Source organism: Sphingomonas flavida (assembly GCF_036663655.1).
GTDB lineage: Bacteria > Pseudomonadota > Alphaproteobacteria > Sphingomonadales > Sphingomonadaceae > Sphingomonas.
On sequence record NZ_JAXOJH010000001.1, the window covers coordinates 346,030 to 402,178 of the forward strand.

Annotated in this window: 55 protein-coding genes (2 of these 55 running past the window's edge); 29 read left to right on the plus strand and 26 right to left on the minus strand. The window is 65.8% G+C overall.

Translation table 11 applies throughout. The features are described 5' to 3' along the window. On the minus strand, positions 1-1,165 hold the start of the coding sequence (locus tag U1703_RS01525) for a diguanylate cyclase (RefSeq protein WP_332784408.1). The gene continues 1,832 nt to the left of window position 1, outside the view; 1,165 of the gene's 2,997 nt are visible here — the first part of the coding sequence; its start codon is at positions 1,163-1,165; the stop codon falls past the left edge of the window. A gap of 237 nt (positions 1,166-1,402) precedes the next feature. On the opposite strand from U1703_RS01525, the gene dinB reads away from it, so the two are divergent. After that, positions 1,403-2,488 carry a DNA polymerase IV gene (dinB, locus tag U1703_RS01530; RefSeq protein ID WP_332784295.1) on the plus strand — a complete coding sequence of 362 codons (1,086 nt, stop codon included), beginning with the start codon at positions 1,403-1,405 and terminating at the stop codon, positions 2,486-2,488. Between the two features lie 16 nt (positions 2,489-2,504). On the opposite strand, the gene U1703_RS01535 is transcribed toward dinB, so the two are convergent. The 3 genes from U1703_RS01535 to glmU all read right to left on the minus strand — a co-directional run bounded on the left by U1703_RS01535 (position 2,505) and on the right by glmU (position 7,633). Next, positions 2,505-4,358, minus strand: coding sequence for an EAL domain-containing protein (locus U1703_RS01535; RefSeq protein WP_332784296.1), 1,854 nt, complete (start codon positions 4,356-4,358; stop codon positions 2,505-2,507). A 79-nt stretch (positions 4,359-4,437) separates the two neighbouring features. Continuing rightward, on the minus strand, positions 4,438-6,261 hold the full coding sequence (gene glmS / locus U1703_RS01540) for a glutamine--fructose-6-phosphate transaminase (isomerizing) (RefSeq protein WP_332784297.1): 1,824 nt from the start codon (positions 6,259-6,261) through the stop codon (positions 4,438-4,440). Between the two features lie 4 nt (positions 6,262-6,265). After that, positions 6,266-7,633 carry a bifunctional UDP-N-acetylglucosamine diphosphorylase/glucosamine-1-phosphate N-acetyltransferase GlmU gene (gene glmU, locus U1703_RS01545; RefSeq protein WP_332784409.1) on the minus strand — a complete coding sequence of 456 codons (1,368 nt, stop codon included), beginning with the start codon at positions 7,631-7,633 and terminating at the stop codon, positions 6,266-6,268. Between the two features lie 59 nt (positions 7,634-7,692). On the opposite strand from glmU, the gene U1703_RS01550 reads away from it, so the two are divergent. Continuing rightward, positions 7,693-8,385, plus strand: a complete 693-nt coding sequence (locus U1703_RS01550; RefSeq protein ID WP_332784298.1) for an HAD-IA family hydrolase — start codon at positions 7,693-7,695, stop codon at positions 8,383-8,385. Here the strand turns inward: U1703_RS01550 and U1703_RS01555 are convergent. From U1703_RS01555 to U1703_RS01570, 4 genes are read right to left on the minus strand one after another with little or no spacing between them, the layout of a single operon-like run. Further along, positions 8,351-9,361: a nucleotidyltransferase domain-containing protein gene (locus U1703_RS01555; RefSeq protein ID WP_332784299.1), complete on the minus strand. Its 1,011-nt coding sequence runs from the start codon at positions 9,359-9,361 to the stop codon at positions 8,351-8,353. The genes U1703_RS01550 and U1703_RS01555 overlap by 35 nt on opposite strands. Then, positions 9,358-10,203: an HprK-related kinase A gene (locus U1703_RS01560; RefSeq protein WP_332784300.1), complete on the minus strand. Its 846-nt coding sequence runs from the start codon at positions 10,201-10,203 to the stop codon at positions 9,358-9,360. Before U1703_RS01560 ends, U1703_RS01555 begins: the two co-directional genes overlap by 4 nt. After that, positions 10,200-10,478 (minus strand): HPr-rel-A system PqqD family peptide chaperone, encoded by a 279-nt coding sequence (locus U1703_RS01565; protein ID WP_332784301.1) that lies wholly within the window; start codon positions 10,476-10,478, stop codon positions 10,200-10,202. The genes U1703_RS01560 and U1703_RS01565 overlap by 4 nt, the downstream gene beginning before the upstream one ends. A 4-nt stretch (positions 10,479-10,482) precedes the next feature. After that, positions 10,483-10,944, minus strand: coding sequence for a hypothetical protein (locus U1703_RS01570; RefSeq protein WP_332784302.1), 462 nt, complete (start codon positions 10,942-10,944; stop codon positions 10,483-10,485). 148 nt (positions 10,945-11,092) lie between these two features. Between U1703_RS01570 and U1703_RS01575 the strand changes: the two genes are divergently transcribed. From U1703_RS01575 to U1703_RS01610, 8 genes are all read left to right on the plus strand, one after another. Beyond that, on the plus strand, positions 11,093-12,334 hold the full coding sequence (locus tag U1703_RS01575) for a sensor histidine kinase (protein ID WP_332784303.1): 1,242 nt from the start codon (positions 11,093-11,095) through the stop codon (positions 12,332-12,334). Between the two features lie 77 nt (positions 12,335-12,411). After that, the gene (locus tag U1703_RS01580; protein WP_332784410.1) at positions 12,412-13,458 is read left to right on the plus strand and encodes a substrate-binding domain-containing protein; all 1,047 of its coding nucleotides are present in this window, start codon (positions 12,412-12,414) and stop codon (positions 13,456-13,458) included. Continuing rightward, positions 13,455-14,831, plus strand: coding sequence for a phosphate ABC transporter permease subunit PstC (gene pstC / locus U1703_RS01585; protein WP_332784304.1), 1,377 nt, complete (start codon positions 13,455-13,457; stop codon positions 14,829-14,831). Before U1703_RS01580 ends, pstC begins: the two co-directional genes overlap by 4 nt. After that, positions 14,824-16,086 carry a phosphate ABC transporter permease PstA gene (gene pstA / locus U1703_RS01590; protein WP_332784305.1) on the plus strand — a complete coding sequence of 421 codons (1,263 nt, stop codon included), beginning with the start codon at positions 14,824-14,826 and terminating at the stop codon, positions 16,084-16,086. The genes pstC and pstA overlap by 8 nt, the downstream gene beginning before the upstream one ends. After that, positions 16,080-16,844 carry a phosphate ABC transporter ATP-binding protein PstB gene (pstB, locus tag U1703_RS01595; RefSeq protein WP_320451260.1) on the plus strand — a complete coding sequence of 255 codons (765 nt, stop codon included), beginning with the start codon at positions 16,080-16,082 and terminating at the stop codon, positions 16,842-16,844. The genes pstA and pstB overlap by 7 nt, the downstream gene beginning before the upstream one ends. An 11-nt stretch (positions 16,845-16,855) precedes the next feature. Further along, positions 16,856-17,539, plus strand: a complete 684-nt coding sequence (gene phoU, locus U1703_RS01600; protein WP_320450936.1) for a phosphate signaling complex protein PhoU — start codon at positions 16,856-16,858, stop codon at positions 17,537-17,539. A gap of 13 nt (positions 17,540-17,552) precedes the next feature. Beyond that, positions 17,553-18,245 carry a phosphate regulon transcriptional regulator PhoB gene (gene phoB / locus U1703_RS01605; RefSeq protein WP_058715109.1) on the plus strand — a complete coding sequence of 231 codons (693 nt, stop codon included), beginning with the start codon at positions 17,553-17,555 and terminating at the stop codon, positions 18,243-18,245. Positions 18,246-18,363: 118 nt separating this feature from the next. After that, positions 18,364-18,747, plus strand: coding sequence for a hypothetical protein (locus tag U1703_RS01610; protein WP_332784306.1), 384 nt, complete (start codon positions 18,364-18,366; stop codon positions 18,745-18,747). Positions 18,748-18,816: 69 nt separating this feature from the next. On the opposite strand, the gene U1703_RS01615 is transcribed toward U1703_RS01610, so the two are convergent. Continuing rightward, positions 18,817-19,149 carry a DUF2794 domain-containing protein gene (locus U1703_RS01615; RefSeq protein WP_320450934.1) on the minus strand — a complete coding sequence of 111 codons (333 nt, stop codon included), beginning with the start codon at positions 19,147-19,149 and terminating at the stop codon, positions 18,817-18,819. Beyond that, positions 19,149-19,832 (minus strand): serine O-acetyltransferase EpsC, encoded by a 684-nt coding sequence (gene epsC / locus U1703_RS01620; RefSeq protein WP_332784307.1) that lies wholly within the window; start codon positions 19,830-19,832, stop codon positions 19,149-19,151. The genes U1703_RS01615 and epsC overlap by 1 nt, the downstream gene beginning before the upstream one ends. 155 nt (positions 19,833-19,987) lie before the next feature. On the opposite strand from epsC, the gene U1703_RS01625 reads away from it, so the two are divergent. Continuing rightward, positions 19,988-20,752, plus strand: coding sequence for a sulfite exporter TauE/SafE family protein (locus tag U1703_RS01625; RefSeq protein WP_320450932.1), 765 nt, complete (start codon positions 19,988-19,990; stop codon positions 20,750-20,752). Positions 20,753-20,873: 121 nt separating this feature from the next. On the opposite strand, the gene ahpD is transcribed toward U1703_RS01625, so the two are convergent. Further along, entirely contained in the window at positions 20,874-21,395 is a 522-nt protein-coding gene (gene ahpD, locus U1703_RS01630; protein WP_332784308.1) for an alkylhydroperoxidase, AhpD family, read from the minus strand. A 123-nt stretch (positions 21,396-21,518) separates the two neighbouring features. Continuing rightward, positions 21,519-22,064 (minus strand): peroxiredoxin, encoded by a 546-nt coding sequence (locus U1703_RS01635; RefSeq protein WP_332784309.1) that lies wholly within the window; start codon positions 22,062-22,064, stop codon positions 21,519-21,521. A gap of 155 nt (positions 22,065-22,219) precedes the next feature. Between U1703_RS01635 and U1703_RS01640 the strand changes: the two genes are divergently transcribed. The 3 genes from U1703_RS01640 (at position 22,220) to U1703_RS01650 (ending at position 24,538) form a co-directional block, all read left to right on the plus strand. Next, positions 22,220-23,122 carry a hydrogen peroxide-inducible genes activator gene (locus U1703_RS01640; RefSeq protein WP_320450929.1) on the plus strand — a complete coding sequence of 301 codons (903 nt, stop codon included), beginning with the start codon at positions 22,220-22,222 and terminating at the stop codon, positions 23,120-23,122. 76 nt (positions 23,123-23,198) lie between these two features. Further along, positions 23,199-23,822: a fasciclin domain-containing protein gene (locus tag U1703_RS01645; RefSeq protein ID WP_332784310.1), complete on the plus strand. Its 624-nt coding sequence runs from the start codon at positions 23,199-23,201 to the stop codon at positions 23,820-23,822. A gap of 152 nt (positions 23,823-23,974) precedes the next feature. Next, positions 23,975-24,538 carry a fasciclin domain-containing protein gene (locus tag U1703_RS01650; protein WP_332784311.1) on the plus strand — a complete coding sequence of 188 codons (564 nt, stop codon included), beginning with the start codon at positions 23,975-23,977 and terminating at the stop codon, positions 24,536-24,538. A gap of 222 nt (positions 24,539-24,760) precedes the next feature. On the opposite strand, the gene U1703_RS01655 is transcribed toward U1703_RS01650, so the two are convergent. From U1703_RS01655 to pgsA, 3 genes are read right to left on the minus strand one after another with little or no spacing between them, the layout of a single operon-like run. After that, complete coding sequence (locus tag U1703_RS01655) at positions 24,761-25,198, minus strand: molybdenum cofactor biosynthesis protein MoaE (protein ID WP_332784312.1); 438 nt, start codon at positions 25,196-25,198, stop codon at positions 24,761-24,763. Further along, positions 25,195-25,452: a molybdopterin converting factor subunit 1 gene (gene moaD, locus U1703_RS01660; RefSeq protein ID WP_332784313.1), complete on the minus strand. Its 258-nt coding sequence runs from the start codon at positions 25,450-25,452 to the stop codon at positions 25,195-25,197. Before moaD ends, U1703_RS01655 begins: the two co-directional genes overlap by 4 nt. Next, positions 25,452-26,006, minus strand: a complete 555-nt coding sequence (gene pgsA, locus U1703_RS01665) for a CDP-diacylglycerol--glycerol-3-phosphate 3-phosphatidyltransferase (protein WP_320450924.1) — start codon at positions 26,004-26,006, stop codon at positions 25,452-25,454. Before pgsA ends, moaD begins: the two co-directional genes overlap by 1 nt. A gap of 114 nt (positions 26,007-26,120) precedes the next feature. On the opposite strand from pgsA, the gene U1703_RS01670 reads away from it, so the two are divergent. Beyond that, positions 26,121-27,431: an MFS transporter gene (locus tag U1703_RS01670; RefSeq protein ID WP_320450923.1), complete on the plus strand. Its 1,311-nt coding sequence runs from the start codon at positions 26,121-26,123 to the stop codon at positions 27,429-27,431. On the opposite strand, the gene U1703_RS01675 is transcribed toward U1703_RS01670, so the two are convergent. From U1703_RS01675 to U1703_RS01695, 5 genes are all read right to left on the minus strand, one after another. After that, complete coding sequence (locus U1703_RS01675) at positions 27,432-27,599, minus strand: hypothetical protein (protein ID WP_320450922.1); 168 nt, start codon at positions 27,597-27,599, stop codon at positions 27,432-27,434. A gap of 96 nt (positions 27,600-27,695) precedes the next feature. Then, the gene (locus tag U1703_RS01680; RefSeq protein ID WP_332784314.1) at positions 27,696-29,399 is read right to left on the minus strand and encodes a cation acetate symporter; all 1,704 of its coding nucleotides are present in this window, start codon (positions 29,397-29,399) and stop codon (positions 27,696-27,698) included. Further along, the gene (locus U1703_RS01685; RefSeq protein ID WP_332784315.1) at positions 29,396-29,701 is read right to left on the minus strand and encodes a DUF485 domain-containing protein; all 306 of its coding nucleotides are present in this window, start codon (positions 29,699-29,701) and stop codon (positions 29,396-29,398) included. Before U1703_RS01685 ends, U1703_RS01680 begins: the two co-directional genes overlap by 4 nt. Before the next feature lie 105 nt (positions 29,702-29,806). Further along, complete coding sequence (locus U1703_RS01690; RefSeq protein WP_332784316.1) at positions 29,807-31,123, minus strand: sigma-54-dependent transcriptional regulator; 1,317 nt, start codon at positions 31,121-31,123, stop codon at positions 29,807-29,809. Continuing rightward, on the minus strand, positions 31,120-32,910 hold the full coding sequence (locus tag U1703_RS01695) for a sensor histidine kinase (protein ID WP_332784317.1): 1,791 nt from the start codon (positions 32,908-32,910) through the stop codon (positions 31,120-31,122). The genes U1703_RS01690 and U1703_RS01695 overlap by 4 nt, the downstream gene beginning before the upstream one ends. 195 nt (positions 32,911-33,105) lie before the next feature. On the opposite strand from U1703_RS01695, the gene U1703_RS01700 reads away from it, so the two are divergent. The 3 genes from U1703_RS01700 (at position 33,106) to U1703_RS01710 (ending at position 37,368) form a co-directional block, all read left to right on the plus strand. Continuing rightward, the gene (locus U1703_RS01700) at positions 33,106-34,440 is read left to right on the plus strand and encodes a dicarboxylate/amino acid:cation symporter (protein WP_332784318.1); all 1,335 of its coding nucleotides are present in this window, start codon (positions 33,106-33,108) and stop codon (positions 34,438-34,440) included. 113 nt (positions 34,441-34,553) lie between these two features. Next, entirely contained in the window at positions 34,554-36,038 is a 1,485-nt protein-coding gene (locus U1703_RS01705) for an alginate export family protein (protein WP_332784319.1), read from the plus strand. Positions 36,039-36,075: 37 nt separating this feature from the next. Beyond that, complete coding sequence (locus tag U1703_RS01710) at positions 36,076-37,368, plus strand: MFS transporter (RefSeq protein ID WP_320450915.1); 1,293 nt, start codon at positions 36,076-36,078, stop codon at positions 37,366-37,368. A gap of 4 nt (positions 37,369-37,372) precedes the next feature. Here the strand turns inward: U1703_RS01710 and mtnP are convergent, their stop codons facing one another. Beyond that, a complete protein-coding gene (mtnP, locus tag U1703_RS01715; protein WP_332784320.1) occupies positions 37,373-38,251 on the minus strand; it encodes an S-methyl-5'-thioadenosine phosphorylase in 879 nt (292 codons plus the stop codon). A gap of 410 nt (positions 38,252-38,661) precedes the next feature. Between mtnP and U1703_RS01720 the strand changes: the two genes are divergently transcribed. From U1703_RS01720 to U1703_RS01735, 4 genes are all read left to right on the plus strand, one after another. Further along, complete coding sequence (locus U1703_RS01720) at positions 38,662-39,294, plus strand: TetR/AcrR family transcriptional regulator (protein ID WP_332784321.1); 633 nt, start codon at positions 38,662-38,664, stop codon at positions 39,292-39,294. Positions 39,295-39,358: 64 nt separating this feature from the next. Continuing rightward, complete coding sequence (locus U1703_RS01725; RefSeq protein ID WP_332784322.1) at positions 39,359-40,474, plus strand: glycoside hydrolase family 130 protein; 1,116 nt, start codon at positions 39,359-39,361, stop codon at positions 40,472-40,474. Next, entirely contained in the window at positions 40,471-42,060 is a 1,590-nt protein-coding gene (locus U1703_RS01730) for an alpha-amylase family glycosyl hydrolase (protein ID WP_332784323.1), read from the plus strand. The genes U1703_RS01725 and U1703_RS01730 overlap by 4 nt, the downstream gene beginning before the upstream one ends. Next, on the plus strand, positions 42,057-43,064 hold the full coding sequence (locus U1703_RS01735) for a glycosyltransferase family 4 protein (RefSeq protein ID WP_332784324.1): 1,008 nt from the start codon (positions 42,057-42,059) through the stop codon (positions 43,062-43,064). The genes U1703_RS01730 and U1703_RS01735 overlap by 4 nt, the downstream gene beginning before the upstream one ends. Here the strand turns inward: U1703_RS01735 and U1703_RS01740 are convergent. Beyond that, complete coding sequence (locus U1703_RS01740) at positions 43,043-43,513, minus strand: MarR family winged helix-turn-helix transcriptional regulator (RefSeq protein ID WP_332784325.1); 471 nt, start codon at positions 43,511-43,513, stop codon at positions 43,043-43,045. The two genes, U1703_RS01735 and U1703_RS01740, sit on opposite strands and share 22 nt — an antisense overlap. Before the next feature lie 63 nt (positions 43,514-43,576). On the opposite strand from U1703_RS01740, the gene hppD reads away from it, so the two are divergent. The 4 genes from hppD (at position 43,577) to U1703_RS01760 (ending at position 47,019) form a co-directional block, all read left to right on the plus strand. After that, entirely contained in the window at positions 43,577-44,638 is a 1,062-nt protein-coding gene (gene hppD, locus U1703_RS01745; protein ID WP_332784326.1) for a 4-hydroxyphenylpyruvate dioxygenase, read from the plus strand. A 118-nt stretch (positions 44,639-44,756) separates the two neighbouring features. After that, the gene (gene hmgA, locus U1703_RS01750) at positions 44,757-46,034 is read left to right on the plus strand and encodes a homogentisate 1,2-dioxygenase (RefSeq protein ID WP_332784327.1); all 1,278 of its coding nucleotides are present in this window, start codon (positions 44,757-44,759) and stop codon (positions 46,032-46,034) included. Beyond that, a complete protein-coding gene (gene maiA, locus U1703_RS01755) occupies positions 46,031-46,663 on the plus strand; it encodes a maleylacetoacetate isomerase (RefSeq protein WP_332784328.1) in 633 nt (210 codons plus the stop codon). The genes hmgA and maiA overlap by 4 nt, the downstream gene beginning before the upstream one ends. Further along, positions 46,660-47,019, plus strand: a complete 360-nt coding sequence (locus tag U1703_RS01760) for a Rieske (2Fe-2S) protein (protein ID WP_332784329.1) — start codon at positions 46,660-46,662, stop codon at positions 47,017-47,019. Before maiA ends, U1703_RS01760 begins: the two co-directional genes overlap by 4 nt. Here the strand turns inward: U1703_RS01760 and U1703_RS01765 are convergent. Beyond that, on the minus strand, positions 47,009-47,860 hold the full coding sequence (locus U1703_RS01765; protein WP_332784330.1) for a PEP-CTERM sorting domain-containing protein: 852 nt from the start codon (positions 47,858-47,860) through the stop codon (positions 47,009-47,011). The genes U1703_RS01760 and U1703_RS01765 overlap by 11 nt on opposite strands. 134 nt (positions 47,861-47,994) lie before the next feature. Here U1703_RS01765 and U1703_RS01770 point away from each other — a divergent pair, with 134 nt between their 5' ends. The 3 genes from U1703_RS01770 to U1703_RS01780 all read left to right on the plus strand — a co-directional run bounded on the left by U1703_RS01770 (position 47,995) and on the right by U1703_RS01780 (position 49,885). Next, entirely contained in the window at positions 47,995-48,270 is a 276-nt protein-coding gene (locus U1703_RS01770) for a metal/formaldehyde-sensitive transcriptional repressor (protein WP_320450903.1), read from the plus strand. Between the two features lie 34 nt (positions 48,271-48,304). Then, positions 48,305-49,225 carry a CDF family Co(II)/Ni(II) efflux transporter DmeF gene (gene dmeF / locus U1703_RS01775; protein WP_320450902.1) on the plus strand — a complete coding sequence of 307 codons (921 nt, stop codon included), beginning with the start codon at positions 48,305-48,307 and terminating at the stop codon, positions 49,223-49,225. Between the two features lie 72 nt (positions 49,226-49,297). Next, on the plus strand, positions 49,298-49,885 hold the full coding sequence (locus tag U1703_RS01780) for a L,D-transpeptidase family protein (protein ID WP_332784331.1): 588 nt from the start codon (positions 49,298-49,300) through the stop codon (positions 49,883-49,885). Between the two features lie 14 nt (positions 49,886-49,899). On the opposite strand, the gene U1703_RS01785 is transcribed toward U1703_RS01780, so the two are convergent. The 3 genes from U1703_RS01785 to U1703_RS01795 form a co-directional block, all read right to left on the minus strand. After that, the gene (locus U1703_RS01785) at positions 49,900-53,214 is read right to left on the minus strand and encodes a hybrid sensor histidine kinase/response regulator (protein WP_332784332.1); all 3,315 of its coding nucleotides are present in this window, start codon (positions 53,212-53,214) and stop codon (positions 49,900-49,902) included. Positions 53,215-53,303: 89 nt separating this feature from the next. Next, entirely contained in the window at positions 53,304-54,968 is a 1,665-nt protein-coding gene (locus tag U1703_RS01790; protein WP_332784333.1) for an MFS transporter, read from the minus strand. Positions 54,969-54,987: 19 nt separating this feature from the next. Continuing rightward, on the minus strand, positions 54,988-56,149 hold the 3' portion of the coding sequence (locus U1703_RS01795; protein WP_332784334.1) for a DcaP family trimeric outer membrane transporter. It continues 263 nt past the right edge of the window; only the last 1,162 of its 1,425 coding nucleotides appear in the window; its start codon lies off the right edge, out of view; the stop codon is at positions 54,988-54,990.

Consider the following 56,149-nt stretch of genomic DNA (forward strand, 5'->3'; position numbering starts at 1 on the left):
GGTCCAGGGCATCGATCGACCCATTGCTGAAACCCAGCCAGATCAGGCCCCGCCGATCGACCATGATCCCGCGGACATTGTCCTCGGACAGCGACTTGCGCGGGTCGGGCATCGCCGATCCGATCCGCAGCACGCCGCCGCCCGGCCCGCGTGTCCGTGCCGCGCCCATCTCGGTCGCCGCCCAGATTCCGCCCGACCCGTCCAGCGCCAGCGCCCGGACCGTATCACCCGCGAGCGATAGCGGATTGGCGGCCAGATGCCGGATCGGCAGTATGGCGAACCTTCGCGCCGGGTCGATCAGCAGGATCCCACTGCCGTCGGTCGCGGCCCATATCCGTCCATGTCCGTCCTCCAGCAAGGCACGGATGGTCCGGTGCCCGACCAGTGGAGATTGCCCGGCCAGTCCCGGCAACTGGGTGAAGCGCGGATTTCCTCCCCGATCCGAGGTCGTGTAGATGCCGTCGGAACCCGTCCCGACCCAAAGCCGACCCTGCCGGTCACGCTGGATCGCCCAGACGTCGCGGTCTGGCGCCTTGGTATTCATGACGACACGGACGAAGGTGCGGCTATGCGGCGCACGCGACCAGAGCCCCTCCTCCGCCCCCGCCCAGACGCGGCCGTCCGTGTCACGGTAAACGGCGAAAACGGTCTGGACCTCGCCTTTGCGATTGCGGATCGCATGGGCGGCCATCGGATCGATCCGATCCGAACCCGCGGCGACGTGATGCACCCCGCCGTCCGATGCGACAAAGGCCCCGCCCGCACCGTCGGGTGAGAAACCAAAGATACGCGTTCCCGCGCGCTGGCCCTTCGCGCTCAGGCGCAGGAAGCGCCCGGTCCTCGAATCGTAGCGCGCCAGGCCTCCGACATTGGTCCCGATCAGCAACCCTCCATCCGGCAGCGCCATCAGCGATCGTACGTAATTGTCGGGCAGCGAATAGGGGTCGGACAGGCGCTGCTTGTAGCTGCGCACGCGTTGCCCGTCATAGCGGGTCAGGCCGCCGCGCGTGCCGATCCACATGGTGCCGTCGCGCGCGCGGGCCACCGCCGTGGTGGTCACGTGCGGCAGGCTCACCGCGTCCCCCAACCGGGAGAAGGTGGCCCATTGCCATGCCGCCCAAGGATCGCTCCGCTCGGCCCCGGCCGTCATCGGCAGGATCGACATCAGGAGCAAGAGGGCCGCGGCACCCAAGGATCGAAGATGTGTCAAACAATCGTCCTGCCCATTTCCATAAGACAGATCCTATAAGGGCAAGTTAATGCGAACGGCCATCTCGACCCCATATGATCAAGGGGTTGACGATGAAGCCCTGTTCCTGTTTCGTTTTACCGGCGTGCAGCAAGCGACTATGTGACCGTCATGGGCTCCCCGGTGCCAAATTCTTCCAGTCCGACCAATGCTATGGCGACTCAGGATGGACGCAAGATAATTCATGTAGACATGGACGCCTTCTACGCCTCAGTCGAACAGCGGGATGACCCCAGACTTCGCGGACGACCGGTTGCGGTGGGGGGATCGCGGCGGCGGGGTGTCGTTGCGGCGGCCAGCTATGAGGCGCGAACCTTTGGGGTGCGCTCGGCCATGCCATCTGTCACCGCCGCCCGCCGCTGTCCCGAAATCGTCTTTGTCCCGCCGCGCTTCGATGTGTATCGTGAAGTATCGGGGCAGATCCGCACGGTCTTTGCCCGCTACACCGATCTGATCGAGCCGCTGTCGCTTGACGAAGCCTATCTCGATGTGACGGAGGACCGCGCCGGGCTGGGCTCGGCGACCGCTATCGCAGCGGCGATCCGCGCCGCGATCAAGGCCGAGACGGGGCTCACCGCTTCCGCCGGGGTCAGCTACAACAAGTTCATCGCCAAGCTGGCCTCCGACCAGAACAAGCCCGATGGCCTGTGCGTCATTCCCCCGGCACATGGCGCGGCCTTCGTCGCCGCATTGCCGGTCAAGCGGTTTCACGGTGTTGGACCAGTGACCGCCCGCAAGATGGAGGCCTTGGGAATCCTGACGGGCCAGGACCTGCGGGACCGACCGTTCGACTTTCTGCAACGTCATTTCGGCAGCTATGCCGATTATCTGTATGGCGCAGCGCGGGGGATCGACCATCGGCCGGTTCGTGCCCAGCGCATCGCGAAGTCGGTCGGGGCCGAACGGACGTTCGAGGAAGATCTGTCGGACCGCGAGGGGCTGCACGCCGCGTTGGAGCGCGTCGTCGATGCCGCCTGGACACGTATCGCGCGCAATGGTGTGTCGGGGCGCACCGTGACGCTGAAGCTGCGATACAGCGATTTTCGAACCATCACCCGGGCACGCTCGACGAGCCAGCCCGTTGGCGACCGCGCGCAGTTCCTGGCGATCGGTCTGGACCTACTCGACCAGCAGTTGCCGGTCACGGGCGGCGTCCGGCTGCTCGGCCTGACCATGTCGGGCTTGGTCGAGCAGGAGGATGATCGAGACGTACCGCGGCAGCCCGAACTGCCACTGTGACGATCATCGCTTTCGCTCAGTACCGCGCACCGACCGCCAGTGCGGGCTCTGTATGATCGCCGCCCGGCAGCGGCAGGACGCGCCGCGTCGCCAGTTCGCGGGCTTCGACCGCAGGAACCGGGAAGGAGAATAGAAAACCCTGCAGATGGCTGGCGCCTGCGACGCGCAGCGCCTGGGCCTGGGCCTCCGTCTCGACCCCCTCGGCCACCACGCCCAGTCCCAGCGCGCGGCCGAGATGGATGATCGAATGGACGATCGCGGCAGACTCACGCTCGCGGCCCATGCCGTCGATGAAGCTGCGGTCGATCTTCAGGCTGTCTAGGGCGAACTTGCGGATGTTATAGAGGCTGGAATAGCCCGTGCCGAAGTCGTCGAGTGCAATACGGAAGCCAAGCTTCCGCAGCGCGCACAGCGTCTGCGAGGCGCGTTCGGCATCGTCGAAAATGGCCGTCTCGGTTATCTCGATCTGGACACGGCCGGGTTCGACCCCGGCACGACGAACGCTGTCCATGACATGCGCGACGAAATGAGAGCGCCTGAACTGCACCGGGCTGAAGTTCACTGATACATATTGGCCCGGCCAATGCTGCAACTCGGCCAGAGCATGGTCCAGCACCCAGTCGCCCAGTTCGTGGATCAGGTGGCTTTCCTCGGCGATCGGGATAAAGATCGCCGGACTGACGGGGCCATGATCCGTCGTCGTCCAACGCACCAGTGCCTCGAACCCGGCAATTTCCAGATCGCCGCGCCCGACGATCGGCTGGAAGGCCAGGCTAAGCTCGTCGTTCGCGATCGCACCGGCCAATCCGGCCTCGATCCCCCGCCGGACCCGGATGCTCTCGTCCATCCCTTCGTCAAATACCCGGACGACCCCGCGCCCCGAACGCTTGGCATCGTTCAAGGCCATGTCGGCCTGGCGCACCAGGTCGGTCGGGTCGCGTTCGACACCCTCCCCGCTCATCACCAATCCGCATGATGCTCCACAGCGGACGGCATGGCCCAGAATGTTGAAGCTGGTCGCACAGGCCGACACGATCCGCTCGCAGGCCGTAATCGCCTGCTCCTCATTTTCCGCATCAAAGAAGAGGCCAAATTCGTCGCCGCCCAGCCGGGCCACCAGGGCGTCACGCGGAGCATGGCGGTGGATCATCGCACAGACTTCGCGGATCAGTTCGTCACCCGCCAGATGGCCCAGCGTGTCGTTGACCAGCTTGAACCGGTCGAGATCGATCATGCCGGTGACGAACGGACCCGGCCGCCGTCCCCGCTCCTGCAATCCGCGCAGAAACGCCACGCGGTTGGGCGCATCGGTCAGCGCGTCGTGCATCGCGATATGCATGGCGCGGTTTTCATTGGCCGCCAGCTCGGCGGTCTTTTCCTCAAGCGTGACCACCTGTGCCGCCAGCATTGCGCGCGCCGCCGCCAATTCGCGGTCATTGTCCCAGCGGTGGCACAGCGCGAGCGCCATCTGCGTGACCTCGGCCAGCTGGAAAGGCTTGGCGATGTAGAAGATCTTGTCGGCGGGGCCGGCCACCCGGCTGATATCGGCGGGCGAGAAGTCGGTATAGCCGGTGACGATCACCAGATGGATGTCGGGGTCCAGCGCGCGGATACGCCGCGCGGTTTCGCGTCCGTCGATCCCCGGCGGCATGCGAATGTCGATAAAGGCGACCTTGAAGGGATTTCCCTCCGACATGGCCTTTTCGACCGCCACGACGGCCTCCGCGCCCTGATAACAGTGATGCGGACGAAACGCACGGGTGTCACCGCCATGCTCGACCGGATCGCGATGATCCGTCGTGCAATCCCAAAAACAGTAGGAATAGGTTTCGTGAACGGCCGGTTCGTCGTCAACAATCAGAATACGCATCCGGCCACCATCATTCCAACATCATGCAATCGTTGGAAGGATAGTGGCCGAAGATACTTAAAGTGACGTAAATGGACAGTTATTCAACCGTAACGCTCTTGGCGAGGTTGCGCGGCTGGTCGACATCCGTGCCCTTGGCGACCGCCACATGATAGGCGAGCAACTGGACCGGCACCGCATAGACGATCGGCGCGATCAGCGGATGCACCTTGGGCATGGTGATGGTGGCGATGCAGCCGTCACCAGCCGCCTCGATCCCGTCATAGTCGGAGATCAAGATCACCTTGCCGCCGCGTGCCTGCACCTCCTGCATGTTCGAGACGGTCTTCTCGAACAGGGGGCCCGACGGGGCGATGACGATGACGGGGACATGCTCGTCGATCAGCGCGATCGGACCGTGCTTCATCTCGCCCGCCGCATAACCTTCGGCGTGGATGTAGCTGATTTCCTTCAACTTCAGCGCGCCTTCCAGCGCCAGCGGATAGTCGGTGCCACGGCCGAGATACAGCACGTCGCGCGCACCGGCGACCGTGCCCGCCATGCCCTCGATCGCCTCGTCATAGGCCAGTGCGCCGTTGATCGCGGCGGGCGCTTCGGCAAGGTGGCGGACGAGCTGCTTCTCCTCCTCGACCGACAGCCGCCCCTTGGCCTTGGCGAGGTTGGCGGCGAGTGCGGCCAGAACGCTGAGCTGGCAGGTAAAGGCCTTGGTGGACGCGACGCCGATCTCCGGCCCGGCATGGGTCGGCAGCAGCAGGTCGGCCTCACGCGCCATCGAGCTGGTCGGTACGTTGACCACGGCGGCGATCGTCTGCCCCTCGGCCTTGGCATGGCGCAACGCGGCCAGCGTATCGGCGGTCTCGCCCGACTGGCTGATGACGATCATCAGGCCGCCCGCCTCCATGACCGGCGCGCGGTAGCGGAATTCGGACGCCACATCCAAATCGACGGGAACCCGTGCAAACTGCTCGAACCAGTATTTGGCGACCATGCCCGCATAGAAGCTGGTGCCGCAGGCGACGATGGTGACCCGCTTGATACCCGACAGGTCGAAGTCGGGAATGGGCAACACGACCTTGCCCTCCAACCGCTGGAGATACGAGCGGAGCGTCTGGGCGACGACGATCGGCTGCTCGTAGATTTCCTTCTGCATGAAGTGGCGGTGATTGCCCTTGTCGATCAGCGCGCCGGTGACGCCCGACAGGGTGACGGGCCGGTCGACCGGCGTGTTGTCGCGGTCATAGACCTGCGCGCCCTCACGGGTGCAGACGACCCAGTCGCCCTCGTCCAGATAGGCGATACGCTGGGTCAGCGGCGCGAGGGCGAGCGCGTCCGAGCCCAGATAGGTCTCGTCGCCGCCGTACCCCACGACCAGCGGCGAACCGAGCCGCGCGCCGATCAGCATGTCGGGTCGATCACGGAACAGGATCGCCAGCGCGAAAGCACCGTGCAGGCGCGGCAGCACCTCGCGAACGGCGGCGACGGGGTCGAGGCCCTGTTCCACCTTTTCGCTGACCAGGTGTGCCACGACCTCGGTGTCCGTCTCGCTGGTGAAGACACGGCCGCGGCCGATCAGCTCATCGCGCAGCGCCTTGAAGTTCTCGATGATGCCGTTGTGGACGACCGCGACGTGATCGGTCGCATGCGGATGGGCATTGTTGGTCGTCGGGCCGCCATGCGTCGCCCAGCGCGTATGCGCGATGCCGATCGAGCCGGGCAGCGGATGCGCCGCCAGTTCCTTGGCCAGATTGATCAATTTGCCCGACGCACGCCGACGCTCGATCGCGCCATGGTCGATCGTCGCGATGCCGGCAGAGTCATAGCCGCGATACTCCAGGCGACGCAGTCCGTCGAGCAGACGCTCGGCAACGTCGTCACCGCCCAGGATTCCTACGATACCGCACATAGTCTTACTCCCCAGCCTTCTTTGCGGCCTTCTTGGCCGTCATCATGTCTCGAAAACGCTTCGCCCAGCCCGGCTTGGTCTGGCGTTCCGCGCGGACCAGCGCGAGCGCGTCCGCCTCGACGTCGCTCGTCACCACGGCTCCTGCCCCCACGATCGCACCTGCACCGATGGTGACCGGCGCGATCAGCGCGGAGTTGGAGCCGATAAAGGCACCCTCGCCGATCACCGTCTTGTACTTCAGGAACCCGTCATAGTTGCAGGTGATGGTGCCCGCGCCGATGTTGGCCCCCGCGCCCACTTCGGCATCGCCCAGATAGGTCAGGTGATTGGCTTTCGCGCCGGGGCCGAGAACGGCCTTCTTCATCTCTACGAAGTTGCCGACCCGCGCGCCTTCGCGCACGTCGGCACCAGGGCGCAAACGGGCATAGGGGCCGATATCGGCTCCGGTCGCGATGGTCGCTCCTTCCAGATGGCTGAAGGCGTGGATGGTCACGCCATCGGCGACATGGACGCCGGGGCCGAAGACGACGTGCGGCTCGATGACCACGTCACGCCCGATACGCGTATCATGCGCGAACCATACCGTATCCGGCGCGATCAACGTCGCCCCCTCTGCCATGGCCAGCGCACGGCGGCGGACCTGCCAGTCGCCCTCGACCACCGCCAGTTCAGCGCGGCTGTTGACGCCCGCGACCTCGCTCGCGTCCGTCTCGATCACCGCCGAATGACGGCCATCGGCCGCTGCCAGCATGACGATATCGGGCAGATAATATTCCCCGGCCGCATTGTCGTTGCCGACCCGGTCGAGCAGGCCAAAGAGATCCGCCGAGCGGACCGCCATCAGGCCGGAGTTGCACAGCGTGACCGCGCGCTCCTCGGCGCTGGCATCCTTGAACTCGACCATTCGGTCGATCCGGCCGCTGGCGTCGGCGACAACCCGACCATAGGCGGCGGGATCGGCGGGGCGGAAGCCCAGCACCACGGCCGCGGGCGCATCGTCCTGGCCGAGTCGGTCGATCATCGCCTGCATCGTCCGTGCCTCGACCAGCGGCACGTCGCCATAGAGGATCAGGACATCGCCATCGAAACCCGCCAGGACCTCGCGCGCCTGGGCGACGGCGTGACCCGTGCCCAACTGTTCCGCCTGCAACGCGGTGCTGACGCCGAGCGACGTGACGGCGGCCTCGACCTGCTCGCGTCCGGCCCCGGTGACCACGACCATGCGCTCGGGCGACAATTGCTTCACGCTGTCGATCAGGTGAAGCAGCATCGCGCGTCCGGCGATCGGGTGAAGAACCTTGTGCAGGTTCGACTTCATGCGGGTGCCCTTGCCCGCGGCAAGGATGATGGCGGCGATCGGTCTCGTCATGATGGTTGCGCCTGCCATGAAATTCGGGCCATTGCCAGCGCGAGGCTGCACCGGAACGAGACATGGACGTCAATTCATCGCAGGGTTTTCCCTTCGCCATCATAGGATTCGACCTGGACGGTACGCTGCTCGACACCAGTGGCGACCTTGCCGCCGCGGTCAATCATGCGCTCGCCTCGATCGGCCGCCCCGCCTTGAGCGTCGAGGCCGTCAAGCCGATGATCGGCGGAGGCGCACGGGCGATGCTGAAACATGGGCTGGACGCGACCGGCGGCTATGACGAGACGACGCTCGACACGTTGCACCACCGGCTTCTCGCCTATTACGAGGCCCATCTGGCGGTGCACACCGTGCCCTTTCCCGGCGCACTTGCCGCGCTGGACGAACTGGCGGCGCGCGGTGTCCGCCTCGGCGTCATGACGAACAAGCTCGAGCGTTTTGCACGGTCGATCCTGGACTCGCTGGGGCTGACGGCCCGGTTCGATACGATCATCGGGGGGGATACGCTGGGCATCGCCAAGCCATCGCCAATCCCTATCCAAGCGCTGGTCGCGCAGTGCGGTGGCGGGACGGCAGCCTTTGTCGGTGACTCGATCTTCGACGTCGAGGCGGCCCGTGCCGCCGGACTGCCCGTCGTCGCCTGCTCCTTCGGATTTCTAAGCCAGCCGGTCGAGACGCTCGGCGCCGATGCGGTCATCGACGGCTATGACGCGCTCATTCCTACGCTGGCGCGGCTTTCCCCTTCCGCCACTTGATCCACAAGTGCCGGGCGAGAAGCGGTAGCGGCATACGGATGGCATGCGAGCGGATGTAGAAAGCCGTGCGCGTCAGTCGCCGTCGCTCGCGCGCCCAACCGTCGCGTGCCGTCATCCGCCGCCGATAAAGCTGGTCGGTGGCGGTCAGCTTCTGCCAAGCATCCGGCACGGCGGTGCCGTAGAGCGCATGGCTCAACCGCAAAGCCCGGCCGACCGCGCTCGACAGGCCGTGATGCCGGGCGCGCTCCTCTAGTCCGGCCATCCCCCGCTCCTCGATCAGCGCATGGATATCCCACAGGTTGCGCAGGCCCCCGCTCAACTCGCCATCGGCGAACAGATGGGCTGCGGCGTGGACGATCATGTCGGTATGGCATAGCGTCGCCAGCCCGCCCGCCAACATCTCGGCATCGGCGATCAGCGCCTCGGCATCGGGCTTGGGGCGCGCCGTCGGCGGCAGGATGGTGTGGTGCACATCCACCATATGGCCGCGCTCGGTGTGCACCAACGGCGGCAGCTCGTGCATCCAGCGGCGGTAATACAGGTCGTCATACGGATCGGATTTCAGCCAACCCCAACCCGCACCGATCAGCAAAGCCTCGGCCTTGTCGAGCAGCGCATGCGGCAACAGGATATCGCAATCGCCGATCCCACGCCCCCGCCCGGCGGCAAGTCCGGCCGCGACGAAGGCCGTGCCCTTGAGCAGGATCACCGGTTGGCCCAGCGGCGTCAGGGCATGGGCGATCCGGTTCGCTTCCCACAGGGCGGCACGGCGGACCTGTTCGGCTTCGTCCTTCGCATCCGCCAGGACGGCCGCCACGACGGCGGGCAATATCCGGCCGTCCAGTCGATAGGCCAGGGTGCCCAGCAACGTCTCGGCGCGCGCGACCGCCAGGATTTGCGTCCACGCCCCCAGGGGGATCGCAGCCGATCCCTCAGGGTGGCGGAGCAGGTCGATCAGAGCCTCGACCGCGTTCACAGCCTGCTCCAGATCGACTCGACCGCCGCAACCCCGCTCTCGCCATCCGGGTAGTCCAGGGCAATGGCGGGCACCTCCGACCGAAGTCGTGTCAGCGCCCGGAACCCGGCTTCGCCCAATGCGACATAGTTGGTCGATGCCTGGGTCAGGCGGACGAACGTCTCGGTCGGGGCCATACCGTGGAGCGCCAATGGCTGGCCGAACCGGGGAAAGATCAACAGGGCGGGGCGCGCGGGCACGTCCATCGCCGCGATCGCCGCGCTGTCGGGTGCGACGTGGCGGACTTCGCCCTTGGGCGTGCCGGACAGGCGTGGCCCCGTCAGGCTGTCGGATGGGATGACGCCGAGGCTCTCATTCTTCAAACTGATCGGTCGGGGGAAGGGATGGGCACAGCCGCTGACCGGGTCGATCAAGGCGAATTCATCCCCCAGAAAGCGCCACCCACGCTGCGACAGCATCAGCGCCAGCGTCGACTTGCCCGCGCCCGACACCCCGCTGAGCAGGACGGCCCGGTCGCCGCGTGCAACGACCGCCGCGTGGAGCAGCAGGTGACGGCGATGGCCCAACGCGACCTGAAGGTTCATCCCCATCTCGGCCGCAAGCAGCCCCTGCGCCAATGGCAGCGGAGCCGAGTCCGGCAGGTGATAGTCACCCAATGTCCGCACCGATGGCCGAAGCCACCGCCGCAAGGGTGACGTCGCCTCCAGCCGGACGGTATAGTCGGCGAAATCCGGTCGCGGATAATCCCGGTAAAGCGCATCGAGGGCCGCGATCGGCGCGAGCCAGTCCGATCCGATCCGAAAACCGACCGGTCCGACCCGCAAGGAAATCTGGTGCCTCACAGGCGATCGACGAGCCCCGCCGCCTCCAGCTCGTCCAGCCGCGCCTGCAACATCTCGATCCCTTCGACCACGTCGAGTTCATATTGCCCGGCCAGCTGGTCCAACAATGCGGCGGCATCCAGCGGTTTGTCCGCCAGCGCCTCCAAAATCTGCGGCGCGGGCTCGTTCAGCAGATGGGTGATGCCCGACGGACGATGGAAAACCGCCGTGAAGATATCGAGCGGCTCGACGATCAGCAGCGCCGCGTCCGCCGCGCGGTAGCGCGGACCGGGCACGGCGTCAGTGCCGGGGATTCTGTACGGACAGGAAGCAGGTATAGCCGCTCTGCCCCATTTTCAGCTTCTTGATATATGCCAGATAGGCCTTGGTGCTGTTCGCGGTCGCGCCGGGCAGGTTGGAGCCCTGGAACATCGCCCGGGACACCTCCTCACCCGTAAAAGGGCGAGCGGGCGGCGGAAAGGGGCCCAGCCCGGTGATTGGCCCCAACAGGCTGGGCGGCGCGAGCGAGCCGTCGCTGGCGATATATTTCCCTGAATTGCCGGGGTCCGGCACCGGGATCTGACAGTTTTGGACCGATCCCGTCGTCTGCGCCAGCGCCGGACGGATCGCGACGACCGCACTCGCGCCGACAGCGCCCAGCATCAGCGTCCGGCGGCTCGTCGCGCGCGACGGCTTCGCGGAGGCAGGCTTGGCGGCCGGTTCCTCGGGCGGCTGGCCCTGATCGATAGGCATGTCATCCATGTCTATGCGATGTCCCATATTCGCTGCCCCCCGACAAGAAGCTGTGCGCTGCCCGGGACTTCCCAAAGCTGGATCGAAATTTCGACCCCCGGTCGGCCGTGCGAGCGGAGGAAGACAGACGCCCCGACGACCGTTACATCGACACCTCATGGGATTCGGCATTCGCACCTTATGGGCCGTGGTGGTGGTGGTGATCGCTGCACTGGTCGTCTTTCTGAGCGCGGGGCCGGGGCCGGCGATCATCACGCTGGTCGGCGGGATCGCCGCGGCCCTGGTCGCCAGCGAAGGCGTGCCGAGCGAACCCGATGGCGAGCCCATGCCGGAGCAGGACGGCGCCCTGCCGCCGTTGCTGAAAGAAGCCCTGGACGCCATCGTCGAGCCGGTCCTGCTGATCGAAAAGGGCCGGGTCATCCTGGCCAACCACTCCGCGCGGACGCTGCTCGGCGGGCATATCGTGGGCGAGGATGCCCGCGTCGCCATCCGCCATCCTGCCGCCGCCGAACGCCTGCTCGCGCGGGATGGCATGACCGACCCCGATCATCCCATCTCGCTGGTCGGACTGGGTTCGCTCGAGCAGCGCTGGGAAATGCGGATCGCCGATACCAGCAGCGGCCAGCGTATCGTCCATCTGATCGACCAGACCGCACACGACGTCGCCGAGCGGATGCGCGTCGATTTCGTCGCCAATGCCAGCCACGAACTGCGCACCCCCCTCGCCTCGATCCTCGGCTTTATCGAAACGCTGAGCGACGAGGCGGGGGAGGATGCCGAGATCCGTGCACGCTTCTTGAAGGTGATGTTCGACGAGGCGCGGCGGATGCAACGCCTCGTCGAGGATCTGATCTCGCTCAGCCGGATCGAGGCGGACAAATATCGCCAGCCCGCCCAGCCCGTCGACATGAGCGATCTGGTCGAGCATGTCTGGGACGAATTTCTCGACTCCGGATCGCTGCGCGCCGATGACATCGCGTGCGAACTGGCGCCCGACCTGCCACCGATTGCGGGAGACCGGGCGCAACTGTCGCAGATGCTGCACAATCTGATCGGCAATGCGATGAAATATGGTCGAGCGAAGACGCCGGTCCGTGTGATCCTGGAACGTGACGGCCCCATGCTGAAGCTGGCCGTCGTGGACCGCGGCGAAGGCATCGCGGCCAGCCACATCCCCCGCCTGACCGAGCGCTTCTACAGGGTCGACTCCGGGCGCAGCCGCAGTATCGGCGGCACCGGGCTGGGCCTCGCGATCGTCAAGCACATTGTCGAGCGGCATCGCGGCAAGCTGGAGATCGCCAGCGAAGTCGGCGTCGGCACCACCTTCACGGTGCGCCTGCCGGCACTCAAAACCGCCGACCGGCCCGTTTCCGAGGGCGGTGTCACAAAACCACAATAAAAATGTCACACGGGGGTCCGGTGAGCATGGCAGCGCCGGTTCGCAACCACGATGGTCGCCCTCTTCCAAGGAACATGATGCGCCTGCCCTGCCTTCTCGCCGCGATGTTCGCGCTGGCGGCCTGCCACGATCAGGCCAATGGCGGCGGCGCTGGCGTGCGTGAGCAGATCACGGCGGTCGGATCGTCCACCGTCTATCCGTTTACCACGATCATTGCCGAGCGGTTCGTGGCCGCCGATCCGGAGGCCAAGGCGCCGGTGATCGAGTCGACCGGTACGGGCGCGGGCATGAAGCTGTTCTGCGCCGGGATCGGCGCCGCGCATCCCGATCTGGAAGATGCGTCGCGTCGCATGAAGGCAAGCGAGTATCGCGAGTGCGCCGCGCACGGCGCGCCCGAACTGCTCGAGATCCAGATCGGCATCGACGGCATCGCCTTCGCCGAATCGAAGCGCGGGCCGCGCATGGCGCTGACCACCGTCGATCTCTATCGCGCCCTGTCGGCCCATCCGGGCGGCAAGCCCAATCAGGCACGGACCTGGGCCGACGTGAACCCCGCGCTGCCCGCCATTCCGATCCAGGTCTATGGCCCGCCAGCGACCAGCGGCACGCGTGATGCGCTCGCCGAGCTGATCCTGATGAAGGGATGCGATGCGGTGGAACCGGGGGCCATCGCGCTCAGCCGCCGCGATCCCGATGCGCACCGCCTGCTCTGCGCCCGCGTGCGCGAGGATGGCGCGTATATCGACGCGGGTGAGAACGACAATTTGATTGTCCAGAAGCTCCAGGCCAACCCGGACGCACTGGGTGTATTCGGTTATTCCTATCTCGAGGAAAATCGCCAGACCGTGGACGGGGTTGCGATCGACGGGGTCAAGCCGACCTATGCCGCCATCGCCGCCGATCGCTATCCGGGCTCCCGCCCGCTCTACGTCTATGTCAAGAAGGCGCATCTCGACGCCATTCCGGGCATGCGCGCCTTTCTGCGGCTCTATGCGGCGAATTGGGGCAAGGACGGGCCGCTGGTCCGGCGTGGCCTGATCGCGTCTCCCGCAGCGATCGAGGCACGGTCGCGGGCGATCATCATGCAGGAAATCCCGCTCGACCCGGCGACGTTGCCGTCATGAACGGGGCGAGCCTCCTGATCCTGATCGTCGGGCTGGGCGTCATCGCCTGGGCGACCACCCGGATGCGCGCGCTTGGCTTTCGGCACGGCGCGGCCGCGCGGGTCAGTTCGCTGCCGCACCATCACGGCTGGTATGTTGCGCTGTGGACCGTCCTTCCCCCGCTGCTGTTCCTGGCGGTCTGGGCGGCGACTTCGCCCGCCCTCGTGACCGATACGGTGCTTGGCACCCCCGCCGCGGCGCATTTGCCCCCGCCGGGGTTCGAACGCGCCGCCATTCTGTCCGAGGCCCGCGCCTTGGCGAGTGGACGGGCACACGGTGCCTTCCATACCCTGTCCCGCGAACTGGCACCGGCCTATGCCCGCGCGCAGGCCCGGTTCGACTGGATCGCGACCGCCATCGTCGTCCTGCTCGCCCTGGCCAGCGGGGCCTATGCCTACTTGCGCGTGCGTCCCGATTTTTCGGCCCGGACGCGCATCGAACGGGTGGTCCTCGGCCTGCTGCTCGGCGCGTCGTTGATCGCGATCCTGACCACGGCGGGGATCGTCGCCTCGCTGCTTTATGAAGCGGGCCGCTTCTTCTCGGTCGTACCGGTCACCGACTTCCTGTTCGGCACGCACTGGAGCCCGCAGGTGATCGACCCGCGCGATCCCGGTGCATCGCTGGGCGCCGTGCCGTTGTTCTGGGGCACCTTTTTCATCGGTGCGATCATCGCCATGGCGGTGGCCATTCCGTTCGGACTGATGAGCGCCATCTATCTGACCCAATATGCCGCCCCCCGCGCGCGCCGGATCATGAAGCCCGTGCTCGAAGTGCTCGCGGGCATACCGACGGTCGTCTACGGCTATTTCGCCGCGCTGACCGTCGCCCCGGCCGTTCGCCAGTTCGCGGTGTCGATCGGCATCGACTGGGCCTCCTCCGAAAGCGCGTTGGCCGCTGGCCTCGTCATGGGGGTGATGATCATTCCCTTCGTCTCGTCCATGGCGGACGACAGCCTGGCGGCGGTGCCCAGCGCCATGCGCGACGGCAGCCTGGCGATGGGGGCGACCCCGTCGGAAACGATCACCCGCGTCATGCTGCCCGCCGCCCTGCCCGGCGTCGTCGGCGGAGTCCTGCTCGCCGTCAGTCGTGCGATCGGCGAGACCATGATCGTCGTCATGGCGGCGAGCGGCGTCGCCACCCTGACCGCCAATCCCTTTGCCAGCACGACCACCGTCACCCGGCAGATCGTCGACCTGCTGACCGGTGAAGCGGAGTTCGACAGCCCGAAGACGCTTGCCGCCTTCGCGCTCGGCCTGACGCTGTTCGTGATCACCCTTCTCCTCAACATCGTCGCGCTCAGCGTGGTGAAGCGGTACCGGGAAAGCTATGAATAGCGCACCGCCGCCTGCACCCCGTAAGTGGGACAGCCCGGCCATGGCCCGGCGGTTGCGTCGTCGCTATGCCGCCGAGCGCCGTTTCCGGCGGCTGGGTGCGGCGGCCGTCGCCTTGTCCGCCGCGTTCCTGGCGTTCCTGCTCGTCACCATGCTCGCGCAAGGGCTTCGCGGCTTTACCGAGACGCGGGTCACGCTGCCCGTCGATCTGGCCGCCGCGCAACTGCCGATCGAACCCGCCCGCCTGAAGGGGCGCGGCGCGGATCTGGCGCTGGCCGGATCGGGGCTGGAGGACGCGGTTGACAGTGCCGCGACCATGGCCTTCGGCCCCGACGGAGCGGACCTGCTGTCGCCAAGCGCCTGGATCGTCGTGCGCGACGCGGTGAAGGCCGACCCGGCACTGCTCCATCGGACGACCCGTTTCTCGCTGCCGATCGCCAGCCGCTATGATGTCGCCGCCAAGGGCAACGGCGCCCCCGATGCGGAGGCGGTGGTCGCGCGGCTGAAGGCGAAGGGCGTGCTGTCGACCGGCTGGGACTGGGGTTTCCTGCGCGATGCCGACGCGACCGATCCGACCGGTGTCGGCATCTGGGGCGCAGCCAAGGGTTCGCTCCTCACCATGCTGGTGACGCTGTTCCTCGCCTTCCCGATCGGGGTGCTGGCCGCCCTCTATCTCGAGGAATATGCGCCGAAGAACCGGTGGACTGACATCATCGAGGTGTCGATTAACAATCTGGCGGCGGTGCCGTCGATCATCTTCGGCCTGCTGGGCCTTGCCGTGTTCCTGGGTAGTTTCGGCCTGCCGCGATCAGCGCCGCTGGTCGGCGGCCTGACGCTGGCGCTGATGACCATGCCGGTCATCGTCATCGCCGCGCGCAACGCGATCAAGGCGGTGCCGCCCTCGATCCGCGACGCCGCCCTGGCGATCGGGGCGTCGCGGGTGCAGGTGATCTTTCATCACGTCCTGCCGCTGGCACTGCCGGGCATCATGACCGGCACGATCATCGGCATGGCGCGCGCGCTGGGGGAGACCGCGCCGCTGTTGATGATCGGCATGCGCGCCTTCATCGCCGCACCCCCGCATGGGCTGACCGATCCGGCGACCGTCCTGCCGGTCCAGATCTTCCTGTGGTCGGATCAGGTGGACCGCGGCTTTATCGAGCGGACATCGGCCGCGATCATCGTCCTTCTCGTCTTCCTCCTCGCGATGAACGGGTTGGCCATCTACCTTCGCAATCGGTTCGAGACACGCTGGTGAGCATTCCCAAGATAAGCGCGCGCAACGTCAGCGTGTCCTATGGCGCCAAGCAGGCGATCCATGACATCTCGATCGACGTCGACATGGATCACGTCATCGCGTTCATCGGCCCGTCGGGCTGTGGCAAGTCGACCTTCCTGCGCACGCTCAACCGGATGAACGACACCATCCCCTCGGCGCGCGTCACCGGCGATGTGCGGATCGACGGGCAGGACATCTATGCGCCGGAGATGGACGTGGTGCAGCTTCGCGCCCGCGTCGGCATGGTGTTCCAGAAGCCCAATCCGTTCCCCAAGTCGATCTACGAAAACGTCGCCTATGGCCCGCGCATCCACGGGCTGGCCGGGTCGCGGGCCGAGCTGGACATGATCGTCGAGCGCTCGCTGACCCGTGCGGGTTTGTGGAACGAGGTCAAGGACCGCCTGTCCGAAAGCGGCACCGCGCTGTCGGGTGGCCAGCAGCAGCGACTGTGCATCGCCCGCGCCATCGCGGTCGATCCCGAGGTCATCCTGATGGACGAGCCGTGCAGCGCGCTCGACCCGATCGCGACCGCGCGGATCGAGGAACTGATCCACGACCTGCGCGGCCGCTACGCCATCGCGATCGTCACCCACAACATGCAGCAGGCCGCCCGCGTCTCGCAGCGTACCGCCTTTTTCCATCTCGGCACCCTGGTCGAGTACGGCAAGACGTCCGACATCTTCACGAACCCGAAGGAAGAGCGGACGAAGGACTATATTACCGGCCGTTACGGCTGAGGACGAGGATCATGGACCACACCGTAAAAGCCTTCGACAACGACATAGGCCGCCTGCGCGGGTTGATCAGCCAGATGGGCGGATTGGCCGAGGAGGCGATCGCCAATGCGATCCGCGCGTTGCAACGCTCCGACCTGGAACTGGCGCGCAAGGTGCGCGACGACGACAAGGCGATCGACCTGATCGAGGCCGAGGTCGAGCGACTGGCGGTGCGCACCATCGCGCTTCGGGCGCCGATGGCCAACGACCTGCGCGAGGTCGTCGCGGCACTCAAGATCGCCAGCGTCGTCGAGCGCATCGGCGACTATGCAAAGAACATCGCCAAGCGCGTGCCGATGATCGAAAGCGAGGACCGGATCGAGCCCGTCTCGATCCTGCCCGCCATGGCCAAGATCGCCTCGGCGATGGTGCATGACGTGCTCGACGCCTTTGCCGCGCGCGATGCCGAGGCGGCGGTCCGGGTCCGCGACAGCGACAACGCGCTCGACGATTTCTACGATTCCATCTTTCGCACGCTCGTCACCCATATGGTCGAGAATCCCAAGACGATCGGGCAGGTCGCTCACCTGCTGTTCATCGCCAAGAATCTCGAACGGATCGGGGACCATGCGACGAACGTCGCGGAGATGGTCTATTTCGCTGCCACCGGCACCCAGATGGGTGAGCGGGATCGCGGCGGCACTCTGCCTTCTTGAGGGAACAGGCATCATGGCACGCGTAAAAATGCTGCTGGTCGAAGACGACGCCGCGCTGGCGGAACTGCTCGTCTTCCACTTCAAGCGCGAGGATTTCGAGGTCACGCACACGCCGGACGGCGAGGAGGCGTTGCTGCTGGCGCGCGAGAGCACGCCCGACATCGTCCTGCTCGACTGGATGGTCGAGGGGATTTCGGGGATCGAGGTCTGCCGCCGCCTCCGCCGCTCGCCCGAGACGGCCAACGTGCCCATCATCATGCTCACCGCACGCGGCGAGGAAGAAGACCGGGTGCGCGGGTTGGAGACGGGCGCGGACGACTATGTCACCAAGCCCTTCTCCCCGCGCGAACTGGTCGCCCGCGTCGGCGCGGTGCTGCGGCGCGTCCGCCCGGCGCTGGCGGGCGAGGCGCTGACCTATGCCGATATCGAGATGGACACGGTCGGCCACAAGGTCCGCCGCGCAGGCGAAGTCGTCTCGCTCGGGCCGACGGAGTTCCGCCTGCTCAAGCATTTCCTCGAGCATCCCGGCTGGGTTTTCTCGCGCGAGCGGCTGCTCGATGCGGTCTGGGGCCATGACTCCGACATCGAGAGCCGTACGGTCGACGTGCATATCCGCCGTCTGCGCAAGGCGATCAATATCGGCGATCGGCCAGACATCATCCGCACCGTCCGCTCGGCGGGCTATTCGCTGGATGCGGGGGGCTGAGCCAGCCGCCTGAAAAGCGTGTCAGGATTGGGTCGCTTGCGAAACGAGGGAGCCAAGTGCGGCATTGGGCGTTTCCTCCACGCGCTAACGCACTTGCGCTTCTGAATAGGAGATTCGCATGAAGCTCATTTTTCTTGCCGCCACCGCGCTGATGGCGACGCCCGCCCTGGCTCAGACCACGACCCAGACCGACACCACCGCCCAGGCAGGTGCCCAGACGGGTACGTCGACCGACGCCACGGCCCAGACCGGCACGTCGACCGACACTGCAACCCCTGGCGCGATGCAGGCCAATGCGGCGGCCTCGGCTGCGACGATGACGGCTGGCGGTTACCAGCCCGCTCAACCGCCAATGGCCGCACCACCCGCCCCCGGCGCACAGATCGTGTTCCAGCAGGCACCGAGCCCGTCACAGGCCTATCCGGCCCCAGCTCCGCTGAAGAGCTATCCGATCTGCAAAAAGGGTCAGTATGACCAGTGCCGCCAGCGTGGCGGCAATTAAGCCAAAGGCCCTCACCCGGCTGTAATAAGGCGCCGGTTCCCACCCAGGGGACCGGCGCTTTTCATTGGCTTATTCGTCGACCAGTTTCATCAGCCGCCGCTCGACCGGGGCGAGCACGGGGCCCAGTTCATGGCCCCGCTTCAGCACGGCCCCGCCCTCCCCGATCAGCGCCCACATGCCCTGACGATTGCGCAGCGCCGGTCGCTTTTCGATGCGATATTCGGGTCGCTCGGCAGCCCGTCGAAAGGCGGAAAAGATCGCCGCGTCCCGGCCCAGGTCCATCGCATAGTCGCGCCAATGGCCCGCCGCCACCATGCGGCCATACAGGTCGAGGATACGGTTCAACTCGGCCCGCTCGAAGCCGACCTGGCCGGGGGCCTTCGGGAACGGCAGAACTCCCATCAGGCCCGGTCGCGCCGCTCTTCCTGTTCGGCCAGCACGGCGTCCAGCCGACCCCGCATCGTCTCCAGCTCGCAGCGCATCATCTCGATCTTCTGGGTCTGCGGATCGAACATTTCCGAACAGGGCGTGCCATAGGGCACGAAGCGTCGCTCAGGGGCCGCGCCGCCCTCGACCACCGTCGGGCGGGCGGGGATACCGACCATCACCGCGCCTTCGGGCACGTCACGCGTGACGACCGCATTCGCACCCACGCGCGCGCGCGGCCCGACGATGATCGGGCCCAGCACCTGCGCGCCCGAACCGACGATCGCCCCGTCCATCAGCGTCGGGTGACGCTTGCCCGCCACACCATTGTCCGGGCTGGTTCCGCCCAGCGTCACGCACTGATAGATGGTGACGTCGTCGCCGATCTCGGCCGTCTCGCCGATCACCACAAAACCATGGTCGATGAAGAAATTGCGGCCGATCTTGGCACCGGGATGAATGTCGATCGCGGTCAGGAAGCGGGTGAAGTGATTGACCAGCCGCGCTAGGAAGAACGCTCGCCCCTTGTACAGGCGGTGCGCGATCCGGTGACCGGCCAGCGCCCAGACACCGGGGTATAGCAGGATCTCCGCGCGCGAATGTGGCGCAGGGTCGCGCGCCCGGATCGAATCAAGATAGGCGGCCAATCGGCTCGGCATGAGCAGTCCCCAGATGCGATAGGAGCATTTAGGCATGCTATCGCTTGAAATCCAGATAGTCGCGCTCGGCGGCTCCCCGCCACAAACTCTATCTTTGTTGCAGCGTTGCTGTCGACACGGCATGGCCCGCCGCGAAGGACATGTAAGGAGAGACGATGGACCCGACGAGTACCGAACTGATCCATATCCTCCCCTTCGTGGGCGTGGGCTTCGCCGCGCAGGTCGTCGATGGTGCGCTGGGCATGGCCTTTGGCGTGATTTCCAATACCCTGCTCATCAGCCTGGGCGTGCCACCCGCCGCCGCCTCGGCGGGGGTGCACAGCGTCGAGACATTCACGACCGCCGTGTCGGGCATCAGCCATGCGGTGCATCGCAACGTCAACTGGCGGCTGTTCCTGCGCCTGATGATCCCGGGCGTCATCGGCGGCGCATTGGGTGCCTATGTGCTGTCGAACATCGACGCCGCCGTCGTGAAGCCCTTCATCCTGGCCTATCTCACGGCGATCGGCCTCTACCTGCTGATCCGTGCATGGCGTCACAAGACGAACGCGCGCGAGCCGAAGGTGGTCGAGCCGCTGGGCTTTATCGGCGGGTTCCTGGATGCGGCGGGCGGCGGCGGCTGGGGGCCGGTCGTGACCTCGAACCTGCTGGCGCAGGGTGCGGCACCACGCACGACGATCGGCACGGTGAATACCGCCGAATTCTTCCTGACCGCCACCATCTCGGCGACGTTTATCACCCAGCTCGGCTGGGGCGCGTTCACCATGGCGACGGTGGGGCTGTTGATCGGCGGTGTCCTGGCAGCACCCTTTGGCGCGATCCTGGCCAAGCGGGTTCCGGCCCGCACGCTGCTGACCCTGGTGGGCACGATCCTGACGCTGACGAGCCTTTGGGGGCTGTACCAGGCGATCACCGCCTGACCCGTTCCTCCCGTGTGAGGAGAGGTCGCAGCCCGAACGGCTGATGGAGGGGTGTCACGGCCAGTGGCGACGCCCCTCCATCACCGCCCTCCCCAAGCCAAGGCTTGGGGAAGATATGGGTTCAAGCGATTGCCGAATGAACGGTCGCAACCGCCTGCATAACCGCTGCGATCCGTACCGAGCTCTGGATGATCTCGGCCGAAACCCCGGCCTTCTTCAGCACCGCCTCATGCGCGTCGATGCACATGCCGCAGCCGTTGATCGCCGAGACCGCCAGGCTGAACAGCTCGAAATCGACCTTGTCGATCCCCGGCGCCGCGATCACGTTCATGCGCAGCTTGGCGGGCAGGTTGCGATATTCCTGGTTCCCGGCCAGGTGCGTGAAGCGATAATAGACGTTGTTCATCGCCATGACCGCCGCCGCTGCCCGCGCCGCATTGGCCGCCTCGGCGGACAGCTTGAGGGCGCATTCGGCCTCCGCCGCCTCGACCAGCGGCTTGTGCCCAGTGCCGTGGGCACAGGCCAGCAACAGGCCGTATTTGCGCTGGTCGTCCAGCAGTTGCTCGTTCAGCAGCGACCCGACGTTCAGGCGGATATCCTTGGCGAAGTCGGGCAACTGCCCGGCAAATTCCTTAAGCGACATGGATAAATGCTCCGGATGAACGACGCCCCAGTCCGGGCCGCCGATCGATCAGGATCGGCAACCCTCGCCGGGGCGTCGGAAAATATAGGAGTCCGGGGACGTCACCGCCCCCGAACCAAAGGATTACTCGGCGGCGAGCTGGAGGACGTCGTCGCCCTTGTTCCAGTTGCACGGGCACAGCTCGTCGGTCTGCAACGCGTCGAGCACGCGCAGCGTCTCCGCCGGGTTGCGGCCGACGTTCAGGCCGTTGATCGTGACATGCTGGATGACATTGTCGGGATCGATGATGAACGTCGCACGATAGGCGACATGCTCGTTCTTGTCGACGATGCCCAGCGCGTCAGCAAGGACGCGGCCATTGTCCGCGATCCAGGGGAAATCGGCGGCGGCCAGATCCGGGTCCGACTTGCGCCAGGCCAGGTGCACATGCGCGGTGTCGGTCGATGCGCCGATCAGCACGGCGTCGCGATCCTCGAAATCACCCTTCAGTTCGGAATAGCCGACGATCTCGGTCGGGCATACGAAGGTGAAATCCTTCGGCCAGTAGAAGAGAACCTTCCACTTGCCGGGATAGGAAGTGTCGCTGATCGTCTCGCCCGCGGGGAGGGCGTTCGTCCCCTGCTGGACGGGAACGGCGAATGCGGGGAGCTTGTCTCCAACGGTCAACATGGCAATAGCCTCCATTTCTTCCCAAAAGTCGGCTTCAACCATCCTCGTCCGGCATCGGCGGTGGACCGCCTGTATTCGTTGTGGTGACGGATATGGGGACTGGCGCCGGCGATCCAACAAGCTATTTGTCAGATCGCAATCGACTGAGGCGATCAATGGCCGCGACCTACCTACCGACGTTAAAGCAGCTGCAATATCTCGTGGCGCTGCAGGACCATGGCCATTTCGGCCGGGCCGCCGATGCGTGCTTCGTGACGCAGTCGACCCTGTCGGCGGGCCTGCGCGAGTTGGAGACGCTGATCGGCGTCACCCTGGTCGAGCGGACGCGGCGCGTGGTGCGCTTCACGCCGCTGGGCGAGCGGATCGCGGATAAGGCGCGGCGAGTGCTGCGCGAGGCGGACGAGCTGGGCGATATGGCGCGCGCCGCCGGGCGCCCCTTGTCGGGTGAGATGCGCATGTCGGTCATCCCGACCATCGCACCCTTCATGCTGCCGCATATCCTGCCCCGCCTGCGCCGCGATTTTCCGGACCTTAAGCTGTTCCTGCGCGAGGAGCCGAGCGGCCCCGCCTGCGAACGACTGCACAATGGTCGCACCGACTGCGTGTTGCTGGCGCTGCCCTATGCCTGTGGCGAAGTGACCGCCGAGCCGTTGTTCGACGATCGCCTGTACGTCGCCTTTCCGACCGCCGAAAATCTCACGCCGCCCGCCGCAATTCCCGCCTCCGCGATCGACGAAGCGCGGCTGCTACTGCTGGAGGACGGACATTGCCTGAAGGATCACGCTCTGGCCGCGTGCAACCGCCCCGAGTTACGCGCCGAGGCGACGATGCTGGGCACCTCGCTCCACACCATCGTCCAGATGGTCGACAATGGGCTGGGCATGACGATGCTGCCGGAAATGGCGCTGCGTGCGGGTATTCTGAACAATACCAGCATTACCGCGCGGCCGCTGGATGCGGAGAACGCGATGCGCAAGATCGCGCTGGTATGGCGTCGTGCCAGCCCGCGCGAAAAGGATTTCCGCCTGCTCGCCCAGGTTCTTTCCGAAGCGGCCTGAGCCACACACGCGCAACCCGAGGCGGGCCGGGCGCGTCTAGTCCCGTGACCCTGTCCATCCCAAGGAGATTTCGCCCATGACCCTCAACGCACGGCGCATGATCGCGCTTATGCCGATCGTCGTACTGATCGGGCTCGGCGGCTGCGGGCGCGGGCGCGATGAGCGGGCGGCCCCGGCGACACCGTCGACCGCCAGCGCTCCCATCGAGGCACCGGCCCCTACCCCCATGGATCAGGCCATGGCACCGACCCGCACCATCCTGGACAATGCGGCGGCGACGGCGTCGCTATCCTCCTTCGTCGCGGCGGTGCGCGCGGCGGGCCTGTCGACGACGCTGGCCAGCCCCGGCCCGTACACCGTCTTCGCGCCGTCGAACGAAGCCTTTGGCCGCCTGGCCCCCGGCGTGCTCAACCAGCTGCTCCAGCCTGCCAACCGGGACTCGCTGGTCCGGGTGATCCGGTTCCACATGGTGCCCGGCACGGTCGGCGTCGCCGAGCTGCAACGGCGGATCGCCGCGGGGAACGGCACCGCCACGTTGATAAGCGTGCAGGGCGAGCCGTTGACCGTCACCATGACCCAATCGGTCATCACGCTGACCGATGCGGGCGGCAACAAAAGCTATGTCGAGGCAGGCGATCTGGCCCAGGCCAACGGCGTCGTTCACATTGTCAATGGTGTATTGGTGCCAAAATTGGATTAAGTGCGTTACTCCCGGCAGGACGGCCGTTTCGGTTGCCGAACGGTTGTCCTGCCCTTCACCATGTGGCGCCAGGTGATCACGCCGCGCCTCCAGAAGAACGGGAGTATGCTTTCATGTTGAAGACCTTTGCCATCCTCGCCTCTGTCACGGCCATGAGCGGTGTCGCTGTTGCGCAGACCACGCCCGCGCCGGCTGCGCCAGCAGCACCGCAGACGATGCCTGCCCCGGCGGCACCGGCGGGCACCGTAACACCGGCCGCGACCGGCACCATCGTCCAGATCCTGGCCGCGACGCCCGATCGCAGCACGTTGGCCAAGCTGGTGACGACCGCCGGTCTGACGACCGATCTGTCGGGCCCGGGCCCCTTCACCGTCTTTGCCCCGAGCAACGAGGCGTTCAGCCGCATGCCCGCAGGCGCGATCGACAATCTGAGCAAGCCGGAGAACAAGCCGGTCCTGGCCACGATCCTGAAATATCATGTCGTCCCGGGCAAGCTGACCGCCGAGCAGCTTAAGGCGCAGATCACGGCGGGCAACGGCACCGCCACGCTGACCACGCTGGCGGGCCAGCCGCTGACGGCGCAGGTCGGCCCGAACGGCAACATCATGCTGACCGACGTGAACGGCCAGAAGGCCTATGTCGACAAGGCGGACGTCAACGCGACCAATGGCGTCGTCCACCTGACCAACGGCATCAACGTGCCGAAGATCGGCTGATCGGCAAATTGCAGTGACTAAGGGAAAGGCGGGGCTGCGGCTCTGCCTTTTTCGTTACAGTTTGATCTGGCCAAGCTGAAGCAACCACCCCGGCGGAGGCCGGGGTCCAGTTGGGCGCGCGCTTAAAATGGTCCAGCGCCCTCCATTGATGAGGCCTTCGCAACTGCACCCCGGCCTCCGCGGGGGTGGCTGGACAATAGTTCAGGTCAGGTGGATCAAACTCTAACTCCAGCGCTCCGCAGCCGCCGTGTCGCTATCCCGCGCCTCGACCCAGCGTGCGTCATCGCCACGCGTTTCCCGCTTCCAGAAAGGCGCGTCCGTCTTCAACCGGTCGATCAGATAGGCGCACCCGTCGAGCGCATCCCGCCGATGCGGTGCGGCAGTGAGGACGAGGACGATCCGCTCACCCGGCCGCATCGGGCCGACGCGGTGGACGATCGTGGCCGCCTGAAGCGACCACCGCTCCGATGCCGTCCGGGCGATCCGATCCAGCGCAGCCTCGGTCGCGCCGGGATAATGCTCAAGCTCCAGCTGATCGACGCCGTCATCGGCGCGGACGAGGCCGCAAAAGCTGGCCACGGCACCGACATTGCCGCCTTCCACCCGGACCGTTTCGGCTGAGAGGTCGATGGGATCGCGGGACACCAGGATGCGGATCATCCGCCCGTCACCGGCGGAAAGATCGCGACCTCCCGCGCACCGACGATCGATGCATCGGTGCCGACGAAATTCTGGTCGACCGCCGCCCGCAACCGCTCGGGCTCCGCCATCGCCTCGGCATAGCCGCCGCCGCGTTTGGCCAGCCAGCCGATCAGATCCGCGACCGTCACGACCTCGGCCGGTGGGCTCACCACTTCCTCGGGCTGCCCGATCCGTTCCCGGACCCAGGCGAAGTACAGGATCGTCAACGACATCAGCTATCCATATGTTTGAGGCCGACGCGCAGGTAATCCCAACCGGTCACGATGGTCAGCACCGCCGCGCCCCACAGGGCAGCAAGCGCGGCGATGTGCAGCCACGGCCAGTTGGGCAGCGCCCCGCCCAGGATCAGGCCGCCCAGCGAGATCAGCTGCAACGTCGTCTTCCACTTGGCCAGCCGCGACACGGGCACGGAAACCTGCAACTGCGCCAGGAATTCACGCAGGCCCGACACCGCGATCTCGCGCAACAGGATGACCAGCCCGGCGATCACGCTCCACCCGCTCAGTACCTGAACCGCGACCAGCACCAGGATGACCGATGCGACCATGATCTTGTCGGCGATGGGATCCAGAAAAACGCCCAGTTTCGATACCGCACCCTGGGCACGGGCGAGATAGCCGTCGAAGTAATCGGTGATGCCCATCAGGCAGTAGAGCGCGAAGGCGATGCCATATCCCAGCGCCCACTCCGGCTGCCACAGCAGCGCCGCCAGCAGCGGCACGGCCAGGATTCGGGAAAGCGTCAGGAGGTTGGGCAGCGTCAGCATGTCGCCTTCTAACCGCTCGTTCGCCCATGACAAACCGCTTTAACCGGTTGGCGTCACGCACGCGCATGGTTATGTTGTCGTCATCCTGTTGCCACGATCGGGCCATTTTTCGTTATGCTCAATGCCCTCGGGCTTCTCAAGCGGCGCCGGTTCCTGCCGCTGTTCACCACCCAGTTCCTCGGGGCGTTCAACGACAATCTGTTCAAGACGTCGATGGTGTTGTTCGCGACCTATGCGATCTTCACCGATCCCCAGGCCGAATTCTATTTCAACTCCGCCGCGACCGCCGCCGCCATCCTCCCCTTCGTATTCCTTTCGGCGATGTCCGGGCAGCTGGCGGACGGACATGACAAGGCGCGGATCGTGCGGATCGTGAAGACGGTCGAGATCGGGATCATGATGATCGGCGCCGCCGGACTGCTGATCGCCAAGGCGGGCTATACGATGACCGGGCTGTCGCTGATGCTCGGCACGGTCCTGGCGCTGGGCATCCACTCGACCTTCTTCGGGCCGATCAAATATGCGATCCTGCCCCAGCATCTGGAGCCCGAGGATATTCTCGGCGGCACCGGGCTGGTCGAGGCGGGGACGTATCTGGCGATCCTGCTCGGCACCGTCGCGGCGGGGTGGATTCCGGTCGAGGCCGCAGCGATCGGCGTGCTGATCGTGGCGGTGCTGGGCTGGTTCACCGGCCGCCAGGTGCCCCCCGCCCCGCGCGAAGGGCCGCCGATCAAGCTGAACTACAACCCCTTTACCGCGTCGTGGCAACTGATCTCCGCGACGCTGCACATCCGCCGCCTGTTCCTGGCGATCGTGGCGATCAGCTTCTTCTGGACGATCGGTGCGGTCCTGATCATCATCTTCCCGCCGCTGGTGAAGAATGTCCTGACCGCCGACAAGGAGGTGGCGAGCCTGGCCATCGCGATCTTCTCGGTCGGGGTCGCGATCGGGTCGGTGGTCATCAACACCATGCTGAAGGGCGAGATCTCGGCGCGCTATTCGCCGATGTCGGTCATCGCCATGGGGGCCTTCGTCGTCCTGTTCTCGCTGCTGTGCCGCAACTGGACGCCGGCACCCGATGGCGGCCTCTATAGCTGGCAGGCCTTCCTGGCGCAGCCGCGGGCGATCGGCATTCTCGCCGCGCTCCTCGCCATCGCGACGACGGGAGGGATGTTCGTGGTGCCGCTCTATGCGTTTCTGACGACCACCGTCGAAAAGGACCAAACGGCGCGCACGGTGGCGGCGAACAACATCGTGAACTGCTTTGCGATGACGGTCGGCTCGGTCGCTGTATTCGGGATCAGCGCGGCGGGGGTCACGCCCGCCGACATGCTATTCGTGGTCGCGGGCATGTGCCTGGTCTCGGCTTGGCTGGCGCTTCGGCTCCACCGCGCTTGCGACGACGGCTGCGTCCGCCCTGCCTGATCAGAAGATGAAGCTGTAGAAACACACGAAGAAGGCGGTGAAGCTGAGGACGAACAGGCGAATATCCTGATCGTCGTCCCGACGGCTCCGTGGAAGCACGGGCGGGGGAAGCGAGCGCCGAAAGGGGTGGCGGGCAGCTTCATTGGTCAGGACGAGGCGGCGTTTCATGGCGCGATGTTAACGCCGCGTTGACCATTCCGGCATCCGGGGATTTGCCGGATGGTTGTACCCGCCGCCCCGTTTAGGGACAGCGGGTACGACAACTCAGTGCTCGTGCGCGGACGAAGCGCCGATCCCCGTTTCGGACCGGATGCGCTGCGCCCGATATCCTGCGCGATCGACCGCCCCACGGCCCGTCCGGTCGGTGATCGACACCAGCCAGATCGTCAGGAACGCCAGCGGCATCGAGAAGATGGTCGGCGATCCATAGGGGAAGATCGGCGCCGCATGACCCAGCACCGCGACCCAGATCGCAGGCGACAGGATGGTCAGCACCAGCGCGGTCAACAGCCCGACCAGCCCACCGGCAACCACACCCCGCGTCGTGCAGCCCGACCACAACAGCGACAGGAACAGCACGGGGAAGTTGGCCGACGCCGCCAGGGCGAAGGCCAGGCTGACCATGAAGGCGACATTCTGTTTCTCGAACAGGATGCCGAGCAGGATCGCCACGACCGCAAGAACCAGCACCGTGATCCGCGACACCCGCAGTTCGGAGGCGGAGTCGGCCTTCCCCTTCTTGATGACCGTCGCATAAAGGTCATGGCTGACCGCCGAGGCGCCCGACAGGGTCAGGCCGGCGACGACCGCCAGGATGGTCGCGAACGCCACCGCCGAGATGAAGCCGAGGAACAGGTTGCCCCCGACCGCCTGCGCCAGATGAATGGCGGCCATGTTGCTGCCGCCGCGCAAGGCGCCGTCGGCGTCCAGGAAGCCCGGATCGGTCGCCACCAGTACGATCGCACCGAAGCCGATGACGAAGGTCAGGATATAGAAATAGCCGATCCAGCCCGTCGCCCAGAGCACCGAGCTGCGCGCCGCCTTGGCATTGGGCACGGTGAAGAAGCGCATCAGGATATGCGGAAGGCCCGCTGTCCCGAACATCAGCGCGGCACCGATCGAGATGGCCGAAATGGGATCCTTGATGAACCCGCCCGGCCCCATGATCGCCCGGCCCTTCGCCACCGCTTCGTCCGGTCCCGCGCCTGCCAGCGCGGCAAGCGCCGTCTTCACCTCGATCGCACGGGCGAACAGCGCCTCGGGGCTGAAGCCGAAACGGGCCAGCACGGCGACCGCCATGAAGCTGGCCGCGCCGAGCAGCATCATGGCCTTGACGATCTGGACCCAGGTGGTCGCCGTCATGCCCCCGAACAGCACGTACATCGTCATGAGCACGCCGACGATGATCACCGCATAGCCATAAGGCAGGCCGAACAGCAGCCGGATCAACTGCCCCGCCCCGACCATCTGCGCGATCAGGTAGAACAGGACGACCAGCAGCGTCGAACAGGCCGCGACCATGCGCACCGGCGTCTGCGCGAAGCGAAAGGATGCCACATCGGCAAAAGTGTAACGGCCCAGGTTGCGCAGCCGCTCCGCCATCAGGAAGAGCAGGATCGGCCAGCCGACGAGGAAACCGATCGAGTAGATCAGGCCGTCATAGCCATCGGCATAGATCTGCGCCGAAATGCCCAGGAACGATGCCGCCGACATGAAGTCGCCCGCGATCGCCAGCCCGTTCTGAAAGCCGGTGATGCCACCGCCCGCCGTATAGAAGTCCGATGCCGTCTTCGTCCGGCGCGCCGCCCAGCGGGTGATCGCCAGGGTCAGCGCGACAAAGGCCGCGAACATGCCGATCGCGGTCCAGTTCGTCGCCTGCTGTGTGGCCGGGCCGATGGCATGGGCCTGCGCCGCCGACCATGGCAGCAGGGCAAGCGGCATGGCCGCCATCGCGATACGCGCCCTCATGCACCATACTCCGCCCGCAGCGCATCGATGACAGGATCGAAATCGCGATTGGCCCGCCAGACATAAAGGCCGGTCAGACATATCGCGAGGGCGATGACGCCCAGTCCGATCGGGATGCCCCAGCTCGTCGCGCCTCCGCTGACCGATCCCGCCAGCAGCGCCTTGTCGAAGGCGATGGTCAGGACGAAGCCGAAATAGACGACCAGCATGACGATCGTCAGGATCGTGGTGAACCGTCCTCGCCTGCGTATCAACGCGATGTAGCGCGGATCGCGCGCCAGACGGTCTGCGGCATCCTCCATGGCATTCTCCTATCCCCGCACCGCACCTGTCGGCGGCGTCGTGGCGGTCATGCTCCCCCGCCCCGCCGGTCGCGTCAAGGAAATTGGGGAGCGGGGCCGTGACGGTCAGGCCCGGTTGGGGCGATAGGCGTTCAGGTCGATGCCGTGCCGGGCCACCTTGTCGTAAAAGGTCTTGCGCGGAATGCCGAGGATGGCGAGCGCGGCCCGGACGTCGCCCGCGACCTCCTCCAGGACCGAGCGGATCGTCGCCCCCTCGAACTGCTCCACGCGCTCGGGCAGCGGCAGCGGATCGCCGTTTTCCGGGCTGTCGCCGAACAGGCCGAGCGCGACGCGGTTCGCGTAATTGCGCACCTCGCGTACATTGCCGGGCCAGTCGTGCGACAAGAGCCGCGCCTGGATCGCGCCGTCGATCATCGGCACCGGTCGCCCGAACCGCTCCGCCGCCTCGCGCAGGAAATGGGCGAACAGCAGCGGCACGTCGGCACGCCGCTCGCGCAGGGGCGGCACGCGCAGCCGGACGGCATCCAGGCGGTAGAGCAGGTCGGCGCGGAACCGGCCTTCGGCCACTGCACGCGCCAGATCGGACTTCGCCGTCGCGACGATCCGCAGGTCGAGCATCTGCGGATCCTCGGCCCCGATCGCACGCACTTCCCGCTCCTCGACGACACGCAGCATCCGGCCCTGCAACGCCGGGGCCATGCTGTCCACCTCGTCCAGGAACAGCGTGCCGCGATGTGCCGCCGCGATGCGCCCTTGATGGCGGCCATGCGCCTGGCCGAACAGTTCGTCCTCGGCAATCGCCTCGGGCAGCGCGGCGCAGTCGACCGCGACGAACGGCCGGGTGCGGCGACCGCTCCACCGGTGGAGCAGCAGTGCGACCAGTTCCTTGCCCGTCCCCGTCTCTCCCTCGACCAGCACATCGACATCGGCCTGCGCGACCTGCCGCACCGTCTCCCGCAGCCGCATCATCACCGGAGTATCGCCGATCAGCGGATATGCGCCCTGCGCTTCCTCCGCCGCCAGCCGCAACCGGCGATTGTCGAGGACGAGCCGCCGCATCTCCAGCGCCCGCTCGGCACTGGCGATCAGGTGATCGGCGGCAAAGGGCTTGGCGACGAAATCGAACACCCCCTGTTTCAGCGCGGCGACCGCCATCGGCACGTCGCCATGCCCGGTCATCAGGATGACGGGAATTTCGGTATCGACCGCCGCCACCCGCCGGGCCAGCTCGATACCGTCGATCCCCGGCATCCGAATGTCGGACACGACCATCCCGGCGAAATCGGCGGTGATCGCCTCCAGCGCGGTCAGGGGATCACCATGCGCCTCGACTTCGATCCCGGCGAGTTCGAACGACTGGGCCAGGGCCTGGCGCAGGACGGTGTCGTCATCGACCAGCAGGACGCGCATCGCCTCGCTCATGCCCGACGCATCCGAATGCGAAAGCCCGCGCCGCCCAGGGTCGAGGGGGTGATCTCCAACATACCGCCAAACTCCGTCATGATGTCGCGCGCGATCCCCAGCCCCAGGCCCAGGCCGTCGGGCTTGCCCGTCACGAAGGGCGTGAAGATCTCGGTCGCGATCGCCGGGTCCAGTCCCGGCCCATTGTCCTCTACGGTCAGCTCGACGCCATCGGGCCCGTCCGATACGGTCAGCCGAACACGCGGCGACGGCCGACCCGCCACTGCGTCGAGTGCGTTCTGGAGCAGGTTGACCAGCACCTGTTCCAGCCGGACCCGCCCGGCCTTGACCACAGGCAGGGGCTGTCCGCTCGGCCGTTCCAGTGCGACGCCTGCCGTGCGGAACCTGTCACCGATCAGCAGCATGGTGCCGTCCAGCACCTCGTCCAGCGACACCGGGCCCAACCCGTGCGTGCCCCGCCTGGCGAAGCGGCGCATCTCCTGAACGATCGAGCCGATTCGCTCGGTCAGCTCGACGATGGTCGCCAGGTTGCCCGCCGCCTTGTCCGGCTGGGTCCGCGACAGGAAGGTGCGGGCATTGTCGGCCAGCGTCCGGATCGCGGCGACCGGCTGGTTGATCTCGTGCGCGACGCCCGCGGTGATCGAGCCCAGCGAACCCAGGCGATTGGCCTGCGCCAGTTCCTCGCGCGCGGCACGAAAGCGCTGGTCGGCGCGGATACGCTCGGTGATCTCGACGGTCAGGCGATCATTGGTCGCGCGCAACTCGGCGGTGCGTCGTGCGACTTCTTCCTCCAGCGCTTCGCGCGCCAGAACGGCGCGCTCGGCACGGGTCCTCCGCCAGATGAAGACGACGCTCAGGCCGAAGAGCCCGATGACGAGAAGTGCTGTGGCCGAGCGAACCCAGCCATCCGCTTCACGTAGCGCGGGCTTGGTCGGCACGATATGCAGCAATCGCCAGCCGGGCAGCGGCGCCGGGGCATCGCCGACCACGAACACCGCGCCATCCCGATCCGTCGCCCGGTCGCCGGAGACGCGATAGGGGCCGGGGCGCAGCGGCTGGACGCCGAACTGCTGGCTTTCCTCGATCGCGGCACGCAGCGCCGGGCTGACGGGTCTAAGCAGGCCGAAACGGGCATGGGGGTCGGTCGTGACCGCGGTCACGCCGTGATTGTCGACCAGCAGCGTCGCGCCTGGATCACTGGTCCAGGCCTGGACGATCCGGTCGAACTCCACCTTTACGACGACGACCCCGTCGGGCGCGCTGGCCGATCCGATACGCCGCGCCAGGAACAGGCCGGGCCGGTGGCTGGTATTGCCGAGCGCGAAATATTCCGACGTGCCGGTGTGCATCGCCTGTCGGAAATAAGGGCGAAAGCCATAGTCGCGGCCGACGAAACTATCGGGCTCGCCCGCGTTCGATGCGGAGATCGTCCGCCCCTTTCGATTGATCACATAGATGACCGGTGCCCCCGTCCGCTCCGCCAGGCCACGCAGCTTGTCGTCCAGCCGCCGCGCGGCCTGTTCCGATCCGTTGCGCAGCGCCTCGCCGACATCGGGATATTCGACCAAGACGATGGGCAGCAGGCGAAAGCGTTGTAACTCGCTGTTGAGCAGCCGCTCCTGCTGACGCGCGATCCGCGACGCATCGGCACGAAGATCGGCCATCGCCTGACGATGGGCATAAAACCGCAAGCCCACCGCCGCGGCAAAGGCCATTATCCCCACGCACAAGAGCGGCAGTGCATAGCGGCGCAGGTAACGGCGCGTCAGGGTGAACGGGGGCAGCATGTGTGCGGAATATCGCAACCATCGCGCCTACGCTATGCGAAATTTCGCTTATCGGTTACGAATGTTTTATATTGTTTCGTGTTTTATCAGTGACTTGCGGAGATTAAGGAATCCTTTGTACGGAACGGGGAACTTCCGCACACTGCATGCAACCCGGAACGCGGCTTACCGCGTCCGACCCTTTTGCAGAGGATGATGAAAGCCGTGATTGCTCAAGATTATGCCGTAGCCGAGGCGCCCAAGCGGGCGCGCGTCTGGTCCCATCTCTATGTCCAGGTGCTGGTCGCGATCGCATTGGGTGCGATTATCGGCCATCTCTGGCCCAGCTTTGGCGAATCGCTGAAGCCCATCGGCGACGCCTTCATCAAGCTGGTGAAGATGATCATCGCCCCCGTGATCTTCCTGACCGTCGTCACCGGCATTGCGGGCATGCGCGAACTTGGTTCGGTCGGCCGCGTCGCTGGCAAGGCTTTCTTCTATTTCATCACCGTCTCGACCTTTGCACTGATCGTCGGCCTGATCGTCGCCAACGTCGTGCAGCCGGGTGCCGGCATGAACATCGATCCCGCCACGTTGAAGGTCGGGTCGATCGCCGAATATACCGCCAAGGCGCATGACACGACCGTCACCGGCTTCCTGCTGGGCATCATTCCCGACACGCTGATCAGCGCCTTCACCCAGGGCAACATCCTGCAGGTCCTGATGGTCGCCATCCTGTTCGGCATTTCCATGGCACTGGTCGGCGATCCTGCCCGTCCGCTGCTGAACAGCCTGGAGCGGATCAGCGTCGTCGTCTTCCGCATGGTCGGCATCCTGATGCGCGCCGCGCCGATCGGTGCCTTCGGTGCCATCGCCTTCACCATCGGCAAGTACGGCGTCGGCAGCCTGGTCAATCTGGGCGCGCTGGTCGCGACCTTCTACCTCACCTCGATCCTGTTCGTCGTCGTCGTCCTGGGCACCATCGCCCGCGCCAACGGCTTCTCGGTCCTGAAACTGATCCGTTACCTGAAGGCCGAGCTGCTGCTGGTCCTCGGCACCTCGTCCTCCGAAGCCGCGCTGCCCAACCTTCTCGTGAAGATGGAAAAGGCGGGTTGTGAAAAGTCGGTCGTCGGCCTGGTCGTCCCCACCGGCTATTCGTTCAACCTGGACGGCACCAACATCTACATGACGCTGGCCGCGCTGTTCATCGCCCAGGCCTGCGGCGTCGATCTGTCGCTGGGCCAGCAGCTGGCCCTCCTCCTCGTCGCGATGCTCTCGTCCAAGGGTGCAGCCGGCGTCACCGGCGCAGGCTTCATCACGCTGGCCGCCACCCTCTCGATCGTGCCGGACGTGCCGGTCGCGGGCATGGCGCTGATCCTGGGTGTCGACCGCTTCATGTCCGAGTGCCGCAGCCTGACCAACTTCATCGGCAACGCGGTCGCCACGGTCGTGGTCGCGCGCTGGGAAGGCGCCCTCGACAAGGATGCCCTGAACGCCGCTCTGGACGGTCGCCCCGCCCTTCCCGCGGCAGCACAGCCCGTCATCGCCTGAACCGAAACGATGCCCGGCCGATCTTTTGACGATCGGCCGGGCATTTGGTTTACCATCAGGTGATATGCCACTGCCGTGATTGCAGAACGTTACGATTGAGGGGGACTACCATCATGAAACGCATTTGGCTCGCCGGGACGGCCCTGGCGGCGTCGGGGCTGGCCGTTGCGCCCGCCACGGCGCAGACCGTGACGCCCAAGGCCGCAGCGGAACCCGCCAGCCCGGCCAGCACCGCCTATCCGACCAGCGCCGCCGGAGACGGCAACACCGTTGCGGGTTACAACCAGTCGCGCTGGGCCGAGGACTGGCGCAAATATTGCGATCCCGCCAAGCGCGACGATCCCATCGACGCGCTGAAGTGCGTGAAGCTGACCCAGGATGGAAAGTCCTATGTCACCTTCTCGGGCGAGCTGCGCACCCGGGTCAACATCACGACCAATCCCAATCTGCGTGAAGTCCAACAGCAGCGGCAGGACATCGCCCGCATCGTCGGTGGTGCCGACGTCCATCTGGGTGATCATTTCCGCGTGTTCGGCGAACTCGGCCGAGCGGAGCTCCAGGGCATCAACCTGGGCGCCCCCGGCGGCAATCTGCGCAACCAGTTGGCGGTGCAGCAGCTCTTCGCCGAAGTGAAGGGCAAGGTCCTGGACCTGGACGTCGGCGTGCGTGCGGGCCGTCAGGAATTCTTCGACGGGCCACAGCTGTTGACCGTCGGCCGCGACAACAACACGCTGTTCTTCGTCCTGGACGGTGTCCGGGCCTATGCCCGTGGCAAGGACGCGCGGGTCGATATCTTCGACCTGAACTACGTCACCTATGGCTTCAAGGGCATCGGCGACGACAAGACGAACCCCGATGTGCGCTTTTCGGGCGCGACCTTCGGTTTTCGCCTGTCGCCCAAATTGTTCGGCAGTTCGAAACTGTATCTCGATCCCTTCATCTGGCGGTTGCGCAACCGCCGGGCCGTGTGGGGGCCGACGACCGCGCTCGAGGAGCGGTATTTCCTGGGCCTGCATGCCTATGGCGATGCCGGACCGGTCAATATCGACTGGACCGTCAACAACCAGCGGGGCACCTTCAACAACCGGCCGATCTCGGCATGGCAGACCTTCATCGCGCAGAGCTATCGCCTGGGCAAGAAGCCGGATGCGCCACGGGTCGGCGTCCACTTCGACTATGGCTCGGGTGGTGGCGCGTATCAGCGGACGGGTGAACTCAACACGACCAACGGTCTGTTCGGCAACAATATCTATTACAGCTATGGCCTGTTCCTGACGCCGACCAACCTGCTGTACACCGCGCCGAATTTCACTTTCACCCCGGTCAAAGGCCTGCGCTTGGCGACCGAGTATGGCTTTGCCTGGCGGCCGGACGAGTTCGACGCGGTCTACCGCGCCAACGGCACCGCCCTGCCCGGCACGCAGAACGTCCGTGGCAAGAAGGTGGCCGAGGTCGCCCGCCTGCAGGCAACGTGGACGATCACGCCGCGCCTGTCGTTCGTGGGGCGTTACGAGCACTTCAAGGCGGACACTGTCTTGCAGCGGGCCAACCTGAAAAGCTCGGATTTCTGGGCGGGATGGTTGAGCTTCCGCTTCTAAGCGATAAGAACGACCAGACAAAAAAGGGGAGTAGACCATGTCCAGCGCCACCGCCGATTCCAATCGGCATCGCCTGAAATCCATCATCGGGGGGTCGACCGGCAATCTGGTCGAATGGTTCGACTGGTATGTCTACTCCGCCTTTACCCTCTATTTCGCACCGCATTTCTTTCCGTCGGAGAACCGGACCGCGCAGTTGCTGAGCGCGGCGGCGGTCTTCGCCGTCGGCTTCGTCATGCGGCCAATCGGTGCCTGGGTGATGGGCATCTATGCCGATCGCAAGGGCCGCAAGTCGGGCCTGACCCTGTCGGTCACGCTGATGTGCCTGGGCTCGTTGATCATCGCCGTAACGCCCGGCTATGCGACGATCGGGCTGGCCGCCCCCGCGCTGCTGGTGCTCGCGCGCCTGTTGCAGGGGCTTTCGGTCGGCGGCGAATATGGTGCCAGCGCGACCTACCTTTCCGAAATGGCGGGCAAGGACCGGCGCGGCTTCTTCTCGTCGTTCCAATATGTCACGCTGATCTCCGGCCAGCTGCTCGCGATCTGCGTCCTCCTGATCCTGCAATCGACCATGACCGAGGCCGCACTGGACGAGTGGGGCTGGCGCATCCCCTTCGCGCTGGGCGCGGTACTGGCGGTCGTCGTCTTCTATATCCGGCGCGGCCTGGCCGAGACCAAGAGCTTCGAGAACGCGAAGAAGGACGGCGCGCCGCAATCGGGCCTGATCCAGCTCTTCTCCAAGCACCCCAAGGAGACGATGACGGTCATGCTGCTGACCGCCGGGGGTACGCTCGCCTTCTACGCCTATTCGATCTACATGCAGAAGTTCCTGGTCAACACCAGTGGTTTCAGCCGGGAAGTCGCCAGCCAGATCAACGCCATCACGTTGTTCGTCTTCATGCTGTTGCAGCCGGTGGCGGGCGGGCTGTCCGACCGGATCGGGCGCAAGCCGCTGATGATCGCGTTCGGTATTGCGGGCGTGCTGCTGACCTATCCGATCTTCTCGACGCTGGAGACGACGCGTGATCCGATCGTCGCGGGCGCCCTGGTAATGGGCGCGCTCATCATCGTGACGGGTTACACCTCGATCAACGCGGTGGTGAAGGCCGAGCTGTTCCCCGCCCATATCCGCGCACTGGGCGTCGCCCTGCCCTATGCGCTGGCCAACACCATCTTCGGCGGAACGGCGGAATCGGTTGCCTTGCTGTTCAAGAAATGGGGCTTCGAGCAGGGCTTCTATTGGTATGTCACCGCGATGATCGGCATTTCGCTGATCGTGTACCTGCGGATGCGCGACACCCGCTCGCACAGCCAGATCGTCGAGGACTGATCCCTCAGCCGCCGCGCGCGGTCAGCACCCGCGCCACGATCGGGCCAAGGCTCTCCGCCCTGGCCCGATCGATATGCGAGGAATGCGTGATGAGGGCATGATCGAGCACCGTGTCAATCGGTGAGACCGTCCGCTCCGCAGGCAGCAACGCGGCCAGTTCCATGACCAGCGCCCGCGCGGTGGCGGCATTGGCACCCAGTTGCGCCAGCACCGCATCCACCTCGACATGCGCTTCGTCCTCGCGCCAGCAGTCATAGTCGGTGACCATGCCGATCAGCGCGTAAGGCAGCTCTGCCTCTCGCGCGAGCTTGGCCTCGGGCATGGCGGTCATGCCGATCACATCGGCACCCCATTGGCGGTAGAGATGGCTTTCGGCACGGGTCGAGAATTGCGGCCCCTCCATGGCAAGATAGGTTCCGCCATGGACCATCCGCGCCCCCGCCCGTTCGCCCGCCTGGGCCGCCAGGGTGGACAGGCGCGGACAGACCGGATCAGCCATCGAGACATGCGCGACCAGGCCGCCCCCGAAAAAGCTGCTCTCGCGGTGGACCGTCCGGTCGATAAACTGGTCGACCGCGACGAAATGGCCGGGCGGCAGTTCCTCGCGCAGCGACCCGATGGCGGAGATGGCCAACACGTCGGTGCAGCCTGCCAGCTTCAATGCGTGGATATTGGCACGGGCGTTCACTTCCGTCGGCGCCAGGCGATGGCCCCGACCGTGGCGAGGCAGGAAGACAAAACGAACCGCTCCGATCCGCCCCCGCACCAGCATGTCGGAGGGTTCCCCCCAAGGCGTGTCGATGCGCAACGTCTCCACATCGTCCAACGCGTCGATGGCATAGAGCCCGGAGCCACCGATGATCCCGATCATCCAGTCCGTCATCGCGCTCTCCCGTTGCATATCCAAAGCCGACTAGGCGATGGGCGCTCGCAAAGCAAAAGGGCGCACGGGTCTGCGCCTCGACCAGATCGCGAACCCTGGCGGTGCGGATCGCCTTGGTCCGGCCGGGCGGCTCGATGATATTCGGTGCGGCCCCTCGCGCCGCAGTTGGCGGTCGTCGCTGGCGGCGGAGGCCCTGGAGGCTGTGGTTACCACCCCTGCCCGCCAGCCATGAGTGCCGAAGTCATGGCGAAGGATGAAGCATGCGTGAAAAATTTCGACACGTCGTGAAACTCCCTGATGCACATGACGTTTGAATTACTGAAATCCCCTGTTTTTCGCACTCGCACAAAAGACACTGGCAAGTGCATTTAAGTTTGACGTGGGTATTCGGAGGCCGCAGTAAGGGGATCATGGCCATTACCAAACGGACCGCTGGACGCCCGACCCGCGAACAGGCGCAGCATATCGACGACATCATTCTGTCCGGGGCTCGCGAGACATTCTGCTCGCAGGGCATCGAGGGTACGTCGATGGAAGAAATCGCGCTGTCGGTCGGCGTCAGCAAACATACTATCTATCGCCGCTATGCGGGCAAGATGGCGCTGCTGGACGCGGTCGTCACCCGCGACCTCGACCGATTGAACCAGGCGATGCTCGACGATGCGACGGGCAACAACCCGCTCGAGCGGTTGAAGAATTCCGCACGCCGGTTCTTCTTCTTCTGTGTCGAGCCGGACTCGGTCCGCTTCATGGCCTTCCTCACGTCGGAGGCGATTTTCTCCGAGGAACTGCGCCAGCGTTTCGCCACCTGGGATCGGGTTCTGTCCGGCCCCATCATCGCGTGCGTCGGCGCTTCGCAGGAAGCGGGACTGTTGCGCGCCGACGAAACGCCGCTTGCGCTATTCAGTCTGCTGGCAGACATTCTCGACGGCCCGGGTCGCCGGATGCAGTTCGACCTGCCCGATCCCTTTGCCGGCCTGACCCCCGACCAGTTTTTCGAGCATCGCTGGTCGGTTTTCCTGAAAGTCGCAACATCGGCATGATCGGGCGGGGGTGACGGGCCGCGATCGATCGGGAACGCGGGCTGGTAGCGAACGTTGGCGGGCCATGCCCGACGACCAGCTGATCTTCCGCCCCGACGATGTCGACCTCTCCCGCTCCCCGTTGCGGCGCGGCATTATCGAACCGACCTATGTGCTGGGCGCCTTTAACCCGGGGATGACGCGGCTGGCCAATGACAATCTGCTGCTGATGGTCCGGGTGGCGGAGGCGCTGCGGGAGCCCGTCGATGGCGGGGATGTCCGCGCGCTCCGCTGGACCCCCGCCGGTTATGTCCTCGACCGCTTTCCGCTGGCCAAGGTCGATATGACCGACCCGCGTCAGTTCGCCATCCGCGGCAGCGGCCACCGCATCCTCGCCCTGACGTCGCTGTCCTGGCTGCTGCCAGTCGAGTTGATGGCGGACGGCTCGGCGATCGTCGCGGTCCATTACGACAAGGCGATCGAACCCGCCGCGACGTGGCAGGACTACGGCGTCGAGGATGCACGGATCAGCCGGGTGGGCGACCGCTGGTACATGACGACCTGTTCGGTATCGGCCGAACGTCATTCGACGACGTTGCACATCTCCGACAACGGCCTCGACTATACGCTGGCGGGGATCATCCTCGACCATCAGAACAAGGACATGCTGTTCTTCGAGGGGCTGGTGGGCGGTCGCTTCATGGCGCTGACCCGGCCGCTGGGAGAGGTCTATTTCGCCTATCCCGACGACAGTCCCTATGTCGGCGGCCCATCGATCAATTTCGCGACATCCCCCGATGCGTTTCACTGGAAGCCGATCGAGGCCCCCGGCATTCGCGCGCGCAAGGACTCGACATCGGCGATGAAGGTCGGAGGGGGCACGCCGCCGATCCTGACCGATTGGGGTTGGCTGACCCTGTATCACGGGGTCGAGCGGCGCGACGCGGTGGGCATTTATCGCAGCTTCTGGGCGCTGTTCGACAAGGCCGACCCGACCCATATCCTGCACCTGGCCGATGACCGCCCGATCCTGGAGGCCGCGCCCGCGCTGACCGCCTCGATCGCGCATCAGATGTATCTGCCGACCCCGGTCGTCTTTTCGACTGGCATCGTCGACTTGGGCGACCATTATCTGGTGGCAAGCGGCGAGGCCGATCTGGCCTGTCGCCTGACCCGCCTGCCCAAGGCGGCCTTCGCATGACGGGGCGGCCGTGGTGGCAGTCCGCTGTCCTCTATCAAATCTATCCCTGGTCGTTTCAGGATAGCGATGGTGACGGGATCGGCGACCTGCGCGGGGTGGAGAGCCGTCTCGATTATCTGGTGGAACTGGGTATCGATGCGATTTGGCTTTCCCCGATATTTCCGTCGCCTATGGCTGACTTCGGCTATGATGTCGCCGATTATTGCGGAGTTGATCCTCGCTTCGGATCGCTTGCCGACTTCGCCTCGCTGCTGGCCTCGGCCCATGCCCGCGGCTTGAAGCTTCTCCTCGACTTCGTGCCCAATCACAGTTCGGACCAGCATCCCTGGTTCCAGGAAAGCCGGTCGAGCCGCGACAATCCCAAGCGCGATTGGTATATCTGGCGCGACGCCGCTCCCGATGGAGGCCCGCCCAACAACTGGATCAGCGATTTTGGCGGTCCGGCCTGGAGTTGGGACGCCGCGACCGGGCAATATTATTATCATGCCTTTTTGAAGCAACAGCCCGACCTCAACTGGCGCAACCCGGACGTTCGGGCCGCCATGCTGGATGTTCTGCGCTTCTGGTTCGCGCGCGGCGTCGATGGGTTCCGGATCGACGTGCTCTGGCACATCATCAAACATGCGAGCTTTCCCGACAATCCGCTCAACCCCGACTGGGACCCCGCGACCGGTGAGATGAAACGGGTGTTCCAGTTGCACTCGACCGACCAGCCCGAAGTGCACGACATCGCCGCCGACATGCGCGCCATCGCCGACGCCTTCGGCCGCGGGGGCGACGAGCGGGTGCTGATCGGCGAGATCTACCTGCCGGTCGAACGCCTGATGCGCTATTACGGATTGCACGGCGAAGGCGTCCATCTGCCCTTCAACTTCCAGTTGATCGACGCCCCCTGGGACGCACGGCATCTGGCCCGGATGATCGCCGAGTATGAAGCCGCCCTGCCCCCCGGCGGCTGGCCCAACTGGGTGCTGGGCAATCATGACCGCCCGCGCAGCGCGACCAAGCGGGGAGCGGCACAGGCGCGCGTGGCGGCGATGCTTCTGCTCACGCTGCGCGGAACGCCGACGCTCTATTACGGCGACGAACTGGGTATGGAGAATGGCGACATTCCTGCCGACCGGGTTCGCGATCCTCGCGAACTGCGCGAACCGGGACTGGGGCTGGGTCGCGATCCGGTACGCACGCCGATGGTATGGGACGACAGCCCCCAAGGGGGCTTCACCGCCGGTGAGCCGTGGTTGCCGCTGGGTACCGGCTGGCGGGATCGCAACGTGGCCGCCGAATGGAACGACCCCGGCTCGATGCTCCACCTCCACAAGGCGCTGCTTACCTTGCGTCGCGACAGTGCTGCGCTGGCCACCGGCGCAATCCGGCTGGTGGAGGCCGAGGGTTCCGTCCTCGCCTACGAACGGCGCAGAGGAGACGAATGCTATCTCGTCGCCCTGAACCTGGCCGACACGCCCGCGCCGATTGTCCTGACGGGGCAGCCCGTAATTTCGACGCTCGGCGACCTTCCGACTGGAGCCCCTTCCCTTTTGCGCCCTGATGAGGGCCTGATCCTGAAAGTCGACACGTCCGCATGAAAATCGCGATGATCGCCCCAATCGCATGGCGTACCCCGCCGCGCGCCTATGGCCCGTGGGAATTGGTCACCAGCCTGCTGACCGAGGCGCTGGTTGCGCGCGGCGTCGACGTAACCCTGTTCGCCACGCAGGACAGCATCACCGCCGCAACACTGGCCGGACCGGTCCCCGCCGCCTATTCCGAAGATCCATCGGTGGATGCAAAGGTCTGGGAAATGCGGCACTTGGCGGCCATCTTTGAGCGAGCGGGTGAGTTCGACCTGATCCACAACCAGGCGGATTTTCCGGCGCACGCCTTTTCGGGGCTGGTCGATACGCCGATGGTCACCACGATCCACGGCTTTTCGTCCGAGCGTATCATGCCGATGTACGAGCCTTACCAGCATCGCATCCACTATGTCGCCATTTCGGACGCCGATCGCCATCCGCGCCTGCGCTATGCCGACACCATTTATCATGGCATCCCGATAAAGGATTTCCCTTTCGATCCAGAGGGTAGCGAAGACCTCCTGTTCTTCGGTCGCATCCACCCCGACAAGGGGGCCGCCGAGGCTGTCGCCGTTGCCCAGGCGACCGATCGCCGTCTGATCATGGCCGGGATCGTTCAGGATCAGGGTTATTGGGAAAGAGAGGTCCGCCCCCATGTCGACGAGGATCGCATCGTCTATCGCGGACCGGTCGGGGGTGAGGACCGCACCGCCACACTGGGCGGGGCCAAGGCGCTGCTCCACCTCATCAATTTCGACGAGCCGTTCGGCCTGTCGGTGGTCGAGGCGATGGCTTGCGGGACGCCGGTCATCGCCATCCGGCGCGGATCGATGCCCGAGCTGATCGAGGACGGCGTGACCGGTTTCCTGGTCGATACGGTCGAGCAGGCGGTCGCCGCAGTCGATCGCATTGAGGAGATTGACCGTGCCGCCTGTCGTCAGGCTGCGGCGGACCGATTCTCGATCGATCGCATGGCCGACCGCTATCTGGCGCTCTACCGCTCGATACTGGGCTGATCCCGCTGCGTCAGGGCGGCGGCGTCGATGCGGTGGAGCATGGTGACGAATGCCTCCAGTTCCTCGGCACTGAAGCCTGCGAAGAGCTGGGCCTCCAGCTCCAGGGCCTTGGGCGCGACATCGGCATAGAGCATCCGCCCGGCGTCGGTCAGGACCAGCAGGTGAGAGCGGCGATCACCGTCATGCGCGGTGCGGGCGAGCAGTCCGCGCCCCACCATGGCGATGGCCGCCCGCGACACGGTGACCTTGTCCATCCGGCTGCGCTCGCACACCGCCGACTGCGCCACCGCACCCTCCTCCGCGACGATCGCGATCAACCGCCACTCGGGGATCGTGAGGCCGAACAGCTGCTGATAGGCGTTGGCGATATGATCGCTGACTAGGTTCGAGGTGATCGACAGGCGATAGGGAAGGAAGCCGTCCAGCCGCAATTCGCGAGATCGTAACATTTGACACCAATTCCCCATTCTGCGATCTAGTCACGCAAGATACTGGATCAGGAGTTGGACGTCATGGCAACCACCCCGAACAATCCGCTGGGCCTGGACGGCTTTGCGTTCTGCGAATTCACCACGCCCGAGCCGGAAACGCTGGCGCGGCAGTTCGACATGATGGGCTTCGTGCCCACCCATCGACACCCGGAAAAGGCGATCACCCGTTACAAGCAGGGCCGGATCACCCTTCTCCTGAATGCCGACGCAGACGGTCAGGCGGCCGATTTCCGCAAGGATCACGGCCCCTCGGCCAGCGGCATGGGCTTCTATGTCGCCGATCCCGCCGAGACGTTCGATCACGCGATCCGGGGCGGCGCCACGGCGGTCGACGCCACGCGCGGCTGCCTGACCCCCGATGCCAAGGCCATCGAGGGCATCGGCGGCAGCTATCTCTATCTCGTCGAGGCGGGCAGCGACCTGTTCGCCGACTGGACCGAGGTCGAGGGCTGGCAGCAGGCCGAGGCCGAGAACAATGTCGGTCTCGACCTTCTCGACCACCTGACCCACAATGTCCGTCGCGGCGAGATGCGGACCTGGTCGGGCTTCTACTCCAAGCTGTTCGGCTTTGAAGAACAGAAGTATTTCGACATCAAGGGCAAGGCGACCGGCCTGTTCAGCCAGGCGATGATCGCCCCCGACAAGGCGATCCGCATCCCACTGAACGAGAGCCAGGACGAAAAAAGCCAGATCGAGGAATTCATCCGCGAATATAATGGCGAAGGCATCCAGCATCTCGCGCTGACCACCGACAATATCTACGAGACGGTCGAGAAGCTGCGCGCACGTGGCGTCCGGTTGCAGGACACGATCGAGACCTATTACGAGCTGGTCGACAAGCGCGTGCCGAACCACGGCGAAGACCTGGAGCGACTGCGCAAGAACCGCATCCTGATCGACGGCAATGTCGGCGAAGAGGGTATCCTGCTCCAGATCTTCACCGAGAATATGGTCGGGCCGATCTTCTTCGAGATCATCCAGCGCAAGGGTAATGAGGGTTTCGGCAACGGCAATTTCCAGGCGCTGTTCGAGAGCATCGAGCTCGATCAGATCCGGCGCGGCGTCATCACGGTGGATGCGTAAGCATTCAGCGATGCGCGCACGATAGTGCGCGAGCAAGCCCGGCCAGCACGGTCAAGCCGGCGCATAAGGCGCGGCTTGGCCGCGTCTGACGCGCTGGCGTGTTGTGGAGAGGAAAGAGATGACAACGTCCTACATCCCCGGCTTCGGCAACCATGTCGCAACCGAGGCCGTCCCCGGAGCCCTCCCCATCGGCCGCAACTCGCCGCAGCGTCCGGCTTATGGCCTCTATGCCGAGCAGCTTTCCGGCACCGCCTTTACCGCGCCGCGCCACGAAAACCGGCGCTCCTGGCTCTATCGCCTGCGGCCGACCGCCGAACATCCGCCCTATGAGCCCTATCAGGGTGCGGCCCGCTTCGCGCCCGGCACCGGCGATGCCCCCCTGCCCCCCAACCGCCTGCGCTGGGATCCCGCGCCGATGACGCCGCCTGGCACCGACTGGATCGACGGGATGACGACGATGCTCGTCAATCGCGATCCGGCCGATCTGGAAGGCGTGGCGGTGCACGTCTATGCCTGCAATCGGAGCATGGAGCGGGTGTTCGTCGATGCCGATGGCGAACTGGTGTTCATGCCGCAGGCTGGCCGCCTGACCGTCCTGACCGAGCTGGGCCGCATCGACATCGCACCGGGCCAGATCGCGCTCGTCCCGCGCGGCGTGCGCTTCCGTGTCGAACTGCCGGACGGCGAGGCGGCGGGTTATGTTGCCGAAAATCATGGCAGCCTGTTCCGCCTGCCCGATCTGGGGCCCATCGGCGCGAATGGTCTAGGCAATCCCCGCGATTTCGAGACGCCGGTCGCCTGGTTCGAGGACCGCGACGAGCCGACCCAGGTCGTGCAAAAATTCCTTGGTTCGCTTTGGACGATGACGCTCGACCACAGCCCGCTCGATGTGGTGGCGTGGCACGGTAACCTGACCCCGTGGCGTTACGACCTGTCGCACTTCAACACGATCAACACCGTCAGTTTCGACCATCCCGATCCATCGATCTTCACCCTGCTGACCTCCCCCAGCGACGTGCCGGGCCGCGCCAATGCCGATCTGGTGCTCTTCCCGCCACGCTGGATGGTGGCCGAGGATACGTTCCGCCCGCCCTGGTTCCACCGCAACGTCATGTCGGAGGCGATGGGCCTCATCACCGGTGCCTATGACGCCAAGGCAGAGGGTTTCCGTCCCGGCGGGTTGTCGCTCCACAATTTGATGGCGGGTCACGGCCCCGACCTTGCCAGCTGGCAGGGGGCAAGCAACGCCGACCTGAAGCCGCACCGGATCGAGGGCACGATGGCGTTCATGGTCGAAAGCTGCTGGCCCTATCGCCCGACCGATCACGCGCTAGCCCATTCGCAGCTCGATTATGATGCGGTGTGGAAGGACTTCCCCAAGGCCCGCCTGCCATGAGCCTGACACTCCACGGCTATTGGCGATCGAGCGCGGCGTATCGGGTTCGCCTGGCGCTGGGACTGAAGGGGCTGGCCTATGACAGCGTCACCCATGACCTGCGCACCGGTGTTCAGTGCGATCCGGCGTATCTCATGCTCCAACCGCAAGGGCTGGTCCCGGCGCTGGAGACGACGGACGGGACGCTGATCCAGAGTCCGGCGATCCTGGAATGGCTGGAGGAATGCTATCCCGATCCGCCCCTCTTGCCTTCGGACAGTGCGGGGCGGGCCGTGGTCCGCGCCATGGCGGCGATCGTCGCCTGCGATATCCACCCGATCAACAATCTACGTATTCTCAAGCATTTGCGTGACGATCTTCACGCCGATGAAGATACGATCAAACGCTGGATCGGTCGCTGGGTCAGCGATGGCTTTGCTGCCTTGGAAACCCTGATTTTGCAGCATGGGTCCGGCTATGCCTATGGTGACACGCCGACCCTGGCGGACTGCCACCTGCTGCCCCAAGTCTATAATGCCGAGCGGTTTGCGGTGGACCTGACGCCCTTCCCGCGCCTGGTGGCCGCCGCGCAGACACTGCGCGAGCGTGTTCCCCAGGCTGCGCCCGAAATGCAGGCCGACGCCGGATGAGCGACGAAAGGCTGACCGCCACACCGGCAGGAATCTCGCTGGGTCCGGTCGAGACCGTCGCGGACGGGGCGGCGCGCAACTTCGTGCTCCAGATGCGTGCGGGCCGCTTCCACGGTTTCGTCGTCCGGCGCGGCGACGCGGTGCTTGGCTATGTCGATCGCTGCCCGCATATGGGCCTGCCGCTGGCGCAGACGCTTGATGCGTATCTGACGCCAGATGGCGGGCGTATCGCCTGTTCCTGGCATGGTGCCATCTTTGACATCGACAATGGCGATTGCCTGGGCGGCCCCTGCAAGGGTCAGCGGCTGACGCCCTGGCCGGTTACGGTGCGCGACGGCATGATCGTTACGGCCTGACGCTCGTCAACTCGGCATGGGCGATGGCCTGAAGCCGGGCCATCGACCGGGGCTCCAATCCCAGGTCGCGCCCCGCCCGCTCTTGCTCGCCCAGCCGCCGGACGTCGAAGCCGGTAACCTTTTCGAAGATCACCAAGGCTTCGAGATAATAGCCCGCCGCGCTCGCGTGATACTGGTCCCAGGTCCACAGATCGAGCTGGCCGAAGGCGATGCCGTCATAGGGATTGGGATCGGCGATCCGATCGACCCAGGCCCGGTTCCAGGCCTGCCCGACCGGGATCGTGCCCGAAATCACCGGGTAGCGACGCATGGCATAGCTGTTGGCCGCCGCCAGATCGTCGGCCATCGCCGTGACGGCCTTGCCCCGCCAAGGGCTGGGCGTGCGATAGGTCAGGTCGGCACGGGTCCAGGTCGACACCAATTCCACCCGGACGCGCGGATTGGCCTGGCGAAGCATCGCGGCGATCGCGCCCGCCGCCTCGGCATGACGGATCGGGTCGCCCGGCCGCTGCGGATCGAGCGTACTATAGCCCTGCAGGATCACGACGTCCCAGCGCCCGTCAATCTCTCGCCGCTTCTGCTCGTAATGATAGGCCAGGTCGCGGCCGCCAGCGGTTTCCAGGCTGACGGTCCAGTCCTGCCGGGCCTGTTCGGCAAAGGTCTTGAACAGCGCGGGCACGCCGCCAATGCCTTCGCGATTGAGGTCGCGGACCAGATCGGGGCGATAGCGCATCACCGGCGAGTTCGCCCCGAAGGTGAAGCTGTTGCCGACGAACAGGATCGTCCTTGCCGACACGGGCACGGCCGCCGTCATCGCCATCGTCGCGAGCGCCGCCGTCAACGCTCCGATCCGCCAACGCCGCATACGCTCGATCCCCCTATTGCCCGATCCGGGGGCGTGATGGCCGAAACGTGGTGGCCGGGGCAAGCACCGTCTTGATCGCCATGTCGATATACCCTATACCCCTATGCGTTATGGCACATGTTACGACCAGCAAGGAAAAGATCATCGCGCGTGTCCGGCGGATCGCCGGGCAGGTTGCTGCCATCGAGCGTTCGGTCACGGCCGATGCCGACTGTGCCGAGACGCTGCACCTGGTGGCGGCGGTGCGCGGGGCCGTGGCCGGCCTGATGGATGAACTGGTCGAAGATCACCTCCATGCGCATGTCGCCGCCCCCGGCCTGAGCGATGCGGAGCGCACCGTCGCCGCCGCCGAGGTCGCCACGCTGCTCCGCCGCCATTTTCGCTGACCCCTGACCTACACGACCACGAAGGACGACATCCATGACGATCCACAGTCATGACTATCTGGGCCATGCCCATGACGAGAATGCCCGCCGGACGCGGGCGGTGGTCTGGCTGTCGGCGGGCATGATGGTCGCCGAGATCGTCGCGGGCTATTTCACCGGCTCGATGGCGCTACTGGCCGACGGGTTCCATATGGCGACGCATGTCGGTGCGCTGGGGATCGCCGCCATCGCCTATTCCTATGCCAAGAAGCATGTCGCGAACCCACGCTATAGCTGGGGCACCGGCAAGGTCGGCGAGCTGGCGGGCTTCGGGTCGGCCATGGTGCTGGGCCTGGTGTCGATCGGAATCGCCTATGAGTCGATCGTGCGGCTCGGCGATCCGCACCCCGTCGCCTTTCGCGACGCCATCCTGGTCGCCGTGCTGGGCCTGCTGATCAACATCGTCAGCGCCTGGATGCTGGGGCATGGTCACGGGCACGACCATCACGGACATGACCACCATCATCACCATGGCCATGACCACAAACATGACCCCCATGGCGGTGACACCAACATGCGGGCGGCCTATATCCATGTTCTGGCCGACGCGCTGACCTCGGTCATGGCGATCCTGGCGTTGGTGGCGGGGCGCTATCTTGGTTGGGTGTGGCTCGACCCGGCCGTCGGGCTGCTGGGCGCGGTGGTCATCGCCAACTGGTCGGTGGGGCTGATGAAGCAGGCGTCCACGGTACTGCTCGACGCCGCCGACCCCAAGCTGGCCGCCGAAGTCCGCGAACGGATCGAGGGGCCGGGCGACACGCATATCCACGACTTCCATATCTGGCGGATCGGTCCGACGGCACACGCCGTGGTCCTGTCGGTCGAGGGAATCGGAGCCACCCCGACGAGCGCGGCGATGCATCAGCGCCTGGCGGGGATGGCGGCGCTGGGCCATGTCACGGTCGAAGTTCGCTAACGCATCGTTCAATCGCTTCTGCTAGAAACCGCACGGATGCGAGCCTTGCAGTTCCTGGCCGGAGCTATCCTGATGGCCACCCTGGGCGGCGGCGTCTGGCTATCGGGCCAGACGCGGCGCGATCGGCCTGTCGCTGATCCGAGGCCGGTCCGGGCCGTGGCGAACCCGATGCCCAGCCCGACGCCGACGTCGACCCCGGCGCCCTTCGTCGTCCGCCGCATCCTCGACCTGAAAAAGCCGTTGAGCCACGGCGATTATGTCTGGGACGACAGCACCGCGCCCGATGGTCCGATCGTGATCACGGTCGACCTCGCCGCGCAGGTCGTGTCGATCTTTCGTGACGGTTACGAGATCGGGACCGCCGCGATCATCTATGGCGCGGACAATATGCCGACGCCGCTGGGCGTCTTTCCCGTCCTGCAGAAGGACGCGGATCACGTGTCCAACCTCTATGACGCGCCGATGCCGTACATGCTGCGCCTGACCAACGACGGCGTCGCCATCCATGGCAGCGACGTCCGATACGGTAATGCGACCCATGGCTGTATCGGCGTGCCCACCGCCTTCGCCCGCAAGCTGTTCGCCGCGACGCATCTCGGCGACCGGGTGATCGTGACCAACGGCAAGCGACTGTCGATGGGGGAAAGCATCGTCGGTTGACGGGACGGGGGTGCTTACCCCCGGTCGCCCGCGAGCCATTGCGCGAGGACATGAGGCGACAAAGGCTTTGGCAACAGCGCGACATCCATGGCCGCCGCCCGTCGCAGGACCGACTCGGCCATGTTCGCGGTCACCAGCGCACACCGGAGCCCTGGAGCCGCCGAGCGCAGACGCGCGATGACGATCAGGCCGTCACAACGATCATCGTCCAGATGATAATCGACAAGAGCGGCGTCACAGGTCAGTCCGAGCTTCACCGCCTCGTCCGGATCATCCGTTGCCATCACATGGTGCCCCGACGCCTGAAGAAGCGCGGTCATCGCATCGCGGACCCCGGCATTGTCGTCGACGACCAGCACCGACAGGCCTTTCGTCATCACGGCAGGGGCGATGGTGGCGGAAGGCGTGACGGCCATGCCGGTCATCGCCCGCAGGTCGATCGAAAAGCGGCTGCCGACACCTGGACGCGAGGCGACCGTCACCCCCGCCTGGATCAGCCGCGCGCTACGCTCGACGATGGCAAGGCCGAGGCCCAGGCCCGAGCCGCCCCGCCGGACCTGATGGAATTCCTGGAAGATCATCTCGACCTGGTCCGCACCGATGCCGATGCCGGTGTCGATCACGTCGATCCGCCAATCGTCACCGCGTCGCCGGACGCCGACCAGGACGCGCCCATTCTCGGTATAGCGTATCGCATTGCTGACCAGATTCTGCAGGATCGATCGGAGCAGGACCGGGTCACTTTCGACCGCGCCGGGCGATGGCCCGATGCGCAAGCCCAGTCCTTTTTGCATGGCGGCAGGGCGCATCCCCTCGCAAACCTCGGCGATCATCGGACCCAGGGCAAAAGCCTCGTGCCGGGGCACGATCCCCCCGGCGTCGAGGCGCGAGATGTCGAGCAGCGCGCGGATCAGTTCCTCGGCGCTCGCGATCGCCTGGTCGATGCTGGCGACATGGCGGTGGCCGGTGTCGCGTCCGACCGCCGCGGTGAACAGTCGCGCGGCATGCAGCGGCTGGACGAGGTCGTGGCTCGCCGCCGCCAGGAAACGGGTCTTGTCGCGGGTTGCCCGGGCCAGCTCGCCGTTCAGCCGCGTCAGCGCCGCCGTGCGATCCGCCACGCGTTCCTCCAGCCCGGCGCGCGCCGCCTCCAGCGCGCGCCGCGCCTCCGCCTCGGCGGTGATGTCGGTGAAACACATGACATAGCCGCCATCCGGCATCGGGCCGCCTGCGGTGCGCAGCACGCGACCGTCGGGGCGGATCCGCTCGAAACTATGGACGGTGCCACGGCGCAGATGGTCGAGACGGCGGCGGACATGCTCCTCCACCTCGCCCAGCCCGCATTCGCCGCGCAGGGCGTTGAAACGGATGAGGTCGGCAACCGGCGCACCCACGGCGACCATGCCGTCGGGATAGTCGAAGAGGTCGAGATAACGGCTGTTCCACGCGGCCAGCCGCTGGTCCGCGTCCACCACACTGACGCCCGGTTCGATATGCTCCAATGTGGCCGCCAGCAGCCTTTTGGAGAATTGCAGGCTCTGTCCGCCCTCGTCGAGGAGGCGGGCGACATCCTCATGGCTGAGTTGTTCGCCCGCCAGCGCCGACGCCATCAGCGCACGGGCCGATGGCGCGCCAACCACGCGGGCGATGGCGCGTTCGGCATGGCGTGCGCTGGCCCGGCCGATCGGGCGGTCGCGTGGCGCGCCAAGCACCTCGATCGCGGTCTGTTCCCCGACGAAGCGCGCGACGAACGTCACCAGCTCGGCATGATTTGCCAGCGGCACTGCGGGCGGATGCGCCGTACCGCGTTTCACGCGCCGGGTGCGTGCTCGGGCGATGGTCGCCACCAGCAGGAGGTTGAGGCCCAGGCTCCAGGCGACACCGTGCGCCAGCGGCGTCGCAAAGCGCCAGCCGAACAGGCCGACGGGATCGACCAGCGTTCCCGCCATCGCGCCGAGCCAGCCGGGCGGCAGCACCGGCGGCAGCGCCAGCGTCCATAGCCAGGCCAGGAGCCCGGCGGTCAGCCCGGCCTTGGCTGCGACCGGATCGCGCACCCGCCCGCCGACCGCGAGGATCAGCAGCGGCGCGATCTGCGCCATCGCGGCAAAGGCGATATAGCCGATTTGCGCGAGGCGCGCGTCGCTCGGCACCGCGCGCGCCCAGCCGAACGCCGCCCCGATGACCAGCACGATCGCGGCGCGGCGGATCATCAGCATGATACGCCCGAGATTGGCCGTGCGCGGCAACCCGCGTGCGTGGAATAGCAACGGCGCGATCAGATCGTTGGAGATCATCGTCGCCAGCGCGATACTCTCCACCACCACCATCGCGGTCGCAGCCGAAAAGCCGCCTAGGAAGGCGACCAGCGCCATCCCCCGTGCGCCCGCCGCGACGGGAAGTTGCAGGACATACCGGTCCGCATCCACCCCTGCGGGCAGCAGAGCCGCTCCGGCAAAGGTGATCGGCAGGATCAGGAGCGCGAACATCGTAAGGTACAGGATGAAAGGCCCGCGCGCGCCGATCAGGTCGTCGGGCGAACGCGCCTCGATCACGCCGATATAGAATTGCCGGGGCAGACAGATCACCGCGGCTGTCGAGAGCAGGATGATGACCGCCAGTTCGGAATCGACGCCGGACAGCGCAAATGCGTCGCCCAGGCCCCGCCAGGCCATCCTGCTATCGGCGGCGGGCGCGGTCGCAAGCCACCACAGCGCCGCCCCGGCCAGGGCCAGCAAGGCCGTCAGCTTCACCAGCGATTCGAACGCCGTGGCGAACACCAGCCCCTCGTTGCGGCCCGCCGCTTCGTAGCGGCGCGTGCCGAACAGCATCGCGAACACCGCCAGCACGATGGCCGTCCCCGCCATCGCCAGCGCGACCGGGCCGCCGGTCAACTGCGCGAAGGCCAACCCCACCGAGCGTAGCTGAAGCGCGACATAGGGAATGAGGCCCAGCATCGCCGTGACAGTGACCAGGGCGGCAACCCCGCGGCTCTTGCCGAACCGCGCGCCGATGAAATCGGAGATGCTGGTCGCCCCCTCCGCCTGCACCGCCGTGACGAGCGCGCGCAGGAAGCGCGGGGCGAGCGCGAAGACCAGAATGGGGCCGAGATAGATGGGCAGATAGTCCCAGCCATCACGCCGCGCGCTGCCGACCGCGCCGTAGAAGGTCCAGCTGGTGCAATAGACGCCCAGCGCCAGCGCAAAGGCGGCGGGGCGCCAGCGCGCGATACGCTGCTCCGGCCAGTGCTCGACCCGCGCGGCGACCGCGAAGAGCAGCGCGGCGAAACCGAGCGCGACGGCAATCAGGATCACCGGGCTGAGGATCGGGGTCATGAGCACAGGCTAGCGCCGATCATCGCACGCATGAAGAGGGGCGACCATGATGGCCGCCCCTCCCCCGTTCCGCCCTGTGACGCCGAGGATCACCCGTCGATGTTGCGACGGAATGTCTCCGGCAGGAACAGCAGCCCGAGGACCAGCGTGATCGCCGCCAGCACGACCGGATACCAGAGGCCGTAATAGATATCACCCGTCGCCGCGACCATGGCGAAGGCGGTGGTCGGCAGGAAACCGCCGAACCAGCCATTGCCGATATGATAGGGAAGCGACATCGAGGTGTAGCGGATCCGCGTGGGGAACAACTCCACCAAAAGCGCCGCGATCGGGCCATAGACCATCGTGACCAGCAGCACCATGAACCACAGGATCGCGACCACCTTGACCGTGTTCATCCCCTCGGCCTTGCCGGGATAACCGGCGGCGGTGAGCGCCCCCTTTAACTGGTCCTGATAGGCGGTGATGGCGGCCTTGCGCGCCTCACCCGTCACCTGTGCCGGATCGGGTGCAACCAGGACCTGCCGGCCGATGCTGACCTGCGCGATGGTCCCGGCGGGGGCATCGACATTGGCGTAGCTGATCCCGTTCTTCGCCAGATAGGATTTGGCGATATCGCAGCTTCGGCTGTCGAACTTGTTGCGACCGACCGGGTCGAACTGGAACGAGCAGTCGTCCTTGTTGCTGACCACCGTCACCGGCGCGGCGACCTGGGCACGGGCCAGCGCCGGGTTGGCGGCATCGGTCAGCGCGCCGAACAGCGGGAAGTAGGTGAGGCAGGCGATCGCGCAGCCGGTCATGATGATCGGCTTGCGACCGATCCGGTCGGACAGCCAGCCGAAGAAGACGAAGAAGGGCGTGCCCAGCGCCAGCGCCACCGCCATCAGGACGTTGGTCGTCGCACCGTCCACCTTCAGCATCTTTTCGAGGAAGAACAGCGCATAGAATTGGCCGGTATACCACACCACCGCCTGGCCCATCGCCGCGCCGAACAGCGCGATCAGCACGACCTTCAAATTGCCCCAGCGACCGAATGCCTCGGTCAGCGGCGCCTTGGACGTCTTGCCCTCTTCCTTCATCTTCAGGAACGCGGGGCTCTCGGCAAGCTGAAGGCGGATCCACATCGACACGCCCAGCAGGACGATCGAGACCAGGAACGGAATGCGCCAGCCAAAGCTGCCGAACGCCGTCTCGCCGACCAGGGTACGGATGCCGATCACGACCAGCAGCGCGGCAAACAGGCCGAGCGTGGCGGTCGTCTGGATGAAGCTGGTATAAAGACCCCGCCGGTGATGGGGTGCGTGCTCGGCGACATAGGTCGCGGCACCCCCATATTCGCCGCCCAGCGCCAGACCCTGCAGGATGCGCAGCAGCACGAGGATCATCGGCGCCGCGACGCCGATCGTGGCATAGGACGGCAGCAGGCCGACGCCGAAGGTCGACAGGCCCATGATCCCCATCGTGACGAGGAAGGTGTTCTTGCGCCCGACCAGATCGCCGATCCGTCCGAACACGATCGCGCCGAACGGCCGTACCGCAAACCCGGCAGCGAATGCACCCAGCGCGAAGATGAACGCCGTCGTTTCGTTGACGCCGGAAAAGAACTGCTTCGAGATATAGGTCGCGAGCAGACCATAGAGATAGAAATCATACCATTCGAACACGGTGCCGAGCGACGACGCGCCGATCACCATCATCTCGTTCTGGGTCGCCTTTTGATGGCTGCCACCGGCAGGTTGGTAGGTTGACGCCATGACTATCTCCCCCTGGGATCTAGAAGCCGTATTTGATTGCGAATTCGATGCGATCCATGACGCCGTCGTCACCCGACAGCAGTTCGCGGACCGCGCGCCGGTATTCGACACCGGCATCCATGCCCTTGATCGGCGACCAGAACAGGTTCACCGCGCCGCTATAGGCCTTGGCATTGGCAAGCCCGATGACCGGCAGGCCGGCGGGATAGTCCGCCGACTGGTAGCTGGCCGAGAATGTCGAGCGCAGCGTGTCGGTCCAGCCATGCTTGAGCGCCGCGAAGGCCGCGAAATTGTCGATCCGGGCCAGACGGTTGTTCGTCGGCGTATAGATCGCGTCGGGAACATAGCCGAGGCCGAGATACCGGCCGATCCCCTGGCCATAGGTCGCCATGAAGCGCAGGTCGCTTCGCGTGCCGAACGGGATCTTGCCGGAGCCGGAGACGCCCCAGCCGAACGTCGTGTCCTCCAGGCCGTTGGTGCTCGTCCGCAGCTCGCGCGCGATGCCCGCCAGCGCGAAATCGCCGAACCTGGTCTTCCAGTTCACGCGGGCGACCATGTCGGGCAAACGGTCCTTGTCGGTATCGACCAGCGCGGGATTGTTCGGCAGCGCGGTTTCGGTCTGCGGATTTTCGGCCGCGACCTGTAGCGTCAGCCCCTGGCCGAGTGGCGCGGTGTACCGGATCAGCGACTGGCGGTTGAACACCGTGCCGTCCAGCGGACCCACGAAATCGGTCGTCTCGGGCAGCACGGCGAGGTTCTGGAACGTCGACCATTCCTGGCCGACCAGCCAGCGGCCATATTCGATGAAGCCCCGGCGGAAGGTCGGGACATAAGGATTGGTCGCGCGCTGCGCCCCGACCGGGGCGGTCGCCAGGGCAAAGTCGAATTCGATCAGCGTCTTGGCGACCCTTCCTGCGACCGGCGTTGCGGTGCTGACCACCAGGCGGGTCTGTCGGCCGGAAAAGAGCAGGTCCCTGCTGGCGAAACCGCCGCCGACCGGGATCTGCTGCGGCAGGTAGAACTCCTTGCCCAGCCCGCCGACCGGCACTTCGCCGTCGTTATAGCGGCTGGAAATGACGTTGAGCCGTACGAAGCCGCCCAGCTTGACGGTCGTGTCGCCGATCCGGAAGCCGTCCGTGGTCGGGGCGGCGGCCAGCGCACCGACGCTGCTTTCCCGCGCC

Excerpts from the sequence above, each read along its gene's own strand:
- dinB (WP_332784295.1), top strand. The coding sequence starts at position 1,403 with ATGGCGACTCAGGATGGACGCAAGATAATTCATGTAGACATGGACGCC.
- U1703_RS01535 (WP_332784296.1), bottom strand. The coding sequence starts at position 4,358 with ATGCGTATTCTGATTGTTGACGACGAACCGGCCGTTCACGAAACCTAT.
- glmS (WP_332784297.1), bottom strand. The coding sequence starts at position 6,261 with ATGTGCGGTATCGTAGGAATCCTGGGCGGTGACGACGTTGCCGAGCGT.
- U1703_RS01550 (WP_332784298.1), top strand. The coding sequence starts at position 7,693 with ATGGACGTCAATTCATCGCAGGGTTTTCCCTTCGCCATCATAGGATTC.
- U1703_RS01570 (WP_332784302.1), bottom strand. The coding sequence starts at position 10,944 with ATGGATGACATGCCTATCGATCAGGGCCAGCCGCCCGAGGAACCGGCC.
- U1703_RS01575 (WP_332784303.1), top strand. The coding sequence starts at position 11,093 with ATGGGATTCGGCATTCGCACCTTATGGGCCGTGGTGGTGGTGGTGATC.
- U1703_RS01580 (WP_332784410.1), top strand. The coding sequence starts at position 12,412 with ATGCGCCTGCCCTGCCTTCTCGCCGCGATGTTCGCGCTGGCGGCCTGC.
- pstC (WP_332784304.1), top strand. The coding sequence starts at position 13,455 with ATGAACGGGGCGAGCCTCCTGATCCTGATCGTCGGGCTGGGCGTCATC.
- pstA (WP_332784305.1), top strand. The coding sequence starts at position 14,824 with ATGAATAGCGCACCGCCGCCTGCACCCCGTAAGTGGGACAGCCCGGCC.
- phoU (WP_320450936.1), top strand. The coding sequence starts at position 16,856 with ATGGACCACACCGTAAAAGCCTTCGACAACGACATAGGCCGCCTGCGC.
- phoB (WP_058715109.1), top strand. The coding sequence starts at position 17,553 with ATGGCACGCGTAAAAATGCTGCTGGTCGAAGACGACGCCGCGCTGGCG.
- U1703_RS01610 (WP_332784306.1), top strand. The coding sequence starts at position 18,364 with ATGAAGCTCATTTTTCTTGCCGCCACCGCGCTGATGGCGACGCCCGCC.
- U1703_RS01615 (WP_320450934.1), bottom strand. The coding sequence starts at position 19,149 with ATGGGAGTTCTGCCGTTCCCGAAGGCCCCCGGCCAGGTCGGCTTCGAG.
- epsC (WP_332784307.1), bottom strand. The coding sequence starts at position 19,832 with ATGCCGAGCCGATTGGCCGCCTATCTTGATTCGATCCGGGCGCGCGAC.
- U1703_RS01625 (WP_320450932.1), top strand. The coding sequence starts at position 19,988 with ATGGACCCGACGAGTACCGAACTGATCCATATCCTCCCCTTCGTGGGC.
- ahpD (WP_332784308.1), bottom strand. The coding sequence starts at position 21,395 with ATGTCGCTTAAGGAATTTGCCGGGCAGTTGCCCGACTTCGCCAAGGAT.
- U1703_RS01635 (WP_332784309.1), bottom strand. The coding sequence starts at position 22,064 with ATGTTGACCGTTGGAGACAAGCTCCCCGCATTCGCCGTTCCCGTCCAG.
- U1703_RS01640 (WP_320450929.1), top strand. The coding sequence starts at position 22,220 with ATGGCCGCGACCTACCTACCGACGTTAAAGCAGCTGCAATATCTCGTG.
- U1703_RS01645 (WP_332784310.1), top strand. The coding sequence starts at position 23,199 with ATGACCCTCAACGCACGGCGCATGATCGCGCTTATGCCGATCGTCGTA.
- U1703_RS01650 (WP_332784311.1), top strand. The coding sequence starts at position 23,975 with ATGAGCGGTGTCGCTGTTGCGCAGACCACGCCCGCGCCGGCTGCGCCA.
- U1703_RS01655 (WP_332784312.1), bottom strand. The coding sequence starts at position 25,198 with ATGATCCGCATCCTGGTGTCCCGCGATCCCATCGACCTCTCAGCCGAA.
- moaD (WP_332784313.1), bottom strand. The coding sequence starts at position 25,452 with ATGTCGTTGACGATCCTGTACTTCGCCTGGGTCCGGGAACGGATCGGG.
- pgsA (WP_320450924.1), bottom strand. The coding sequence starts at position 26,006 with ATGCTGACGCTGCCCAACCTCCTGACGCTTTCCCGAATCCTGGCCGTG.
- U1703_RS01670 (WP_320450923.1), top strand. The coding sequence starts at position 26,121 with ATGCTCAATGCCCTCGGGCTTCTCAAGCGGCGCCGGTTCCTGCCGCTG.
- U1703_RS01675 (WP_320450922.1), bottom strand. The coding sequence starts at position 27,599 with ATGAAACGCCGCCTCGTCCTGACCAATGAAGCTGCCCGCCACCCCTTT.
- U1703_RS01680 (WP_332784314.1), bottom strand. The coding sequence starts at position 29,399 with ATGAGGGCGCGTATCGCGATGGCGGCCATGCCGCTTGCCCTGCTGCCA.
- U1703_RS01685 (WP_332784315.1), bottom strand. The coding sequence starts at position 29,701 with ATGGAGGATGCCGCAGACCGTCTGGCGCGCGATCCGCGCTACATCGCG.
- U1703_RS01690 (WP_332784316.1), bottom strand. The coding sequence starts at position 31,123 with ATGAGCGAGGCGATGCGCGTCCTGCTGGTCGATGACGACACCGTCCTG.
- U1703_RS01695 (WP_332784317.1), bottom strand. The coding sequence starts at position 32,910 with ATGCTGCCCCCGTTCACCCTGACGCGCCGTTACCTGCGCCGCTATGCA.
- U1703_RS01700 (WP_332784318.1), top strand. The coding sequence starts at position 33,106 with ATGAAAGCCGTGATTGCTCAAGATTATGCCGTAGCCGAGGCGCCCAAG.
- U1703_RS01705 (WP_332784319.1), top strand. The coding sequence starts at position 34,554 with ATGAAACGCATTTGGCTCGCCGGGACGGCCCTGGCGGCGTCGGGGCTG.
- U1703_RS01710 (WP_320450915.1), top strand. The coding sequence starts at position 36,076 with ATGTCCAGCGCCACCGCCGATTCCAATCGGCATCGCCTGAAATCCATC.
- mtnP (WP_332784320.1), bottom strand. The coding sequence starts at position 38,251 with ATGACGGACTGGATGATCGGGATCATCGGTGGCTCCGGGCTCTATGCC.
- U1703_RS01720 (WP_332784321.1), top strand. The coding sequence starts at position 38,662 with ATGGCCATTACCAAACGGACCGCTGGACGCCCGACCCGCGAACAGGCG.
- U1703_RS01725 (WP_332784322.1), top strand. The coding sequence starts at position 39,359 with ATGCCCGACGACCAGCTGATCTTCCGCCCCGACGATGTCGACCTCTCC.
- U1703_RS01730 (WP_332784323.1), top strand. The coding sequence starts at position 40,471 with ATGACGGGGCGGCCGTGGTGGCAGTCCGCTGTCCTCTATCAAATCTAT.
- U1703_RS01735 (WP_332784324.1), top strand. The coding sequence starts at position 42,057 with ATGAAAATCGCGATGATCGCCCCAATCGCATGGCGTACCCCGCCGCGC.
- U1703_RS01740 (WP_332784325.1), bottom strand. The coding sequence starts at position 43,513 with ATGTTACGATCTCGCGAATTGCGGCTGGACGGCTTCCTTCCCTATCGC.
- hppD (WP_332784326.1), top strand. The coding sequence starts at position 43,577 with ATGGCAACCACCCCGAACAATCCGCTGGGCCTGGACGGCTTTGCGTTC.
- hmgA (WP_332784327.1), top strand. The coding sequence starts at position 44,757 with ATGACAACGTCCTACATCCCCGGCTTCGGCAACCATGTCGCAACCGAG.
- maiA (WP_332784328.1), top strand. The coding sequence starts at position 46,031 with ATGAGCCTGACACTCCACGGCTATTGGCGATCGAGCGCGGCGTATCGG.
- U1703_RS01760 (WP_332784329.1), top strand. The coding sequence starts at position 46,660 with ATGAGCGACGAAAGGCTGACCGCCACACCGGCAGGAATCTCGCTGGGT.
- U1703_RS01770 (WP_320450903.1), top strand. The coding sequence starts at position 47,995 with ATGGCACATGTTACGACCAGCAAGGAAAAGATCATCGCGCGTGTCCGG.
- dmeF (WP_320450902.1), top strand. The coding sequence starts at position 48,305 with ATGACGATCCACAGTCATGACTATCTGGGCCATGCCCATGACGAGAAT.
- U1703_RS01780 (WP_332784331.1), top strand. The coding sequence starts at position 49,298 with ATGGCCACCCTGGGCGGCGGCGTCTGGCTATCGGGCCAGACGCGGCGC.
- U1703_RS01785 (WP_332784332.1), bottom strand. The coding sequence starts at position 53,214 with ATGACCCCGATCCTCAGCCCGGTGATCCTGATTGCCGTCGCGCTCGGT.
- U1703_RS01790 (WP_332784333.1), bottom strand. The coding sequence starts at position 54,968 with ATGGCGTCAACCTACCAACCTGCCGGTGGCAGCCATCAAAAGGCGACC.